The following is a 57098-nucleotide window of genomic DNA, read 5'->3' as shown; positions in this document are numbered from 1 at the left end:
GTAGCCAACGCCACCTGCAGCGGGACGGCCCGGCCGGCCTCGATCCGGTAGCCGCGTCCCGGCGGTCTCCACCCGTCGTCGAGCCGCACACCGAAGAAGTCCGCATCCGCGCCCGCCCGCGGCGCCAGGACCATGCCGCGCCCGCGTGCCCTGGCCTGCAGGACCAGCGGAACCTGCTGCGGCAGCAACGGCCCGGGGCGCGCGGCCACCACGGCCGATGCACCGGCGGCGATCATGGCCGCGATGGCAGCGTGGGCACGCACGCCCAGGTCCTCCGCGTCGTCGACCAGCAGGACGGTTCCGCGCCCGACGGCCGCGCGGCCGGCCCAGAAGTCGTCGGCGTCTCTGCCGTGCGGGGGTGCGCAACAGGGCCTCAGGCCCTCCAGCGCCCGCTGCAGCACGACCATCAGGTTGGTCTTCCCGCTGCCCTCGGGCCCCAGCACCAGGTACACCTCGCCGGCGGCCAGCGGCAGCGTGGAGGGCCCCAGCTCGTCGCCCTCGACGCCGATCACCGGAAGCCCGCGGGCCGCGCGGGGCAGCGTGGCCGCGGGAACGGTCAGCGGCAGCGCTTCGACCCGGACGGGACGGGCGCGGGCCGCGGCCGGCGGCGGGCAGCCGGCCGAATCGGTGGCCAGCTGGCAGACCCCGCCGTCGCTACCGATCCGTCCCTGCACTAATGCCCTGCCGGGCACGGCGTCCATGGGCGGAAGCCGGGGCCAGCCCAGCAACGTTTCGGGACCGGCCCCGGTCGGCAGGTAGAGCCGGTTGCCCATGAGCGGCAGGAAGCGGCTGCCCGACAGTTCACGGTCGCCGGACACGACCAGGACGACCCCCGTGGCCTGGCCGTCGCGGGCCAGATCCTGCAGGCAGTCTTCTGCCCAGCCGAGCCGGCCGGCCCGGAAGCCACCGAGCCAGCGGCCCCACCCGCTGACCAGCAGGGCCAGCGGAACGACGGCTGCCGGATCGGGCGGACCCCCGGCCGAGGCCAGGCTGCCGAGCCGGGCGGAAACCTCGTTGGCCAGGCGCCGCAGCACCCTTGCCGCCCGTTCGGTGTCCTGGGGGCCGACGTAGGCGCCGGTCCGGCCCGCGTCCGCGGCGAAGCCCAGCGAACCGTCACCGTCCAGCACGTAGCAGTGGCGTTCCACCGGTCCGCCCAGGAGTTGCGCCGCGAGGACCCGCAAAAACTCCCGGTGTCCTCCGCCCCCTACCCCGAGAACCGCCAGGTGTCCGTCGTGCTCCGGTTGCCAGCGCAGCGGCACCTGTCGTTGCCGGAACGGCATGTCCAGCAGGCCGATCGGGATGCTGCCCCCGTCCTTGGGCGCGGCGGCGGGGACCGGGCTCCCGCCGCCGTCGTCGCCGCCGGGAGAGCGGGCGGGAGCGGACGGCCCGGGCCCCGCGAGGTCGGCGGCGGCCAGGCTCAGCGGCAGGGCCGGCGGCAACCGCCGGGCCTCCGGCAGGCCGAGGTCACGGGACCCTGCCGCAGCCTCGGCCACCAACCGCTCCACCACTGCGGTGCCCTCCGGCGCTGCCGCTGCCGGTGGTTCTGCCGCCAGCCATTCGTCCACGGTCCGGAAGAGCGGGAAGTGTCCGGCGGCCGGCAGGGTGCTGCAGGCGGACTGGAAGGGCACCGCATCCTGCGGGCCGACGCGCAGGTAGGCCCTGCCCCTCGCGGTCACCGGAATGTCGGCGGCCACGGGCGAATCCAGCAGGTCGCGGGACTCGGCCGTGTTCTGCGTCCGCAGCACGATCATGGTGGTGATATTCGCGCGGATGTCCGAGGAGACGGCACCCTGCGGCCGTTGCGTGGCCAGCACCAGGTGGATGCCCAAGGCACGGCCCACGGTGGCCACGCGCATCAGCTCGGGAAGCGCCTGCGGCGCGTCCTCGCCCAGCATCCGGAATTCGTCGACGACGACGACGAGCCGCGGCAGCGTGCCGGGCGGGCAGGCCGCGATGTCCCCGATACCGCGGGCGGCCAGCAGGGCTTCGCGGCGGCGTACCTCCGCCTGCAGCCAGGCCAGCGATCGGCCGACTGCCTCCAGCGTCAGGTCCGTGAGCAGGCCGGCGCAGTGCGGCAGCCGGGCGAGCGGGCCGAGCCCGGAACCGCCCTTGAAGTCGATCAGCAGGAAATTCACCGTGTTCGGGGACCTGGTCAGGGCCAGCGAGAGGACAAGGCTCCGCAGCAGTTCGGACTTGCCGGAGCCGGTGGTGCCGGCGACCAGCAGGTGCGGCCCGTGGACGGCCAGGTCGAGCGCCAGCGGTCCGGCGGCGCCGGCGCCCGGCAGGGCGGTGAGGCCGGGATGGCGGTCCCCGCGGGACCAGCGTTCGGCCAGCGGCTCCCGCGGCAGCATCGACTGCAGGCGGCAGCGCGGCGGCACCGAACCGGTGGCCGGCAGCGTCTCGGAGGGCATGGCCGCGGCGGCCAGCCGGGCAAGGCGGTCCAACGTGGGGGCCTGCACCAGATCCGCCGAGAACACGACGTCTCCGCCGTCTGCGCTCAGGCGGGAGGCCTGTCCGGCAACGATGATCCGGGTCCCGGCGTCGGCCGGACCGCCGAACCAGAGCTGCGCGGCCGGCCGTCCGGCATCGGCCAGGACCCGGGCCGCCTCGCCGCTGCGTCCGGCGACCAGGAGCACGAGGGTGCCGCCGCCGGTGGCGAGCCGCTCCGCCAGTTGTCCGGGCCGGTCCGCCAGCTCCACGCCGGGCAGGAACCGCGCCGACGCGCGAACGGGCTCCGGCAGCGCGTAGCAGACAACGCGCAGGGCGGTTCCCGCCGCCCGTGCGGCCAGCTGCAGCAGGGCCGAACGCAGCAGACCGTCCAGCCCGAAAGGTGTTCCCTGGATCCGCAGCGGGGGCCCGGCGAGCAGGTCCACGCACAGCGGAACATCCCTGGGCGGGGGCGTCGGGACCACCGGCGCCGACGCCGAACCGATGTGTGCCGGCAGGCCGGCCGTCCCCAGCCGCAGCCACACGTGCGCCGGGCGGTCCGGAGGGCCGGGGTCCCCGGCAGGACGCCGGGCCCCCGTCCCGGCCCGCAGCAGGGACACGGCCAGATCAGCGGCATCCGGGGCGGCGAGGTGCCGCCGCCGGGCATCGGCTACCGCCGCCGCGTGCACCGCGGCCCGGTAGCGGCGGCGCTGCCGGCGCCCGGCGGCGTAGGGCACGGCGGCGGCCAGCAGGGACATGGCGCTGAAGACCAGGAAGAACCACAGGCCCGTCAGCAGGGCCAGCGCGAGCCCGGCGAGCAACGGAAGCCCGGCCAGCAGCAACGCCGTTTTGGCCCGTTGCTCCGGAGGCTTTTCAGCCACGGGCACCGGATCGGCCAGGTCCGTGTCCGGCCGGAACGGTTCGTCCGGTTCGCTGCCCACGACCAGTTGCAGCCGGGTGGCACCGATCCGCACGCTGCGGCCCGCCTGCAGCACGACCTGCCGGGTGCGCCTGCCCCGCCAGACGATGCCGTTGGACGACCCGGCGTCGCGCAGCATCACCTGGCGGTCGGTGACGTCCACGGTGGCATGCAGCCGCGACAGCGCCGGGTCCGCGATGGTCAGCGCGCAGGCATGCCGGCCGACGCTGAAGCTGCCGCGCCCGAGGGCGAACAACCGGCCGGCGTCGGGCCCGGCGGTGACGGCCAGCAGCAGCGGCGGCAGAGCGGGGGCTTCCCGGCGCGGCACCACTACCGCCTCCGGGGCGCAGACGACGACGGCGCCATCGACCAGCGGGGACACGCCGGCGGCGAGGGAGGACAGCCTCCGTCCGGCCACCGTGAAGGCCGCCCCGGGCAGGCGCCCGCCCAGCCAGGCAGCCAACGGCGCGGCGCTGCTTCCCGATTCCAGCCCCGCGACGGCATCGGCATGCGCCGCGACCCAGGCCGCTTCGGTGGCCGGAAGGCCGGGGGCCGCCACCAGCGTCAGATGAAGGACCATGACAAGGAACCTAGGCAGAAGGGAGTCCCACTTTCCCATGCTTCGCCCGGTATGTGGATAACCTGCGGTACCGGAGGCTGACGCGAACAAGCGATACCCTTGACTCTGGGCCGAAGGGCCAACACACCGACACAACGAGAAAAGGCCTTTGCTCTTGAAGATCGCTGTCATTGCTCTGGGAAAGATCGGGTTGCCGCTGGCCGCCCAGTTCGCCTCAAAGGGGCACGAGGTCGTCGGCGTGGACGTCAACCCCGCCGTGGTCGATCTGGTCAACGCGGGCAGCGAGCCGTTCCCGGGGGAGGCGGGGCTCCAAGACAGGCTGGCCGAGCTGGTGCCGGCGGGCAGGCTGCGGGCGACCACTGACTATGCGGACGCGGTGCCGGGAGCGGACGCCGTGGTGCTGGTGGTGCCCCTGTTCGTGGACGCGGAGGCCAAGCCCGACTTCGGCTGGATGGATGCCGCCACGCAGGAGCTGGCCCGGCACCTGACGCCGGGCACGCTGGTCTCCTACGAGACCACGCTGCCGGTGGGCACCACCCGGACCCGGTGGAAGCCGATGCTCGAGGCCGGCTCCGGCCTGGTCGAGGGCGAGGACTTCCATGTGGTCTTTTCCCCGGAGCGGGTGCTGACCGGCCGGGTGTTCGAGGACCTGCGGAAGTATCCCAAGCTCATCGGCGGGCTCTCCGGGGCCGGTGCCGCGGCGGCGCAGGCGTTTTACGAGGCGGTGCTGGACTTCGACGACCGCCCGGACCTGCCGCGCGGCAACGGCGTCTGGGACCTGGGCTCGGCGGAGGCCTCCGAGCTCGCCAAGCTCGCCGAGACCACCTACCGGGACGTGAACATCGGGTTGGCGAACCAGTTCGCCCGCTATGCCGCGACCGCCGGGATCGACATCTACCAGGTGATCGAGGCGTCCAACTCGCAGCCCTACAGCCATATCCACCAGCCCGGCATCGCCGTGGGCGGGCACTGCATCCCGGTCTACCCGCGGCTGTACCTCTGGAACGATCCGTCGGCCACGGTGGTGGCTGCGGCCCGGGCCGCGAACGCGGGCATGCCGGACTACACGATCGGTTTGCTGGAGGGCGCGTACGGCGACCTGGCCGGCGCGCGCGTGGCCGTCCTGGGCGCTGCCTACCGCGGCGGCGTGAAGGAGACGGCGTTCTCCGGGGCGTTCGGCGCGGTGGAGGCGATCAACGCGCGGGGCGGCACCGCCGTCGTGCATGATCCGATGTTCAGCGACGCCGAGCTCGCCGCCTTGGGCTTCACGCCCTACCGGCTGGGCGAGCCGGCCGACGCCGCGGTGGTGCAGGCCGACCACGCCGAATATGCGCAGCTGGGACCGGATGACCTTCCCGGCGTGAAGGTGTTCGTCGACGGCCGGCGGGTCAGCTCGGCCGAACGGTGGCCGGGCGTGGCGTACCGGGTGATCGGCAAGGCGTGAGGGCCGGAGCGTAGAGGCAATGGATGGTGGAGCAGCGGTCGTGAGCGGAAAGAGGGAACCCATGGCGTTCATTGCCGATTCGGCGGACGTCGCCGACGCCGCCCGGCTGGGCGAGGGCACGAAGATCTGGCACCTGGCGCAGGTCCGCGAGGGCGCCGTGCTGGGAGAGAACTGCATTGTGGGCCGGGGCGCCTACATCGGCACCGGGGTGCAGGCCGGGGACAACTGCAAGATCCAGAACTATGCGCTGGTGTACGAGCCGGCGCGGCTGGGCCGCGGCGTGTTCATCGGCCCGGCGGTCGTGCTGACCAACGACACCTACCCGCGGGCGGTCGCCCCGGACGGGTCGCTGAAGAGCGCCGACGACTGGACGCCGGTGGGCGTGGACATCCGCGACGGCGCGTCGATCGGCGCGCGGGCGGTCTGCGTGGCCCCGGTGACCATCGGCGCCTGGGCCACCGTGGCGGCAGGCTCCGTGGTCACCCGCGACGTGCCCGACTTCGCCCTCGTGGCCGGTGTTCCGGCCAGGCGGATCGGCTGGGTGGGCCGGGCCGGACAGCGGCTGGTCCAGGACCCGGCGGACCCGTCGGGCTGGGTGTGCCCGGCGACCGGCGCCCGGTACCGGGAGGACGAGGGCATGTTGCACGAAGTTTCGGACGAAACCGGAGGAGAGCAGCTGTGAGCAAGGACTTCATACCGGCGGCCAAGCCGATCATCGGAGACGAGGAACGGGCCGCGGTGGACGCCGTGCTGGCCTCCGGGATGCTCGCCCAGGGGTCGGAGGTCGCCGCCTTCGAGCGGGAGTTCTCGCAGGTGCTGCTGGACGGCCGGCACGCGGTGGCGGTCAATTCCGGGACCTCGGGCCTGCACCTGGGCCTGCTGGCCGCCGGCATCGGCCCGGGTGACGAGGTCATCGTCCCGTCCTTCACGTTCGCGGCCACCGCGAACTCGGTGGCCCTGACCGGCGCCACTCCGGTGTTCGCCGACATCGAGCCGGAGCACTACTGCCTGGACCCGGACGCGGTCGCCGCCGCCATTACGCCGCGGACCAAGGCCGTCATGCCGGTGCACCTGTACGGCCACCCGGCCGACATGGACGGGCTGGGCAGGCTCGCCGCGGAAAAGTCGCTGCTGCTCTTCGAGGACGCCGCGCAGGCCCACGGGGCGTCGCTGGGCGGCCGGCCGGTGGGCACGTTCGGCGAGTTCGCGATGTTCAGCCTGTACCCGACCAAGAACATGACCTCCGGCGAGGGCGGCATGGTGTCCACCGGCAGCGACGACGTGGCGCGCCGGCTGCAGCTGCTGCGCAACCAGGGCATGGAACGCCAATACGAAAACGAACTGGTCGGCTTCAACGCCCGGATGACCAACCTGCACGCCGCGATCGGCCGCGTGCAGCTGGGCAAGGTCCTCGGCTGGACCGAACGGCGCCGGGCCAACGCCGCGTTCCTGGACGCGAACCTGGACGGTGTGGGCACGCCGAAGGTGGCAGCCGGGGCGGTCCACGTGTACCACCAGTACACCGTGCGGATCGGCGCGGGGGAGCGCGACCGGTTCGCCGCGGCGCTGAAGGACGAATGCAACATCGGGTCCGGGGTCTACTACCCGATCCCGAACCACCGGCTGCCCTCCTTCAACGTTGCCGCGGACCTGCCGGCGACCGAAGCCGCGGCCGCTGAGGTGCTCTCGCTGCCGGTGCATCCCTCCCTCGACGCCGAGGACCTGGACCGGATCGCCACGGCGGTCAACGCCCTCGCGAAGGCAGGGGCGTGAGCATGGCGGGGAACGGCAAGAACGTGCTGCGCGCCGGGCTGATCGGCCTGGGCATGATGGGCCGCCACCACGCCCGGGTGCTCCGCGAAACCGAGGGCGTGGAACTGGTGGCCGTGGCCGACGCGTACGGCGACCCGCACGGCGCGGCGCCCGGCCTGCCCGTCTTCGGCGGCGTCGAGGAGCTGATCGGGGCCGGGATCGACATCGCCATGTGCGCGGTGCCCACCGGCCTGCACGTGGAAGTCGGAATGGCCCTGGCCGAGGCCGGCATCCACACCATGGTGGAAAAGCCGATCGCGGACACGGTCGCGGGCGGCGAGAAGCTGGCGGACGCGTTCGAATCCCGCGGGCTGGTCGGCGCCGTCGGCCATATCGAACGCTACAACCCGGCGCTGCAGTCGCTGCGCGCACGGCTGGAAGCCGGCGAACTCGGCCGGATCTTCCAGATCGCCACCCGCCGGCAGGGACCCTTCCCGGCGCGCATCGCGGACGTCGGCGTGATCAAAGACCTGGGCACGCACGACATCGACCTGACCGCATGGCTGGCTCAGGCGGGCTACGCATCCGTCAGCGCCAACACCACCATCCGCACCGGCCGCGAGCACGAGGACATGGTGGCCGCCACCGGCCTGCTGGACAACGGCGTGATCACGAGTCATCTGGTGAACTGGCTATCGCCGACGAAGGAACGCGTCACCGTGGTCACCGGCGAACGCGGCGCCTTCGTGGCCGACACACTGACCGCGGACCTAACCTTCCACGAAAACGGCACCATCAACACCGAGTGGGAGTCCGTGGCCAACTTCCGCGGCGTCTCCGAAGGCAACATCACCCGCCTGGCCATTCCCAAGCGGGAACCGCTGAAGGTCGAACACGAGGCCTTCCGCGACGCCGTGCTTGCCACCCGCGGACTGCCGCCCGGTTCCCCGGCTGCCCGGCACGACGGCGATGCCCGCCCCGGCCGCCCGGCGGCCAGCATCGTCACCATGCGGGAAGGGCTGAACACGCTGCGCGTGGCCGAAGCCATGATCGCCAGCGCGAAGGAATCCCGCACCATCGGGCTGCACGCCTGATGGGCCTGCGGATCGTGCTGGCCACCCGGATCTACGCACCGGAGGCCGGGGCCGCCGCCTACCGGCTGGCCGCCACCGTGCGGGCCCTGACCGAGGCCGGCCACCAGGTCACCGTGCTCACCACCCGGCCCCCGAAGGGACTCCCTGCCGCGACGGGGACCAGCGGCGACGGCGCCCGGATCCTCCGCTGGCCCGTGCTGCGGGACGGCAGCGGCGCCGTGCGGGGCTATCTGCAGTACGCCAGCTTTGACATCCCGCTGTTCTTCCGCCTGCTGGCGCAGAAACCCTTCGACGTGCTGCTCGTTGAGCCGCCGCCGACCACCGGCGTGGTGGTCCGGGCCGCGGCCGGGCTCCGGCGGCGTCCCTACGTGTACTTTTCCGCCGACGTCAGCTCCGATGCGGCGGCCGGAATCGGAGTGCACCCGCAGGTGGTCAAGGTGCTGCGGGCAGTGGAACGCTGGGTGGTGACCGGCGCAGCCGGCGTCCTGAGCATTTCGACCGGCGTGACCCAGGCGCTGGCGCGGCTGACCTCCGGACGCGCCAGGGTGGCCGAGGTAGGCACCGGCATCGACACGGGCACCTTCAGCCTGCACGGGCCCCGGGATGAGCACCCCGGCCCCACCTTCGTCTACGCCGGAACCATGTCCGAAATCCAAGGCGCCGGCGTGTTCGTGGACGGGTTCCTCAAGATCATGGACCGGTACCCTCACGCGCGGCTGCTGATGTACGGCGGCGGCGTGGAGCTGGAGGAGCTGCGCCGGCGGGCGGCACCGGCGGGGGAGCGCATCCGCTTTATGGGAACGGCCGACGGCGGCACGATCGCCGGCGCGCTGCGCTCCGCTACCGCGGGGCTGGCTTCCGTGCGGCCGGCCCGCGGCTATGACTTCGCCTTCGCCACCAAGGCCTTCGTCTCGCTGAGCTGCGGCACGCCCGTGGTCTACGCCGGCGTCGGCCCGCTGCGGCAGCTGGTGGCCGACCACGGGCTGGGCCAGAGCGTGGACTGGGACGCCGGCCAGGTGGCCGAAGCCCTGGCCGCGGCGCTGGAACGGACCCCGGACGACGCCGAGCGCCGCCGGCTGTCCGACTGGGTCGAGCGGAACTACTCGCTGCGCAGCGTGGGGGCCCGCGCCGCCGAGGCCGTCGCGGGTGCCGCGAAAGGCTTCCGGCCGCGCTGACGCCGGCTCCGGCAGGGCGTCGGCAGGGCCGAGAGGATGCCTCCGGTGGTGGCGCGGTCGGGGTCCGCAGTGCCGAAAGGATTCCTTCGGCGACGGCGTCGATCAGGGCGTCAGCAGGGCCGCGAGGATGCCCCTGGTGACGGCTTCGTCCTCGGCCGAGCTGAGCGCCGCGGCGGCTCCGTGCGCGTTGGCCTTGTACTTGTCCACCTGTTCGGTGGTCAGCGACGCCAGCGCCCGGGCCAGCGACTCGGTGCTGAAGTCCTCGGTCACCACGCCCAGGTCGTAGGCCTTCATCAGGGCCGCGGTCTCCGGGGACGGGCTGAATACCAGCGCCAGGCGCGCCTGGACGAAATCGAAGAACTTGTTCGGCAACATGAACCGGTGGTTCATCGTCTGCGGCGGAAGGGAAAAGACCCCGACGTCGTAGGCATTGAGCGTGGCGGGCAGCTCTTCCGGCGGCACCGCGTCGTGGAAGGTGATGCGGTCGTCGCCGTCGGCCAGGTCCTTGAGCTGCTGCCAGTATCGCCCGCCGTCGCGCGCCTTGACCAAGTACAGATCCAGCGTGAAGCGGTCATCGAGCAGCTTGACGGCGTTAATGGTGCCTTCCAGGTTGCGGCCGGGTACCGCGGCGCCGCTGTGGACCAGCCGGATCTTCCCCGGCACGGGGGCCGACGGGTCCAGATATCGGAACGGCCCCGCGTTGCGGACCACCTCCACCGTGCAGCCGAACTGATCCGCGTACATCCGGGCGATCGATCCGTTAACGGCGGTGACCGCGGCGCTGATCGGCAGGTACTTGGCGCAGAGCCTGTGCATATACGGTGCGACCAGCAGCCGCCAGGGAAGTACATGGGAGCGTTCCTCCGGCGCCCACTCGTGCATGTCTCCCCACACCGGTGCCCCCTGCGCCACGGCGTGGGCCAGGGGCAGGGCGCGCGCCTCATTCGCCACGACCAGGTCGAAGCGGCGTCCCGCCACCAGCTCGCGGGCCTGCTTGATGGCGGGGGCAGCCAGCTCCACCGCAGAATACAGGCGCAGCGCCAACAGCAGCACACCCAGCGGCGTCTGCGGCAGCGAGGGCAGCGACGCGTCGATTTCGAGGTGGTGGGTGGCTCCGGGGGGCCGCTTGCCATAGCTGAGCGTGGTGACCTCACCGGCTTCGGCCAACAGCTTGACTTGCCGCAGCACCCGGGAATCGGCCTGGATATCCGAGAACGAGATACACAGGATCTGCTGGGCCACCACTGCTCCTTGTCGCTGACGCCGGGCGAATGCCGGACACTGAAAGATTACCGTCCGGGAATCGGTCCGCCGCGGCGCAACGGTGCACCGGGCGCGCCGGACCGCGGCGCGACGGGAGGATGCGGGCCTGGGCTGCAGGCCTCCGGCCCAGGGCAGCCGGGCGCATGGCAGCCCTGCGGACCCCGGGCCGCGGCAGGGGCCCGGGCGGGGCCCGGAGCCCCGGGTGGCGTTCAGGACGCCGGGCTAGGATGGCGATAAGCCGCACCGAGCCGGCTGCAGCCCACCAAGATCCGGGAGCCCCGTGAAGATCGCGATCACCAAGAGCACGTTGCGGATTCCGCCAACGTACTTCGCCACGGCGCACGCCGAGCGGTTGAAGGACAGGCACGACTTCCGTGTCTTCACGCTGGTGGCCGAGATCGAGGATTCGTCCGTCACGATCCCGGTGACGGACTTCGTTCCGGTGCCGCGGCTGGGCTTCCGGCGCCGCGAGCTCATGATGCCCGCTTTCATGCCGGCCATGACCGTGGCAGTGGGCCGGTTTGAACCGGACATCATCCATCAGCACTTCGCCACCTGGTCGACGCCCGCCGTCAAGGCCTCAATGGTGTCCGGGACGCCGCTCATCACCACCATGCACGGCTCCGACATGGTCTCGCTGGGGAATCCCGCGGACACGGTGATGGCCCGGTGGCACCACCGGAACGTCCTGGCCGCGGCGGCGCACAGCACCCGCATCCTGGTGGTCAGCAACTACATGGCCGGCCGTGCCGCGGAGCTGGACCTGGACATCGCGAAAATCCGGGTGCATTACCAGGGCGTCGATACCGACTATTTCGAGCCGGTCCGCTACGAGGCCGATGAAGTGCCGGTGGTGCTCTTCGTCGGCCGGTTGAACACGCAAAAGGGCATCCGGGATCTGTTGGACGCCTCCCTGGCCGTCTGGCGCAAGGCCCGGCACCGGCTGGTGGTGATCGGGGACGGGCCCTTGCGGGACACCGTCGCCGAGCAGGCCGCCAGCCATCCGCACATCGACTACCTGGGCCGCCAGGACAGGAGCGCGATCCGCTCCTGGCTGCAGCGGGCACATGTCCTGGTGGCCCCCAGCCAGGAAGCCGGCGGCGCCCGGGAGGCCGCCGGACTGGTGCTGCTGGAAGCCCAGGCTTGCGGAACTCCCGTGCTGGCGTACCGCAGCGGGGGCATTCCCGAAATGATGGACGACGGCGTCACCGGCCTGCTGGCACCGGAAGCCGAGTACAACCAGCTGCAGGACGGGTTGCAGCAATTGCTGCAGCTGGGCAGCGCGGAGTACCTGGCCATGCGCCGCGACGCGCGCAAGTTCGTGGTGGATCAGCGGAGCCTGGCGGGCAGCGTGCGGGAGCTGGACGGCCACTATCGCGACGTGGCAGCCCAGCCGCCGGCCGCCGGACGGCAGGGCCCGCCGCCGCCGGAACAGCCGTGACCATTCCCTGTGTGGAATACTAGGCGGGTGAGTCGCTGCTGGGTCGTCGTGCCGATGTACAACGAGGCCACCGTCGTCGGCTCGGTCATTCAGGAGCTGCTCGAAACCTTTCCCCACGTGGTCTGCGTGGACGATGGCAGCACCGACGATTCCGCCGCCCTGGCCCGCAAGGCCGGCGCCGTCGTCGTTGCCCACCCGGTGAATCTGGGCCAAGGCGCCGCCCTGCAGACCGGAATCGAATATGCCGTGCAGGATCCGCAGCTGGACGCGGTCATCACCTTCGATGCGGACGGCCAGCATCGGGTCCAAGACGCCGCGGCGATGCTGGCGCGGATCAGGGCCGGCGAAGCGGACGTGGTGCTCGGTTCCCGCTTCCTCAACGGGCGGGGCGAGGTCTCGGCGCTCAAGCGCCTGGTGCTGCGTACTGCGGCCATCCAGTCCCGAATTTCCACCGGCTACCGCCTGACCGATGCCCACAACGGGCTTCGTGCCATCTCCGCCGACGTGGCCCGGCGAATCCACCTGACCCAAAACCGGATGGCGCACGCCTCCGAACTGGTCCACCAGTTCGCCGCCCTCGATGCCCGGGTGGTGGAACAACCGGTACACATCGTCTACACGGAATATTCCAAGTCCAAGGGGCAGTCCCTGCTCAACGGCATCAACATCCTCGCTGACCTCTTCTTCCGGTGAACCCATGCTCATAGTCGTCCAAATCGTCCTGGTCCTGGCCGTCGCCCTCGGCGCGCTGGCGCTGATGCGCGGGGGCCAGAACGCTCGGCACCAGGCCGTGCGCCGCATCCTGCTGATGCTCTTCGCGGTCCTTGCCGCGCTGTCCGTCTTCTTCCCGGGCATTCTGACCGCCGTGGCGAATGCGCTGGGCATCGGCCGCGGCACCGACCTGGTGCTGTACGGGCTGATCGTGTGCTTCCTGATCTACATGGCGAGCTCATTCCAGCGCACCCGGCAACTCGAGGAGCGGATCACCAAGCTGGCCCGGCGCATCGCCCTGGACGAGGTGCCCAAGCCGGATGACGTGGCCGGACCGAGCGACGCGGCACCCCCGGGAAGCGGGACATGAGCGTGCCGGAGAACCTTGGCCTCCACGACAGCGGTCCGGAAGCCGAGATCGTGATCGCCGTCCATACCGCCGACCGGCCCGTCCGCCGCGCCGTGGACTCGGTCCTGGCCGCAGCGCCCGGCCGCGTCGGCGCCACGGTGGTGTGCCACAACATGGACCCGAATCCCGTGCGCGGGCAGATGGCCGGCCTGCCGGAGACCGTCCGGGTGCTGGAACTGGCCGACGGGATACCGTCCCCGGCCGGGCCGTTCAACCACGGGCTGGGCCAGGCCCGGGCAGAATTTGTCGGCGTCATGGGATCCGACGACACGCTGGAGCCCGGCTCGGTGTCCGCCTGGCTGGACGCCGCGCACGCCACCGGCGCGGTCGCCGTCGTCGCACCCCTCCGCTACCGCGGCGGCGCACGCATCCTCACGCCCCGCGCCCGCGTGTTCCGGGGCCCGCTGGTGGATCCGCTGCGCGACCGCCTGGCCTACCGGACGGCCCCGCTGGGACTGATTCGGCGCGAGGCGGTCGGCCGGTTGGGCCTGCGGCTGACCGAAGGGCTGCGCACCGGGGAGGACCTGGAATTCGGCCTGCGCCTGTGGTTCTCCGGCGAAAGGATCGCCTACCCGGCCCACGCCCCGGCGTACCTGGTGGGACAGGACGCGGACGAACGCGTCACCGCCGCCGTGCTGCCGCTGCGCGCCCAGTTCCAGGACGTCGAGTCGCTGGTGTCCGGGGACTGGTTCCAGTCGCTGCCCGGTGCCCGGCGCGAGGCCATCGCGGTGAAGCTGCTGCGCGGCCACGTCGTCAGCGCGGCGCTGCGCCGCGGTGCGGGTTACGCCTGGGGAGCCGAGGACCGGGAGGCGATGTCCGCCGTCGTCCGCTCCCTGACCAACGCCGCGCCCGGGGCGCCGCGCCTGCTGGGCGCCCCGGACGAACGGCTGCTGCTGGCCCTGCGCGAAGCGGCCTCCGGCGCGGACCTTGCCTCGGAGATACGACGGCGGGAGGCCGCCGGCGCGCTGCGGCGCACCTTCACCCGGCGCTGGCCGGACAACGCCCGGCGCGAAGCCCCGCTGCGGACCAACCTGAACTCGCTCGCGTTCACCGCCGCCTGCCGGATCCGCGATGCCCGGCTGCAGGCAAGCCCGGCCGCCGCGGCGGGACGCCCTGCCGGGGCCAGCGGTTCCTCCGCCGCCCCGGAACCCGCCAGCCCCGACGTTAGGCAGCCCCGTGACTGATGCCCGATCCCTGCTGGTCCTCTCGCTCTCGCCGCTGCGCAGCGACCCGCGGGTGCTCAAGCAGATCACCCTGTTCAAGGACAAGTACCGGGTCTTCACCTGCGGCTACGGCCCCGCGCCGGACGGCGTCGCCGGGCACTTCGAGCTGGACACCGCGCTGGCCAGCTGGCCGCGCGATCCCCGGCGGCTCGCCCTGCGCCGCTACGTGGACGTCTATTGGAACATCGCCGCCGTCGCGCAGGCCCGGAAGCTGCTGGGAGGCCAGCGCTTCGACGCGGTCCTGGCCAATGACACCAACACCGTCCCGCTGGCGCTGAGCCTGCGACCCGACCACGGCGTCCACGCCGACCTGCACGAGTTCGCGCCGAAAGAGCACTTCAACAAACCGGCCTGGCGGGCGCTGGTCGCTCCCTACGTGCGCTGGCTCTGCCGCACCTACCTGCCGGCCGTGCGCTCGGTGACCACGGTGGCGGAGGGCATCGCCGAGCAGTACACCAAGGACTTCGGCGTCGCCGCCTCCGTGGTGACCAACGCCGCCCCCTACGCGGACCGGCAGCCGCGGCCCACCGGCGCCAAGATCCGGATGATTTACAGCTCCGCCGGACAGCGCTACCGCAAGATTGAAGACATCATGGAGGCCATGCGCGGAGCGCCGGAGCATCTGGAGCTGGACCTGATCGTGATGCCCAACGAGCCGGCCTACGTGGCCGAGCTCAAGGCCCTCGGCGAGGAATTGCCGCGGGTGCGATTCCGCGAGCCGGTCCCGTATAACCAACTGGTGGACACCGTGGCCGAATACGACGTCGCCATCTCCATCATCCCGCCCACCAACTTCAACCTGGCCCATGCCCTGCCGAACAAGTTCTTTGAGGCCGTCCAGGCCCGCACCGGACTGATCATCGGGCCCTCACCCGCCATGGAGACGCTGCTGCGCCGGCACGGCCTGGGCGCGGTCACCGCCGACTTCACGCCCGCGGCCCTGGTGGAGGTGCTCAAGACCCTGACGCCGCAGCTGGTGGACGGGTGGAAGGCCAATGCGCACGCAGCCGCCCGCGAGCTGTCCTCCGAGCACCAGATCAAAGGCTGGGAGCAGGCCGTGGACCGACTGTTCGCCCGGCAGGAGGCCTGAGCGGTGGCGGCACAACCACGCGTCCTGCACATCTATGACGCCGCCGACGTCGGGGCCACCCTGGTCAGGTACGGCCGGCGGGCGGGGCGCCCGTGGCGGCACTTCAACGTCATCCCGCCCGAAGGCGCGCCGTCGTCGGCCGCCGGCCGGGCCGGAAAGCTCGCCGCCGGAGCCGCCTGGCAGGCGCGGCGGGCCGCCGCCATCCTGCGGTCGGACCTGCTGCACGTCCACTCGGGGTCGCGGATCGGCGTGGTGCGGTCGCGGCCGGTCAAGCCCTTCGTGCTGCATTTCCACGGCACGGACATCCGCACTCAGTACTACGATCCCGTCCGCCGGCCCGCGCTGCAGTGGGGCGCCGACCACGCCGTGAAGGTGCTGTACTCCACCCCCGACCTGCGCGAACACGCGGAAACGGCCCGCCCCGACGCCGTGTACCTGCCGAACCCGGTGGATTTGGAGGAACTGCCCGAGTGGCGGCCCGCCGAGCGGCCGCGGATCGTCTTCGCCTCCCGTTGGGATGACTCCAAGGGCGGCCGGCGTCAGCTGGAGCTGGTGCGTGCCCTGCAGGCTGCCGTCGGCAGCGAGGTGGAGCTGCAGGGGCTGGAGTGGGGCGGCGGCGCAGCCCGTGCCGCGGAGCTAGGCGTCGTGATGGTGCCGAAGATGCCCAAGTCCGCGTACCTGCGCTGGCTCGCCTCGGCACACGTGGTGATCGGCCAGAGTGCCGGCATCCTGGCGATGAGCGAACTGCAGGCCATCGGCATCGGGGTTCCCGTGGTGGTGCAGCCGGGGGAGGGGTACTACCGCTCGGCTCCCGTGCTGCAGGGGGAGTCGGCCGAGGCGCTCGCGGCTGCGGCCGCGGCGGCGCTGGAGAACCCGTCCCGCACCTCCGCGGCCCTGGGCGGCCGCGCCTGGCTCGGGGAACACCACGACCCGGCACGCCTGGTGCACCGGCTGGCAGGACTCTACGCCGAGGCGGCGGCCGGATAAGGCGGCCGGTTCCCGCCCGCTTGCCGGGAGCGGCCTGCTACGGACGCGGGCTCAGCGGTGTTCTTCCACCGGCTTCCCGGTCTTCCCGAGGCCGGCGAGGGCAGCCTGTTCGGCGAAGTCCGGCACGGTGGCCACCACCTCGTCGAAGGTTCCGGCAGCGGCCACCGTTCCGCCGCGCATGAAGAACACGATGTCGGCGTCGCGGATCGTCGCCAGGCGGTGCGCCACGGTGATGACGGTGACGTCACCGTGCAGCTGCCGTATCGCCGTCGTCACGGCCGCCTCGGTGGCGGTGTCGAGTGCCGAGGTGGCCTCGTCCATGACGAGCACCCGGGGGTTGTCATAGAGGGCGCGGGCGATGCCGAGCCGCTGCCGCTGCCCGCCGGAGAGCGCCATGCCGCGCTCACCGACCAGAGCGTCCAGGCCGGCGTCGCGCCCCAGCACCGTGTCCAGCAGCTGCGCGCGCCGCAGCGCAGTGGTCACGCGCTCACGGTCCACGCGGGCCTGGTCCCACGCCAGGGCGACGTTCTGCGCGATGGAGGCATCAAAGAGCGAGACCTCCTGGGGGACGTAGCCGATGCGCCGCCGCCAGGAATCCAGCACGAACTCCATCGGTTCGCCGCCCACCAGGATGCGCCCGCGGCTCGGTTCGAGCAGGCCCAAGAGCAGGTCCACCATTGTCGACTTGCCGGCGCCGGACGCACCGACGAAGGCCACGTGGCTGCCGGCCGGAATCCGGATGTTCACGTCGTGCAGGGCCGGCGCCGCGGTGTCCGGGTAGCTGAAAGCGACGTCCTGCAGCTCGATGTCGGCGGCGTTGTCCGGCAGCTCGTGCTGCGGGCGCTCGTCGCGCAGCCGGGACATTTCCGCCTCGCCCTCGTGGATGTCCTCGACGATCTGCCGGGCGAAGGACGCGCTGGTATTCACGGAGGACTGCACGGCCTGCATGCGGGTCAGCGAGGGGATCAGGCGGAACCCCGCGACGGCGAACAGGCCGACGGCGCTGACCGCCCCGGCCGGTCCGCCGGTCAGGTAGCCCACGCCGCCCAGCAGCGCGAAGCCCAGGACCAGGGCGGTCTCCAGCACGTAGCGCGGGATCTGCGAAATCTGGATGGCGCCGGCGCGCGCTATCGAGGACTTGGTGCGGGTGCCGTGCACCTGTTCCTGCACCTCGGGCCCGCGGCCGGCCAGGGTGATTTCCTTGAGCGCGCCCAGCGCCTCGTACAGGGTCTTGGCGGTGCGGTTGGACCATTCCCGGTTTTCCCGGCCGATGGCCACGGCACGCGGGGAGATCACCTTGGCCAGCAGCAGCGCCACCAGGCCCAGATAGATCATCGTCACCACCGCGATCAGCGGCTGGGCCACGAACAGCACGACGACGACCGCCACCAGGGTGCCCAGCTCGCCGAACAGGCTCATCGCCGGCATCAGGACACCCGAGACGGTGATCCCCACGCCCACGTCCACGGAGCGGACGATCTCGGCCGAGTTGCGGCCGAGCCGCTTCTCCCACGGGGAGGCCAGGTAGGCGGCGAAGAGGCGGTCGCCGATGGCCACCTCGTGCCGGGCAAAGCGCTTGGTGGCGAAGCGCAGCAGCAGGACGGCCAGCACTCCCTTCAGCACGATCAGCAGGCAGATGAACGCCAGCAGCGGCAGGGCCAGCCCGTTTTCGGCGACGTTGCCTACGATGGGCAGCTCCGCGTCGGAGCTGCCCACGAGGGCCGGCAGGAGCGCGGCGATCAGCCCCAGGGCGACGACGTCCAGCAGGGCCAGTGCGGCCGACGCCGCGCCGTAGCCGGTCAGGAAACGCCGGCTGCCCTCGGGCAGGGTACGCAGCAGTGGCACAAGAACGTCGAGGATGCTTTTCATACTGCCCCTCAGCCTATTCCATCGCGCCCTTATCACCCGTGACGACTACTGGCCAGCGACGGATCGAAGATGGGTCGGTTTTTCCACAATCGGGATGCGGGGGCTGGCCGGTGCGAAGACCGGCCGCTAGGGTCGGTGGACACCCTGCCTCAAGTCTCAGCTTCGCGCGGCGGGGGGGTTGCGCCCGAACTCTGAGGGGGGAGAAGGGATGGAGGGACTCCGGATCGTCGAGGGGGAGGTCCGAGAGCTGATCCGCCAACGCGGCCTGGACCCTGTCCGCCAAGGTCCAGAGGTCCGGCGGCTGGTGGAAGCAGCGGTGACCGACTATGACGAACGGTCCTTGCTGGGATCTCTTCCGCCGCTCGGACCCTTGGATGCCGCGCGCAAGCACGTTTTTGACGCCGTGGCCGGATTCGGTCCGTTGCAACCGCTGCTGGACGACCGCTCGATCGAAGAAATCTGGATCAACTCTCCGTCCGAGGTCTATGTAGCCCGAGGCGGCGAATCCGAACTGACGTCCGTCTCGCTCACCCAGCAGCAGGTGGCGGACCTGGTGGAGCGGATGTTGAAGTCGTCCGGCCGCCGCCTGGACTTGTCATCGCCCTTCGTAGATGCGGCTCTTCCGGACGGATCGAGGCTGCATGTTGTCATTCCGGACATCACCCGCCGGCATTGGGCGGTCAACATCAGGAAGTTCATCGCCCGTGCTTCGCGGTTGGAACATCTGGTCGAACTGGGCTCGCTGACGCCGGAAGCATCCCGGTTCCTGGGAGCGGCGGTCAGCAGCGGACTGAACATCCTCGTGTCAGGAGCAACGCAGGCGGGCAAGACCACCATGCTCAACTGCCTGGCTGCCGCTATCGGCAGCCGGGAGCGAGTGGTCACAGTGGAGGAGATCTTTGAACTGCAACTGCCCCTGCGCGACGTCGTGGGGCTGCAGTGCCGGCAACCGAATCTTGAAGGGGAGGGCGCCATACCGCTGCGGCGGCTGGTCAAGGAGGCACTGCGCATGAGGCCCGACCGGCTGATCGTCGGTGAGGTCCGGGAAGCCGAAAGCCTTGACATGCTCGTGGCACTTAACAGCGGGTTACCTGGGATGTGTACCGTCCATGCCAACAGCGCCCACGACGCCATCACCAAGATTTGCACCCTGCCGCTGCTGGCTGGGCAGAACATCTCGTCCGCCTTCGTGGTTCCTACTGTGGCATCGTGCATCGACCTCGTGGTCCACTGTGTCCGCCGGCCAGACGGCAGGAGACAGGTCGCGGAAATCGTTTCGCTGGGCCGACGGGTGGAGAACGGGATTATCGAAACGTCCACCCTGTTCAGCAGCCAGGGCGGCCAACTTGAGGTAAGTCCTTCTGCCAGCCCCGCGGAGGAGAAGTTCGCGCGCGCGGGATATGAAGTCATGCAGCTGTTGGAACCGGTGCCATGACGACGGCGGCCGGGCTCCTTGGCGGCGTGGGACTCTTTTTAATTTGGTGGTCCTGCTGGGAAAAACCGCCCCCGCAGGTGCGGCTGAAGCGGCCGGGGCGGCTCCAGCGGATGATCAGCCAGGCAGGCATCGAGAGGGTGTCGCCGAGCGCGCTGATAGCGAGCTGCGGGGCCATGGCAGCTGCAACTTTCCTGATGGTGTTTGCACTCGCAGCATCCGGTCCCATTGCAGCCTGCTTCGGTTTGTTCGGGGGATGGCTCCCGTTCGCCCTGGTGAGTTGGAGGGCGCGCCGCCGCGCCGCCGTCTTGCGCGAAATCTGGCCGGACGCGGTCGACCACCTCCGGTCGGCCATCCGGGCAGGACTCTCGCTGCCCGAGGCGCTGGTGCAGTTGGGAACGCGAGGCCCGGTGGAGCTGCGGCCGGCCTTCAGCGAATTTGCCTCCGACTACCGAGCGGGCGGGAATTTCGACGACGCGCTGGAGCGGCTCAAAACAAGGCTGTCCGATCCGGTGGCCGACCGCATCGTGGAGGCCCTGCGCTTGACTCGTGAGGTCGGCGGTACCGACTTGGGCAGGTTGCTCGGGACGCTGGCGGATTTCCTCCGCGACAGCGCTCGGACCCGCAGCGAACTGGAGGCCCGCCAATCCTGGACTGTCAACGCCGCTCGGCTCGCCGTTGCTGCCCCTTGGATCATCTTGATGCTGCTGGCTACCCGGCCGGAAGCTGTGGCTGCCTACAACACGACCGTGGGGGCAGCCGTCCTGATGGGCGGGCTCGTGGTGTCGATCGTGTGCTATCGACTGATGCTGCGCATTGGGTTGCTCCCGGAAGAGGAGCGGGTGCTCCGGTGAATCACACAGTTGCAACGGCAGCGCTATTGGGCATCACGTTGGGCGTGGGCCTCTGGCTGACGGTAGTCCGGTTGCCGTTCTTCCGCCGCAGGCGCTTCGCGGAACGGATCGCCCCTCAATTGAGGTCGATCGAGATGAAGTCGCGGCTGCTCGACGGCGGATCGGGAAACATCACCCCGTTTGGCCCCCTGGAACGGATTTTTCGCCCGGTGCTCCGTGACTCGGTCACCTGGCTTGGAAAGTTCAATTTCGGTTCCACCTTGTTGTCCAAGCGGTTGCTGCAGGCCGGACGCAGACAGGGAACCGTCGATTTTCGCGCCGAACAATTGCTGTGGGCGGCGGCGGGACTTGTCATCGGTATTGCGTGGACGATCACTTCGGCGGCAGGAGATTCGCTGGATCCGGTGCTTGCTGTGATTGTCACCTTGGGCCTGGCAGTGGGCGGGTTCATGCTGCGGGATTATCTTTTGAGCGTCCAAATTCGACGCCGTGAGGAAAAGATGCTGGCGGAATTTCCCAGCCTGGCGGAGTTGATGGCACTTGCGGTCAGCGCTGGAGAGAACGCAACGGGAGCACTTGAGAGGATCTGCCGCAGCGCGCAGGGCGAACTCGCCGGTGAATTTGCAGTGGTGCTCGCACAAACGCGATCCGGTACGCCGATGCTGGCGGCGTTGCACGACTTTTCACACCGCACCCGCGTGCCAGCGCTGGTGCGGTTCGTCGACGGGATCACGGTTGCCGTCGAGCGTGGAACTCCGCTGGCGGACGTCCTGCGGGCGCAGGCCCAGGACGTCCGCGACATGGCGAAGCGGAATCTAATGGAGTCGGCCGGAAAGAAGGAGATCGGCATGATGGTTCCGCTGGTTTTCGGGGTGTTGCCGCTGACCGTGCTGTTCGCGGTGTATCCGGGCCTGGCGCTGATCAATCTTGGCTGGTGAAGTCCGCCGATGGAAATTCTCACTGGGGGTAAAAGGGGAAGGATCTACGAAATGATGAAACTCTCGCTCATGTTCACTGTCACGATTTCGCTGTTGTGGAGCGGAGGTCTGGATCGATTACGACGTGCGGTGCAGGCCGAAGATGGCGAACGCGGAGATGTGCCGGGGTGGAGAAGAACATTTACCTACCGCTTTTGCTAGTCGACCTCCAAGTCCTTCCGTATCGCTGCGGTGAGTTCGTCAACGCGAGCCAGCACGTGGCCGATCAGCGTCAAGAGCTTGTCTTCCTCTCCCTTGAGGGCATTCGCAGACTTTTCCGACAAGTTCAGCATCGCTTCTTGGACTTTTTGGGCGGCAGCGATCACGCTGTGAGAGCCGAAGAGTCGCACTCGGAGCAGATCATGATGCAAGCTCGATGCATGCGTTGTTGCCTGTTCGCCTAAAAGGCTATCTGCGTCGAAGGGGCGAGCCGCTTCCAGAAAGTCTGCATAAGCTTGGACCTTCTGATTGCGCTTCCACTGCTTGTGCTCGGTGCTACGCCCAAGGAACGCGCCAAGCCAGCTCCCACCCAGCGCGAATATACCGGTCAGCACGGGGACAGTAAGCGGGAATGATGCCATCATCTCAAACATGGTTACCCCTTAACACCAAGGTCTTTACGCATCTGTTCCTCGAATATTTCGGTGAGTTCAACATAGGTCTTGATATGGCGAGCCACGTCAGGGCGCGTTTGCGTATCCTCGAACAGTGCCGTGGAGAACCACATTAGGCGCGAATGAATCTCCTTGGCCGTGTCAGCGATACTTGTCGGAGCCAGCGCCCGGATCACGGTTGGCCTCGAACACGCAACCAATTGGCTTACTACTTCATCCCGTTCAAGCCCACGCGGGAGTTTCTGGCAGGCTTTGAAAAGTTCTAGCTGCGCGTTCCAAAACGCCGTGTATGCCTTGAGTTTTTCTTGCCGTCGCCAACGCTTGTCCTCAGTTCGCTGCTGCCAGCCGTAGCCGATCAGAGCTGCGACGCCGGTCAGGCCAGCACCAATTAGGATGCCCCAAGCTTCTTCCATGGGTTAAACGTATAGGAGCGACATTCCGCCTCCTGTATGAAGGCGGAGTCTCTTAGTCGTCACGGTCCCATTCGCCTGTGCTTTCATTGAACGTTACCCAGTAGGCAGGCTCGGTGACCGAGGCAGGAACTTGCCTGCGCTCGCCGTGTCGAGGCTGATCAGTAATGCTCTTCATGCTTTTCCTTACGTCGTTCGTATTTCGCACCTTCCACACTACGGAATTGAGTACCCCAAAATCTGAACCCCTAGATAATGCCTAACGGCGTCAACTCCGTTCCGCATGACAACAGGGAATATTGGTCGGCGTGTCTCGACTCATCGGCGTGTCATCTGTAGGGGATGACCAGAAGGTGTTGGTACGGGTTAGGGAACAGCGACGCCCGCCGTTGGAGAGGGCGGAATGTGTCCGGCGGGTTAGTTGCCCCGCATCGCGTGAACAGGGCTTACAGGCCTCCCTGTAGCCTGTGAGGGCCATTTCCCTGCGGGGGGAGCAACTCCTCTTGGCCGGGCGAAGCCCATAAGGACCACACGGTAGAGCTTCCGGGAGGTTCTTCAATGCTCGTTGGGCGATCGATCGCAGAACGATAAGCTTTGTAGTGGTACCTGTTTGTCGATTTGAGGCGGCGAATGTTCGGCCATGAAGCAAAGGCAAGGGCGGACCAACGGACAAAGACCGACTGCGCGAGTAACACGACAGAAGGCCCATGGTTGATTTCATGAGTCCGGAGCAGCGAAGTGCCCACATGGCCAAGATCCGCTCCAAGGACACCAAACCGGAGATGTGTTTGCGCCGCCTGCTTCATGCTCTCGGCTATAGGTACCGGCTCCATGACAGCAAACTTCCCGGGAAGCCGGATCTCGTCTTTGCCAGCCGTAGGAAGGTTATTTTCGTCCATGGCTGTTTTTGGCACGGGCATGATTGCCCGGTCGGATCACGGTTGCCCAAAAGCAATGTCGAATTTTGGGCTAAAAAGCGATGCACTAATCAAGAGCGAGACAAACGGCAGCTAAGAACACTAGAAGATCTTGGCTGGAAGGCCCTAACAGTTTGGGAATGTGAGATTGGCAGTCGAGCCAACCTAATAGACCACGTTGTTAATTTCTTGGACGAAGTCGGGTCAGATTAGAATGCCCTCACTGTAAGGACCTGCTGTCAAATCGTGATATATCGGGCGTGGAAACAGGTCGTCCACATGCTTCTTGTGTACCTTAAATTCTGGACCTCGGTCGCCCTTTGCTCGGGAAATCATGTGATCCATCGTGATGCTCCCGGTGGCCAGCATGGGGGAGAACTGCTGCACGATCGGCCGAGACGTCTGTATGACGGATTGGAAATGGACATATTCAGTATCCCCACGGAAATGCGATTCCCCAGCGACCCAGAAGGTGTCGGCATGCTTATGCGCGAGAGTTTTCCGCAGACCCTCCAATCGCCACGTTGCTGGTCTGGGGATATCGGGCCGATCGGATATCTCATGAAGAAGGTCCGCTGCGTCATCGACTTCGAATCGTAGGCCCTGAGAATTCCAGACTCTTGCACTCACAGTACAGTTCAGCCTCATTTGCCCACGCCTGAAGTACCCGAATTCCCTCAAGAGCGCTTGGGTGGATGGGAGCTGGCTAATGTCCCAATCTGCCACTTGTGAGAAGAGGTTCGACCGGCTGATGCTCTTGCCCCGGGAGGACTTTATCTCGACGCCTCTATAGTCGGGGTTTTTACTTGAGTTCTGCGCGATGCCGAGCTCCGTCTCCATTAGGTGCCCGACACCGGTGGATCCGGACTTGATCATGGGAATGAATCCACGTGCAGAGATTTCGCACATCATCTCTAGCAACTCGTTAAAGACGGCCTCGCGGTCGTCGATCAACGGATTCAACAGCCTGCTGTATGAATCCAACGACGCAGTTGCTTTGGCGAAGTTGACATGGGTCGCGTTGAGCACCCATAAAGCATCGTCCACCCAAAGCGTTACAAGGATGTCATTTGGTGAGCAATACTGACCGAGTTTAGAAAACCAAATCCGGGGATCGCCCTTCTTGCTGATGGGACGGTACAGGGAAGCCTTCGCCGGCATCACGTCGCCGTCATCCGTCAGAACGTAGCCCGGAAGGAATACCTTGCTGAGCTGTCCTTGCGGCTGTATCTCATAGTCGTGGATTCCGTTGCGGCTGAGGAACGAACGATACTCGTTCGTCGCATCCATGATGCCCTTCCCAAGGCCGGTCCCCGTTGGCTCCAGTAGACCGAAGTCCAAACCGAAGCGGGTCAGAAAAGCGATGTTCTCAACTTCAAAGTCATCCAGTTCCCTCACGGCGCGCTGTTTCCCCCAGAATTTCGGCTATACGGTTTCCAACAGCCAAGGATAACCACGGGGATACAGCGTTCCCAACTTGCGAATACTGGGGGACCTCGATTCGCCGTCGATGAGCCCCGGTCGTTTCCTTCCCGAGGAACTCAAAAGCAGTAGGGAATCCCTGAAAACGTGCCATCTCGCGGACGCTGAAGATCCGGGGTTCGACGGGATGAACGTAGTCATCGGGCAGAGTGACTACGGTTCTGGCCGGTTGCGTCCACTTCAACACTTTCTGGGAGTGTTTTTTGGTCGCGAGGTTGATGACGAGATTGCATAGCTCGTCCAGACTGGTAGCCAGTTGAGTCCCATCCGGGGACACGGCGGGAAGTGGGGCGTCCTCCAGATGGGTCTTGACATAAAGCATTGCGTCGGACTCTGGCAGGGACGAAGCCCGGCTAATGACGCGCTGATCTAGATTGCTGGTGGCAAGGTACTGGTAGAGGCGGAACCGTTCCATCGTCCTCGCCGTGTGGTTGCGAGGAACGTGATTGTGCTCTTCCCTAGCTGGCTTCAGTCGGAGTTTCCAATCCGGGCGGCGCAGTTCGCGCAGATATTCCTTGTTGCGCTTCCCGCTGCCCATCGGGGCATGGGGTGACAGGTCTGCGATGGCATCAGCCACCGTCCGCACGTCGTCGCTGGAGACGGTGGGCACCGGGGCTAGAGCCGGAAGTGGGTACAAGAGTTTGTCGGTGAAGTCCGACTTCCAAAGCTTGCCGCTGCTTTCGATCCCACAATCCAGAGCGATATCGTTCCGCACAGCAATGATCATCAGGCGCGGCCGGTGCTGTGGGGCACCGTAGTGCATAGCATTGACATGGACACCCTGCACCGTATAGCCCGGCTCCGTTTCGGCAAGAGCCTGCTGGAGTTGCACGAAGGATGATTCTTCTTGAGAGCTGAACTTCTGGTTCATGCCGACGACGTTTTCGATCACCACAGCTTTGGGCTGAGTGCGCGCCACGAACTCTAGGTACTCCCACGGGAGTTTGTTGCGCACGTCATCCGGGTTCCTTCGTCCGGCTAGCGAAAATCCTTGGCATGGAGGGCCGCCTACGACAAGGTCAACGCCCGTCAATGCCAAATCACGCATGACCTGATCTTCGTCCAGCAAAGCACTTAGCTCCTTGACCAGAACGCCGCGCTCAACCTGATCTGCGACGGATGAAGCGACGTACCGATCCCATGCCCTTATGTCTGACGCGTCGTCAATGAGGTTATGGAAGAACGTCCTTGCCGCCATGTCGGACTTCTCAACGGCGACGACCAGTTCCCCTCCCGCGCGTTCGATACCGAGGGAAAGGCCACCACAACCGGAAAATAGGTCTACGTACTTCATCACCCGTCCATTGTGCCGTACGGGAAGGACAATTTCCAGGAGCCTGTACGCGACGCGGCGATCCTAGTTCCCATGCTGCCCACCTCTCCTCAGAGCTGCCTTGGCCGACAGGCCAAGCGTGGCCCGGCGGCCCCACGGCTTCTCCCTGTGGCGCATCTCATGAAGCCCCGCGCGCCTCGGGCTTTAGCGAGTGATATTGGGCTCCTACGCAGTCCTCCGCGCGGCGCTTACGCCCGAGGAGCACAGCCCGTCCGCCTAAGGGGCTCCCTATAATCGCCGGAAGCGGCAGCGTAATGGCCTCTGTTCACTTGCCCAGACCGCCTTCTAGCGCTGACAGCCGACGGTACAGAGTGGCCCGTGACATGCCTAAGTCTCTTGCAACTTGCGCCGCTGGCTCCCCGCCGTCGATTAGTCGGCGTGCATTGCGGATCTGACGGTCACTGAACTGTTCCCGCCTTCCGCCAAGATCCTTGCCTGCGGCCCGGCGCTTGCTCACGCTGTCGTTGATGCGTTCGCGTTTGATGTCCAGCTCCATCTGGGCCAGCGCGGACATGACGGTGAAGACCATCTGCCCAGTAGGTGTCTTGGTGTCCACGTCCCCACCACCGAGGTTGAGCACACGCAACCCCGCACCGCGATCCTTAAGGCCATCCGCCAGTATCAGCATGTTCTGAGTGGACCGGCCGAGACGGTCCAGTGTCGTGATGACCAATGTGTCGCCGTCATGCAGAGCAGCGATAGCTTTATCCAATTCCGGGCGCGAGGCCTTGCCCCCGCTGATGCCGTGGTCGATGTACAAATCATCCCGTCGCACGCCAACGGCCAGCAGGTCTTGTTCCTGACGATCGGTGTCTTGCGCCTTAGTCGACACCCTCGCGTAACCAATCAGCTTTCCCATGTCCCGTACCCCTGCCCTCGAAGTGTCTCGCAACCGTGTTTGCTTACATGGAATGTAACAGATACTTGCGAGACATACTAACGAAACACTTTGACCGCACGTACAGATGGTCAATTTGTCTCATAACTGAGGTGTCTTAAATCCCTTGGGTTAAGAGACAAGTCTCGTGGAACCGCTGTTTCTCACGTCCCACTAGAACCGCAGCCCGCATTCGGCCCCTGTGCACTGCCAATGGGCCGTTCTGCCATCAGGGCCGAACTCGACAACGCACCCAGCGTAGAAAGCTGAGCGTTCCTCTTCTTGGTCGTCAGGAAGAACAAGGCCATAAATGATTGGGAGTGCTGGTGAACCGCAGGCGGGACATCGGGCGTTCTTCCCTCTAGCTGTTCTGATACTCATAGCCCGCCCTTCCTCGATTTAGAAGCAGTTCGTGTTGGATATGTACCAGAAATTGAGCGTGAAAGTTTTGTAAGGGCTTGCGGGCCGCACGCTCGAAGGGGAGACGCTGCTGTTTGCACTGCCACGCGGCAGCAACTCATGGGACTTGCCAACTCATGGGACTTAAATTGCTCATGAGTCTATATAGGCGCAGCGCTGACACGGAGGAAAATTTTGTAACCACTCAGAGAAGTCACGTGAGGGGAAGCCTGTGTCAGCCCCTCATGGAATTTCTCATGGAGAAATGTTTGTAACCTGTGCGGTGGCCAAGGAGGAAACTTTAGTGCGGGCGCTGGAGGTCTCCCGGTAGGTGGTTCTCCGCCCATGCAAGTTTTTGGACTAAAATATACACTTGTCCACCTGAAAAACACCGGCTTTGCTCGTACGCTCGGTCCTTCTGGTGAGGATGAGAGAGACGACTGAGAAAGGTTTTCGCTTCAGTCGTCATTTGGTGTTATTCAGCTATTTTTGCCTATTCCCATCTGGTCCAGCGCTATCATCAGGCTGGCCTCTTCCGAGAAGCCTCCGGCGACCCTCCGCCAGTGCTCTTGAAGGATGTATGGGTTCCCGCGGTGCTTGATGACTTCGTATGCTTCGTTGATTGACATGATGCGCTCCAAGAGCTTGTAGTGATGGAAGCGTCGTACATCGTTGCGTCGTTTGGTGGTGCCTAACTCGCCTATGTCTAAGTCGAGTTCTGCAACCTCTTAGGCAGATGAAAAACTTTTTCAACTGTTTCTTTTTTCAGACCTATAGAGATACATATATGAGTTAGACAGTTAGGCAGTAGTAGTAAAATCCTTGTAAATAAAGGGAAGGAGGGTGCCTTGGTCCATGACTAAGTGGTGCCTAAGCACCCTCCAAATGACTCACTAGAAGTGCACCGGCTCGCAGTCCCAAGCCATCGATCCCTGTTTGGAGTCGAACCGGAACCGATAGAAGGTGTCCTTGACGCCGTTGTGCCTAACTTGGCCGAGACCTTCGGCGGTGACACCTAGGCGCTTCCAGTCGGTCGATGCCCTGCGGAGGGCAGCGGCAAGTTTGGCTCCTGTGTTGATCGGAGCCTTTTTCTCACCGGCTACCGTCTTCATGGCCTCATCAAACAAGGTGCCTCGGTATGCTTCCAAGATCGACTTCACCGGAAGCATGGCCTCATAAACGCCGTCGCCAACATGGTTCTCACGGAGGACGACCATGAAGCGGATGGTTTCGAACAGGGGATCGTCCAGCGCTTCGGCACTCATGGAATCCAGCGAGTCCACGTAAGCCTGTATGGCTGTGCCGCCCATTTCCCACATCTGATCGATGGCACCCAGCACGCGGACATAATCGACCATGCGGCCCATGTGCGGCTCCAGCGGCGGAAGCTCCGGAATGCGCTTCAATACCTCGCATGCAATCGTCAGGAGTGCTCCGAGTATGTCCGGATGGGAAGCCTTGAGCGCGGCCTCAATCTGAGCGTGCGAACGAATCTCACGGCTCGGATTCGGCTTCAGTTCGATCCTGACGCCGCGTGTCTTGAGGTCGCCTCGGAGGTCTCCGGAAGTGATGCCGTTGACCAGAAGCGAGGATTCCAGCGTCAGCTTCACGACATCGGAGTCAGTGCGGAGCTTGCGCTTGGCGTACTCGATACCGTCGATGGCTTGGCACATGAAGTCGGAGGTAGACGCGTTGATGTCCGAAATATTGTTGTAGACCGTGAGGCGCTGACCAGCCATTGTCACGGCTACGTCGTCCGGGCGGTTCGGGACTTCAATGCCCTTGTTGTACTTGCCCTCTACTGCGAACGCGACGGCGGCTGTCGCGGTTGTTTTGCCGGATTGAGCCTCGCTGAACAGGAGCATGATGGGCGCCACGTATCCGGGGATAAGGTGCGTGACCATGTAGGCCACCAGCAGCGGCCACTCTTCCTCGGAGACGTTGAAGTACGGCCGTAGGTGCTGAGCCAGCACATAGCGGGATGATTCCAGCGGCACATCTGACGGGATGGGCAGCGCGGAAGTTTCGGCAGTGCGGCGGAAGATGCGGCCCTCTGAGACGGCGGGGCCGCTCATCTCCAGCTTCCAGCCGGTCGGGCCGAAGGCAATAGCATTGCCGCTCCCGCGTGCAAGATCCAGCCAGCAGGTTCCGGCATCGTCAGCGAGCGAGCGGAGATGGAGTGAGAAGACATTCAAGGAGAATGCACATTCGGAACGTACGGCTTCCAGCGCCCAACTGACTTCCGGAGTCTTCGGGACGGTTCCGGTGACGTTCTTGTATTCGCGTCCGACCCAGTGACGCAGTCGCTCTGAATCCAGCAGCCATGCATCACGGCTCCAGCCCTGACGCCTGTCCACAAGGAAGAGTTCCCCGCCCTCGGTGCGGCAGAAGTGGAACGAGTCCTTAACGAGGTTGAACATCACGTCGGACGGTTCGCCAGACAGTGCGGCATCCTCGCCGCCTGACAGGTACTTGTCTAGGAAGTCGGAAACGTTGCCGGCGTGGCCGTCTGCCACTGTGTCGGCCACACGCTGACCGTTCGGAATCTTCAGTACGCTGACACCGCCGCCAGCAGCGACGACGTAGCCGGTCAGTTCGGAGATGTAGTTCTGTATTTTCTTACTCTGCGTGAGCGTTGCGGGGAAGGCCACAATAACCCGCATCGCGTTAAGCTCCATGTCCCATAGGCCTATGCCTCTGGAATTGGTCCACCCTGTCAGCGGTTCCCCGTTGTCGAGACTGACGACGTATCCGCCGTGGGAGAATCCCTCCTCAACGGCTTTGGCGTCAGCTTCGGATGCTACTAGCCAAATTTTCTTGAATACGTGGGTGGCACCGATGTTGAATTCGGTGTTCTGTACTTTCGTTGCCATGTCTGGCCTTTCATGTTTCTAAATGTCTGCAATTGCTTCCTCCTGTAGTTGATTTGTCCTTGGGGACTTACGTAATGCCCCTGCTAAGCGTGGTACAATTAGTGGTACATAGTTGTGCCTTTCATGTTTCGGGAATCCCGCCAGCCCTCCCGCTGGCGGGATTCCTATTTCTCCAGTTGTGCTACTTCATTCCTAAGTTCCTGCTTCAGCGCTTCGGCCTCAGCAATCTTGGCGTGGAAGCGCTCTATGCGTGTTTCCGTTGCAGACAGGCGGTAACGCGCCACTATTAGCGGCGTCCTCTGATGGGTTCCTCTTGGCATCTTCTGCCCTTTCGTGGTGTGTTGAATCGATATATCTATTATATCAGCCCCGAATAGCATGTATGTAAGTATTCTGTCAAGCTCCGTGACTGAATCGTTATGAGACAGTCCTTAAACGAAAACAACCACGTCGTCCTCTGTTAGGAGGAGCGAAACGTGGTTGGTTCCCTTATTTTACGCGACGTTTACTGTTTCACCAAATCCAGCGAAACTCCATGTTCCTTCAGGACAGCCTCCATCCTCAGAAGCTCCTCCGGTGACGCTTCCGGCACGTCTTGACTCAACTCCAGCAGGCTGAAATAAAGCGGTGTGGGCTTAAGGCCGATGTACGCGCCAGAGAAGCGCTTGCCCTGTGGGGATCGCTTGACAATGACCTCCTCGAAAAGAGCTTGAATTACGCGACGCTTGCGGTCCATGGCCAGCCGTTCCCAGCGGCCCCAGAGTGCCTCCGGCCCGTCCTTTACCATGTCTTCCACCACAAACGCGAAAACTTCTGTCTTTTCGTATTCCAATAGAGCGGCCTCGATTTCGGCCATGGTCTCCCTGTGCTTGGCCTCGCGTCCGGTGATGACCTTTACCGAGAGCATGGCCTCTCCCGCCTCAGTCAGGAACGCGTCGTGCTCTTTGGTTAGCCCCAGCTTCCGCTTCCGTAGCGCGGCCATGCCCTGCCCCCGCGTCCCCGGATTGAGCAAGGCGTCAGCGCCCGAGTACACCAGCAGATGTAGGAACTTCTCCACGACATACTTCTCAAGCGGCTCGGCTGTACGCCCGATGTGCTTCGGTGTAGGGCACTTGTAGGCACGGGGTGAACCTTTGCCGCCGCGATAGGAGATATTCATTCCGCGTCCGCACTCCGGTTCGCCGCATTTGGCTATACCGGTAAGTAGGTGTGTATCCGCACGTGTGTTGCTGACACCCCGTTTGCCGGTGCGCTTTTCGTTGATGAGGGTTTGGATGTGGTTCCACGTATCCTCATCCAGCAGCGGCGTCCACTCCTTTAGCTTGTAGAGGGTTCCCTCGTACTCCTGCAGGCCGATAAGGCGGGGCCTCAGGAAGTAATTCCGAACGGTGCCGGAAGTCCACGCCCTACCGCCTTGCCTGCCGGTTTTGGGAGGCAATAGTCCACGTTCGTTCCAATCCTTGGCCACCTGCCAGAACGTAGTTTCTTCAGCAGCAAGAGCTTTGGCGGCTTCCTGCACGGCTTCGGCCTCTTTGCCCACCCATTCACCCTTCCGAGTCTGCCCGAATGGACGGATGCTTCCACGATACTTACCGGCCTTGGCGTCCCGAAGCGTGGCCAGCTTCTGCCGTTCCGATTTCTTCTGGCCTTCGGCCTCATCGATGGCAGTACGGAAGATAGTTAGCATGCCGGAATCTGCTGTGCTGAAGTCCAGCCGCCCTCCGTCAGTCATGTAGCCAGTGATGCCAGCGGCCTTTATACGGAGGGTATCGAGTACGCCACGTGAAAGCCGGTCCTGTTTGAAGGCCACCACTATGGGCGGTGCATCGGCAAGCAGCTTCTCAAAGCCGGGACGCTCAGCACCGGATACAGCGCTGATGGAGTTATCCCGATAGATAGTGCCAAGATTCCAACCTTTGCCCTCTATATAGGCCTTGCATGCTTCCACCTGTGCGGCAACTGACTTGCCTTCCTCGGCGGTGCCCTTGCGTTTGTCTTGGCTAAGCCTTGCGTAAATCGCTGCTGTGGTCACGTGAATAAGGGTACCTAAATATTGCATGGTGGGTGATGATCACCTTGATGTCGGCCGTGCTCGTGGCCGGCATTCTGGCGCTGGCCAAACCGGCCCTGGAAGGACTGTTTAATGACGCCATCGGCCGCGTGACCCAGCCCTGACATGGAGTCGAGCGACAGTGCCCGCGGAGTGCGGCCGTCCACCGCTTCCCGCGTCGGCAGCGGTTCCAGTCCGGGCCGGGACCGTTCCGATCGAGGCTCCGCGAGTGTGGACTTCGTGTTGGTGGGCGGTGTCCTCACCCTGATATTCGTGTCGATCATGCAGTTGAGCCTGGTCCTGCACGTGCGCAACACGCTCATCGACGCCGCGGGGTCGGGTGCACGCTACGGAACCTTGGCCGATCGAGGCGCCGCCGACGCGCACGAAAGGACGGTTGACCTGATCTCAGCTTCGCTGACCGACACTTACGGCCAAGACGTCCACGTTGAAGAGATCGTCCGGTCCGGCGTCCCCGCATTACGGGTCACCGTCCGGGCTCCACTGCCTGCGCTCGGACTGATCGGCCCCCAGGGTGCGCTGGAAGTCCAGGGCCATGCGGCTCTTCCGCGCTGACAGGGCAACACCCGGGGCGCCGGGCTCAGGGGCTGCCCGGGCCCATCCCGAAACTTGCCGAAGGGGTACGGTGACTGGCCTTCGTATGAGGCTGAAGGACTGCCTGCAGGGGAAGGATCCGGAACGGGGGAGCGCCGTCGTCGAATTCGTGTTCCTTGGCACGCTTCTCCTGATTCCGGTGGTCTATTTCGTCATCGCGGTCTCACAGGTGCAGGCCGCGTCGTTCGCCGTCGTGAATGCCGCGGACCAAGCGGCGAAAGTGTATGCGGGGTCGGATGAGGCCGCACCTGCTGGCCAGGCCGCGCAGCAGGCGGCGCTCTTGGCTGCCGAGGACTTCGGATTTGGCATGGAGCGTGTGGATATCAGGATTAGCTGCGGCAATGGAGCGTGCTTGGAAGCGGGCTCTTGGGTCACCACGGAAGTTTCGATTTCGATCCCGTTGCCGTTGCTGGACGGCACGGGCCTCACCATGGCGACGGTGACCTCCTCGGCGACCCAGATAGTGGAACGTTACCGATGATGCCCGAAAGACCTTCAGACGCCCGGACGGCCCGTCGCATCAACTACGCGGGAAGCCGAAGGGAGAGCAACGACGATGAGGGCCAGGTGCTGGTTCTGCTCATCGGCTTTGTGTTGCTGAGCCTGTTGATCCTGACCGTGGTGATGGGGGCGTCCGCCGTGTATGTCGAGCGGAAGAAGCTGCTGTCGGTTGCGGATGGGGCTGCGTTGGCTGCCGCGGACACTTTCGCCCTGGCCGACGTCGAGACGGCCTCGGGGGTGCCGGTGCCGACGCTGGACGACGGTTCCGTGAGGGGATCCGTCTCACGGTATCTGTCCGACACGGGTGCGTACGGGAGGTTTGACCAGTTGACCGTAGGCGGCGACACGGGCTCCCCGGAACAGCGCACGGCGCACGTGGTGCTGAGTGCGGTCGTCAGGCCGCCCGTTGTCAACTTCCTCGTTCCGGCAGGCATACCGATTACCGTTTCAAGCGACGCGCGCTCGGAACTCAGACGCTGAGGTTCCAGCCCGAAGTCTGCCGGGCGCCGATGAGCAACTGGCCCACCTGGCCGCTTGTCCCCTAGAAGGGCATCACGGTGGTCAGGTAACCGTAGTACCGGCCCGGGACCGGTCGCAGGGGGTCACCGATGAACCCATACTGGGGATTCTCTTGGTTGTACTCCGCGACCGCTGCGCGGAATTGCTCTATCACGGCCGTCCCATCGCCATGGCAGACTCCGCTCTCCAGGCACCGAGCCACCGAACCGGCGACGATCGGACTGGAGAAGCTGGTGCCGTGTGAGTTCGCGTACCGGTCGCCCGGCACCGTAGAGGTCATGCACACGCCGGGGGCCGCAACGGTGTGCTCCTGGTCGGCAGGCTGGGTGGCGAAGTTGGAGAAGAGGGCAAACTCGTCGTCGGGGGTGGGAAAAGGGTATCCGCTGCAGCTCGCTGTTGCCGTACCGCCGGGGCGGCCGTCGAAGTCAGCCATGGCGGTGGCGGTGAGCACCTCGTCATACGCGGCCGGAACAGTGTTCGAGAAGTCCGCGGTCTCGTTGCCGGCGGCGACCGTCCAGACCACCCCCTGCTCGGCGCCCTGGCAAATCATCTGGTGCAGGGGATCGACCCCGTTGCCGCAGGTTCCCTGCTCTTGGCCGGGGCTGCCGATGCTGATGTTCGCCACCCTGATGTCGTTGCCTGGGTCCTCGTCCGTGTGAGTGGAGACCACCCAGTCGGCGCCGCAGAGTAGGGCACTTTCTGTGATGGTGCCGTCGTCTGCGATAACCCGGACGGACCACAGCGGGGCGCCGCTCGCGGTGCCGATGATCCCGGCGTTGTTGTTCTTCGCGCCAAGGATCCCGGCGACCATGGTTCCGTGCCCGAACAGGTCGACGGGAGCCACCTCGACCGGAGTGCCGGACGAGCAGTCCACCCCGCCGCGCACGTTCAAGTCCGGATGGGTGCTGTCGATACCGGTGTCGATCACGGCGGCGTTGACCGTAATCTTAAGGCCGTCCTCGGCCGCCTCCTCTGGTGTGCCGCCGACCCGCAGCCACCCGGGCGGGAGGAATTCGGCGCCGCTGGTTCCGTTATTCTCGCCGGTCACGTTTTCCGGCAACGCGAATTGCCGCTCGGGCGCAACATATTTAACGGCCGGGTCGGCGGCGAGCTGCTGCGCCTCCGAGGCCGTCATGGTGCCGGAGTATCCCTTCAGCGCGTGTTCGTAGGTGTTGGACCGCGTAAACCCGTACTTCTCCCCGTGGGCCGTGGCGGTGGAACCGACATTCCCGATGCTGTCCTTGAGGACGACCGTGTAGCCGTGTTCTTCCCCCGCGGCGGCGCTCGCGGCGGCGGCCCCCGCTGCGCCAGATCCAGCGGCAGCAGGTCCGCCGGCGGCGGCTGGTCCGGAAGCGGCGACGGCGGTTGCTGCGGCCAGCACGAGCGCGCCGAAGACCCCCAGGATTCTTCGCGATGTGGTTGACCGCGGGCCGTCCTGCTGGCTTTCGGGCTTCTGCCTCTTCCGCAGGCCCTGAACAGATCCGTGACTTTGACTGGGCATTGCAGCCTCCCCCAATAAGTGGATTTAGATCAGGCCCCAACCCCATACGCGGCACCTGCATCCCGCACTCTCCAAAGGTTATTGCACGCGCCCGCGCTTGAGCTAGGGGCTGTCAGGGGCCGTCTTGGCGGAACGGAGGATTCCCCGCCATGGCGTAGGCTGGGAGGACCATGGCTGAGATCGACTTTCCCGCTGAAATCCGCGCTTTGCGCGCCACGTACGAATCCATTGAAGCCGTCTCCGACGCGGAGGCGATCCGCAAAGATATTGCCGAGCTGAGCGAGCAGGCGGGCGTGCCGGATCTGTGGGACGACCCGGCCGCGGCGCAAAAAATCACCTCCAGGCTCTCGCACCGCCAGAGCGAACTGGAACGGCTGGAGAAACTGGCGGCACGGATCGACGATCTGGAAGTCCTGGTCGAACTGGGCCAGGAGGACGCCGGCGACGCGGACTCCATGGCCGAGGCGGCCAGCGAACTGACCTCGCTCAAGAAGGCGCTCTCCGAACTCGAAGTCGTCACGCTGCTCTCCGGTGAGTACGACGAGCGCGAGGCCGTGGTGACCATCCGCTCCGGCGCCGGCGGCGTCGATGCCGCCGACTTCGCCGAGATGCTGATGCGCATGTACCTGCGCTGGGCCGAACGCCATGGCTACCCGACCCAGGTGCTGGACACCTCCTACGCCGAAGAGGCCGGACTGAAGTCGGCCACGTTCGAGGTCAAGGCACCCTATGCCTTCGGCACCCTCTCGGTGGAGGCCGGCACCCACCGCCTGGTGCGGATCAGCCCCTTCGACAACCAGGGCCGGCGCCAGACCTCCTTCGCCGCCGTCGAGGTCATCCCGCTGATCGAGCAGACGGACTCGATCGACATCCCGGACAACGAGATCAAGGTGGACGTGTTCCGCTCGTCCGGTCCGGGCGGGCAGTCGGTGAACACCACCGACTCCGCCGTGCGGCTGACCCACATCCCCACCGGGATCGTCGTCTCGATGCAGAACGAAAAGTCCCAGATCCAGAACCGTGCTGCCGCGCTGCGCGTGCTGCAGTCCCGGCTGTTGCTGCTGCAGAAGGAGCAGCAGGACGCCGAGAAGAAGGCGCTCGCCGGCGACGTCAAGGCGTCCTGGGGCGACCAGATGCGCTCCTACGTGTTGAACCCGTACCAGATGGTCAAGGACCTGCGCACCGAACACGAAGTCGGAAACACGGGGGCGGTGCTCGACGGCGAAATCGACGACTTCATCGACGCCGGCATCCGCTGGCGCGCCAACAACCGCAACGCGGAAAACTAGCCAGCAACTGCCTGTCGCGCGAAGCCCGGCCGCTCCACCAGGAGCGGCCGGGCTTTTGTCGTCTAGGCGTGCGCCTGTACCTGACCATCAGGGGCCTGCAACCGAATCGTGACCTTCGCGGCCCGGCCCGACTGTTGACACCTCTGTGAGCCACACCATAGATTTGCCGTAATCTGAATCACCTTTCAGGTTGGGGGACCTGACCATCAGGTTCAGACAGTTCCAGAGTTACTCCTCAAGAGATTTTTCAACGAAAGGCATCGGAGTGAAGGCAACGAAGAAGTTCCTGATGGCCGCGGCGCTGGTCACCGGACTGACCGTGAGCGCGTGCGCGCCGACCGCCGGCGGCGACACCGCCGGAGCGGCCGGCGAGGAAGGCAACGCCCCCGAGAGCATCAACGTGGGCATCGTCTATTCCGAATCCGGCCCGCTGGCCGCCTACGGCGCGGCCTACTACCAGGGTCTCCAGGCCGGCATCGACTACGCCACCGAGGGCACCGGCGAGGTCAACGGCACCAAGCTCAACCTGACCTACCACGACGACGGCGGTGACCCCGACAAGGCGGTCAACGTCGCCAAGGACCTGATCGGCAAGGATTACAAGATCCTGGCCGGCACAGTGGTCTCCGGCATCGCGCTGAAGCTCGCGGAGCAGGCCGCGCAGAACAAGGTGCTCTACATCTCCGGCCCCGCCGCCACGGACGCGCTGCAGGGCATCAACGACTACACCTTCCGCTCCGGCCGCCAGAGCCTGCAGGACGTCGCAACCGCGGGCACTTTCGTGGACGACCTCAAGGGCAAGAAGGTCGTGGTGTTCGGTCAGGACAACGCGTTCGGCCAGGGCAACCTCGCCGCCGTCGAAGCCGTCCTCGGCGAGCAGGGCGCCGAAGTCGATGACGTGCTGGTACCCGAAGACGCCACCGAGTTCACGCCGTTCGCCCGCCAGCTGATCGACGCCAAGCCGGATCTGGTCTTTGTTGCCTGGGCCGGCGCCACGTCGGGATCCATGTGGCAGGCACTGAGCCAGCAGGGCGCGTTCGACGCCGCCCCGATCGTGACCGGCCTGGGCGACGCCGCCACCTTCGGCGCCTACGGCAAGGCCTCGGACAAGATCAGCTTCCTGAACCACTACTTCCCGGGAGCAGCCGGCAACGACGTGGAGAAGGCCATGATCGAAAGCGTTGAAGCCGAAGGCAAGAAGGCCGACCTCTTCACCCCGGACGGCTTCGTCGCCGGCCAGATGATCGTGCAGGCGGTCAAGGAGGGCGGCAACGACGTCGACGCCATGGTCGAGGCGCTGGAGGGCTACAGCTTCGAAGGTCCCAAGGGCGAGACCACCATCCGTGCCTCCGACCACGCGCTGCTGCAGGAGATGTACCAGGCCAAGCTGGTGGAGAAGGACGGCGAGTGGGTGCCTGAGCTGATCAAGGCCATTCCGGCCGACACGGTGGCTCCGCCGGAAGCCAAGTAACCGCAGCACAAGCACAGGCAGGCCCGCACTGCTGCAGTACCGGGGCGCCGCCGACCTACCCGGCGGCGGCGCCCCGGCCCGCGGACCGGGTCCTCGACCGGACAGAAAGTGACATGATGACCTCCCCAGCTCAGCCCGCGCTCACGGTGCAGGGCCTCGGCCTGCAGATCGGCGGCGCCCGCATCCTCGAGGATGTCGGATTCTCCGTCGCGACCGGAGAGATGGTCGGCGTGATCGGACCGAACGGTGCCGGCAAGACCACCTTGTTCAACCTCATCTCCGGCGTCCTGAAGCCGACGGCCGGTTCCATCACGCTCGACGGCAAGGACGTCACGTCGGCCTCGATCCACAGCCGCGCCCGCGCCGGCCTGGGCCGGACATTCCAGACCTCCAGCCTGTTCCCGCGGCTCAGCGTGCTGGAAAACGTCCGGCTCGCGGCCCAGGCAGCCCTCGGCGGAAGCGTCACGGTGTTCCGGTTTCCCTCGCGGACGGATTCCGCGACCGCCGCCGCGAAGCAGAACGTGGCCGAGGTCGGGCTGGAGGACAAGCTGCACACCGCGGCCGGAGACCTCGCCCACGGCGACAAGCGCAAGGTGGAGATCGCCATGCTCCTGGCCGGCAACCCCTCGGTCATCCTGCTTGACGAACCGATGGCCGGAGTTGCCTCCGGCGACGTGCCGGGGCTGAGCGCCATCATCCGGCGGATGCACCGCGACCGCGGCTGCACGGTGATGATGGTCGAGCACCACATGGACGTGGTCCTCGGACTGGTCGACCGCGTGGCGGTCATGCACCACGGCAAGCTGCTGGCCATCGACACCCCGGACGCGGTGATGGCCAATCCCACCGTCCAGAGCGCCTACCTGGGAGAACCCGTATGAGCCAGCACCCGGAACGCCGCGCGGCCGAGCCGCAGGACGCTGCCCCGCCCATTGCGACGACGACCACCGCAACCGCCACGGCCACGTCGCAGGCCGCGGCACGGCCGGACCGCCACGCCCGCCCGGTGCTGGAGGTCGCGGGGCTCAGCGCGCACATCGCAGGCCAGCAGGTGGTGGAGAACGTCAGCTTCTCCGTGCCTCCCACCGGCATCACCGCCCTGCTGGGCCGCAACGGCGTGGGCAAGACCAGCACCATCAAGGCGATCATCGGCCTGATCTCCCGCAGCGGCAGCGTGACGCTGGACGGCACGCGGATCGATAAGGAAGCGACCTACAAGATCATCCGCCGCGGCGTGGGCTACGTCCCGGAGGACCGCGAGGTCTTCTCCAAGCTGACCGTGGCGGAGAACCTGCGGCTGGCCGAACGGGACTCCTCCCCGCGCCGGCAGCTGGTGGAGGAACTCTTTCCCGACCTGCTCAAGCGCGCCTCGCAGATGGCCGGGACGCTCTCCGGCGGGCAGCAGCAGATGGTCTCGCTGGCGCGTGCGCTGCTGAATGAGAACAAGCTGCTGCTGATCGACGAGCCGACCAAGGGCCTGGCGCCCAAGATCGTGCAGGAAGTCTCCGAGACGCTGGAGCGGGCCGCCGCAACGGTGCCGATCCTGTTGGTGGAGCAGAACCTGCAGGTGGTCCGCCAACTGGCCGCCGGCGCGGTGGTGCTGTCCGGCGGGCGGGTGGTCCACACCACCGACAGCGCGCTGGATTTCCTGGACAACGAAGACCTGACCCAGCGGCTGCTGGGCGTCCACGCCGAAGGCGGGCACGACGACGAGGCCGCCCCCGCCGCCGGCGCACACGGCCGGGACACGGCCCCCGCCGCCGTATCCCTTTCCGAGACCGGCACCGACCCGAACGGGGTGCACAAGTGAGTACCATCGTCCTGCTGACCGTCACCGGTCTGGGCCTGGGCGCGCTCTACTTCCTGGTGGCCTCCGGGCTGAGCCTGATCTACGGGCTGATGGGCGTGCTGAACTTCGCGCACGGCTCCTTCCTGACCCTGGGCGCATTCGCCGGCTGGGAAGTGGCCCGCCGCGCCGGCGCCGACAACTGGTGGACCTTCCTCGGCTCCCTCCTGGTGGGCGCCGTCGTGGGGGCCCTGTTCGCCGCCTTCACCGAGTTCGTGCTCATCCGCAAGCTGTACGAGCGGCACATCGAACAGGTCCTGGTCACCGTCGGCCTCTCGCTGGCATCGGTCGCGCTGTTCGACGGGATCTGGGGCACCGACCCGGTCTATATCTCCGGACCCGAATGGTTCAGCCAGACCACCAGAATCCTCGGCGCCGACATCGCGAACGATCGCTTCGTGGCCATCATCGCGGCGGTGTTCGTGCTGCTGGGCCTGGTGTTCTTCCTCAAGCGCACCCGCTACGGCATGATCATCCGCGCCGGCGTGGAAAGCCGCTCCATGGTCACCGCGCTGGGCATCGACGTCCGCAAGGCGTTCACGCTGGTCTTCGCCATCGGCGGCGCCGCGGCCGGCCTGGGCGGGGTGCTGGCCAGCCACTACTTCGGCTACGTCTCGCCGCTGCTGGGCGGATCGCTGCTGATCTTCGCCTTCATCGTCACCGTGATCGGCGGCCTGGGTTCGCTCACCGGCGCGGCCATCGCGTCGGTGGTGGTGGCGCTGCTGCAGCAGTTCGCGAACTTCTACCTCAACGGCACCGGGGATTTCGTCGTCGTCGTGGCCCTGGCCCTTGTCCTGCTCTTCCGGCCCTCCGGCCTGCTCGGGAGGAAATCATGACCACCAGCAAGACCGACCCGCAATCGGACGCGCAGCCGAATCCTGCCGCCGCAACCGCCGGGCACACCGAGACCCCGGGCGCCGCCGACGCAAAGACGCTGCGGCGCGGACGGACCGGCAGGAACGACGGCGGGGCTGCTGCCGGCGGGGCCCGCGGGCTGCTCAAGTGGGCCGCCGGGGGAGTGGCCGTGGTGCTGCTGGCCCTGCTGCCGCTGCTGAACCTGTCCCTGCCGGGCGTGCTGCCCGGGCCCACCTACACCCCGGGTTCGCTGCAGCTGATCGCCATGTGCATGCTGATGGCCGCCGCGGCGCTCAGCTACCACCTGCTGCTCGGTGTCACCGGCCTGCTGTCCTTCGGCCATGCGCTGTACTTCGGCGCCGGGGTCTACGGCCTCGGCGTCATCCTGGACACGTTCGACATCCCGTTGCTGCCGGCCATGGGCCTGACGCTGCTGCTGGTCATCGTGCTGGCCCACGTGGTCGGAGCGGTCGGCCTGCGCGTCACGGGCATCCCGTTCGCCATGGTCACCCTGGCCTTCGCGGAGGCCGGCCACGTGCTGGTGGGCCGCAACCCGGGCCAGGCCACCGGCGGCGAAGAGGGCCTGACCCTGGCCACGGAGAACCTGCCCGAGGCCCTGCTGGGCGTGGCCAACACCCGCAACCTGTACTGGCTGGCGCTGATCGTGCTGCTGGTGGTCTTCGCCGTCGTCAGCTGGGTGCAGTTCAGCCGCGCCGGCCACGTGGCCGCGGCCGTGCGTGAGAACGAGCTGCGCGTGCGGGTCATCGGGCTGCAGCCCTACCTGGTCAAGCTGCTGGTGTTCGTGGTCGGCGGGGTGCTGGCCTCGGCGGTCGGTATGGTCTACCTGCTGCTGCAGTCCGGTGCCGTCCCGCGCAGCCTCTCGGCCGACTTCACCATCACCCTGCTGGTCATGGTGGTGCTCGGCGGCGTGGGCTCGCGCTGGGGAGCGGTCATCGGCGGCGTCTTCTACACCCTGCTGGACCAGCGGCTGACGGCGCTGGCGCAGTCGGAGGCCATCGCCAACCTGCCGGACATCCTGCGGATCCCGCTCTCGGAGCCGCTGTTCATCCTCGGTACACTGTTCATCCTGGTGGTCCTGTTCCTGCCCGGCGGCATCACCGGCGCGGTGCAGCGGGCCACCCTCAGCCGCGGCCAGCGCCGCCGGGCAGCCGCCCGGCAGCGCGACATCCTGGAGAAAGCCGAGTGAACCTGCAGCCCCATCCGCCCGCCGGCGGTCTCCATACCCTTGGCCGCTGGACCGCCGACCGCGCGGTGTCCACCCCCGACCGGGTGGCGATCGACGACCGCGGGGTCAGCCTGCGCTATCGCGACCTCGATGCCCGGGCCGTCGCCCTGGCCGCGGGCCTTCGCGCCGCCGGCTACGGGGTGGGGGACCGGATCGCCACGCTGACCGGCAACTCCGCCGACCACGTGGTGCTGTTCTTCGCCTGCGCCAAGGCCGGCCTCGTGCTGGTCCCGCTGTCCTGGCGGCTGTCTCCCGGGGAGATCGCCGAGCAGCTACAGCTGGCGGACCCGGCGCTGCTGCTGGTGGAGGATGAGTTCGACGCGCTGGCCGCCGCTGCCGCCACGATGCTCCCGCTGCCGCCGCGCACGGCGGCGCTGGGGCCCTCCGGAGTGGAGCGGCACGTGCCCGGCCCCACCCGTCGGCTGGACAGCGGCGGGGCGCCCGTGCAGCGGGACGTGCGCGACGACGATGCCCTCCTGATGATCTTCACGTCCGGTACCGAGGGGCCGAGCAAGGCCGCCATCCTCACGCACGCCAACTGCTTCTGGACCAACCTCTCGCTGTCGCGGACCATGGAGCTCTCCAGCTCCGACGTGGTGCTGGCCGCGCTGCCGCAGTTCCATGTGGGCGGCTGGAACATCCAGCCGCTGCTGGCCTGGTGGACCGGCGCCACGGTGGTGCTGGAACGCACGTTCGACGCCGGCCGGATGCTGCAGCTGATCGCCGAACGCAGGGTCACCACCATGATGGGCGTCCCCACCCAGTACGCCCTGCTGGCCGAGCACCCCGGCTTCGCGTCCGCCGACCTGTCCAGCCTGCAGCACGCGATTGTCGGCGGGGCGTCGATGCCCGCGCCGCTGCTGCGGATCTGGCACAAGCGGGGCGTGGCCCTGAGCCAGGGCTACGGTTTGACCGAGGCCTCGCCCAACGTGCTCTGCCTGCCCAACGAAGACGCGGCCTCCATGATCGGTTACGCGGGCAAGCCCTACCCGCACGTCAGCGTGGCGGTGGCGGACCCGGCCACCGGCGGGATCCTGGACGGCGTGGCCACCGGTGAGCTGCTGGTCTCGGGACCGGGCGTGTTCGCCGGCTACTTCCGGAACCCGGAGGCCACCGCGGCGGCGCTCGCCGGCGGCTGGCTGCGCACCGGCGACCTGGTCGAACGCACCGCGGACGGCTTCTTCCGGATCGTGGACCGGATCAAGGACCTCTACATCTCCGGCGGCGAGAACGTGGCCCCGGCCCAGGTGGAGCAGGTCCTGCTCTCGCATCCCGCGGTGGCCGAGGCCGCCGTCGTCGGGGTTCCCGACGAACGCTGGGGCGAGACCGGGCTGGCCTACGTGGTGGTCCGGCCGGGCCGGATCACCGACGCCGAGGAACTGGCCGAGCACTGCCGGGCGCAGCTGGCCGCCTTCAAGGTCCCCGGCCGGTTCGCCTTCGTGCCGGCGCTGCCGCGCACCGCACTGAACAAGGTGGTCCGGGGGAGGCTGCGGGAGGCCGCCGTCCGCCCCGGCCGCCACCCGCTGACCGCAGGATCGGAGCAGGAATCATGAGCGCTGCACCACGCACCGCCCGGGGCACCCGGACGCGGGCCAAGTTGCTGGAGGCGGCCGAAGCGGTGTTTGCGTCGGTGGGCTACCACGAGGCCTCGATCGTCAAGATCACCGAGCAGGCCGACGTCGGGCTGGGCACCTTCTACCTTTATTTCGAGGGCAAGCAGGCCGTCTTCGACGAGGTCGTCGAGGACCTCAACCGGCGGGTGCGCCACGCGATGACCGAGGCGGCCAAGTCGGCGGAGAACCGGCTGGAGGCCGAGCGGGCCGGGTTCAAGGCGTTCTTCCGCTTCACCGCCGAACACCCCGCGCTCTACCGGATCATCCGGCAGGCGGAGTTTGTGTCGCCCGGCGCCCTGCGGATGCACTACACGCGCATTGTCAACGGCTACATTGAGGGACTGAAGGCGGCGCAGGCCACCGGCGAGGTCCGTCCGATGGACCCAAACGTCGCGGCGTGGGCGCTGATGGGCATCGGCGAACTGATCGGCATGCGCTGGGTGCTCTGGGAGGACGACGACGGTGCGCAGCCCGTCCCGCGGGAAGTGCCCGACCACGTATTCGAAGAGATGATGCAGTTCATTGAGCGGGCGCTGGCGCCCGGACAGCAGACGACGGAAGGACCCACCCATGGCTGAGAAGACTCTGACGGGCCGCAGCGCCATGGTGACCGGCGGGGCCAGCGGCATCGGCGAGGCCTGCGCACGGGCCCTGGCCGACCGAGGCGCGAAGGTCACCGTGGCCGACCTGGACGGCGCGGCCGCCGAACGGGTGGCGCAGGAGATCGGCGGGGTCCCGTGGCAGGTGGACCTCAGCGACACCCGGGCGCTGGAAACGGCGGCGGTGGACACCGACATCCTGGTCAACAACGCCGGGATACAGCGGATCAACCCCATCGAGGAGTTCGACCCGGAGGCCTTCCGGCTGATGCTTCGCCTGATGCTCGAATCCCCGTTCCTGCTGATCCGCGCGGCGCTGCCGGGCATGTACCAGCGCGGCTTCGGCCGGATCATCAACGTCTCCTCCGTGCACGGGCTGCGGGCGTCCGCCTACAAATCCGCGTACGTCTCCGCCAAGCACGGGCTGGAGGGCCTCTCAAAGGTCACCGCGCTGGAGGGCGGCGCGCACGGGGTGACCAGCAACTGCATCAATCCCGGGTACGTGAAGACGCCGCTGGTCGAGAAGCAGATTGCCGACCAGGCCCGGATGCACCAGCTGCCGCCGGAAGAAGTGGTCGCGAAGGTGATGCTCACCGAGAGCGCCGTCAAGCGCCTGGTCGAGCCGCACGAAGTGGCTTCGCTGGTGTGCTGGCTCGCGGGGCCCGACGCCGGCATGGTCACCGGCGCCTCCTACACGATGGACGGCGGATGGTCCAGCCGATGAACGCCGAACCCGCAGCCCTGCCCTATGCCGCCCGGGACGTGCCGGTCCGCGGCGGCACCCTGCGCACCGGCGTGTGGGGACCCCGGGACGCCGAGGCGCCGGCGATCCTGGCCGTGCACGGCGTGACCGCCTCGCACCGCACCTGGGGCCTGCTGGCGCAGGAGCTCGACGGCGTGCGGGTGATCGCCCCGGATCTGCGCGGCCGCGGGCGCAGCAACGCGCTGCCCGGCCCGTTCGGCATGGCCGCGCACGCCGACGACCTCGCGGAGGTGCTCGCGGCGCACGGCGTCGGCCGGGCCGTCGTCGTCGGCCATTCCATGGGGGCGTTCGCCTCCGTGGTGCTGGCCCGGCGCCACCCGCGGCTGGTGGAGTCCCTGGTGCTCGTCGACGGCGGCCTGCCGCTGCAGGTGCCGGCCGGGCTCAGCGACGAGGAGGTCATCCAGTCGGTGCTCGGCCCGGCCGCCGAACGGCTGGCCGCGACGTTCCCCAGCCGGGAGGCCTACCGGGACTTCTGGCGGGTGCACCCGGCCTTCGCCGAGCATTGGAACGCGCTGGTGGAGGACTACGTGGACTACGACCTCGCCGGTGAGCCGCCGCTGTTGCGGCCGGCGACGAATTACGAGGCGATGGCCCGCGACACCGCCGACCTGAACAGCGGCGCCGTCCTGATGGACGCGCTGAAATCACTCGCTGTTCCAGCGGTGCTGCTGCGGGCCCCGCGCGGCCTGCTGAACGAAGACGCGGGCCTGTACACGCCCGGATACGTGGACGGCTGGGCGCACCGGCTGCCGGCGCTGCGGGTGCGCGAGGTCGCCGGAACCAACCACTACACCATCGTCATGGACCGCCCGGGCGCGGCAGCGGTGGCCGATGCGGTGCGCGACGCCATGGCCGGCCGGGCAGCTGGACGGGCCGCGGGCCAGGGGCCGGTCCGGTGAAACGACACACCGAACAAGCTGCAGGATAAACTCAAGACTGCGTGCCTATAGTCGAGAGGCTGAGGTTTCTTCCCCCAAGCACAAGCCCTCGTCCTCGGCCTGAGGCACAAAGTAGTCATGATTCGATTCGATAACGTCACGAAGATCTACGACCAGAACTCTCGTCCGGCCCTGGACAAGATCAGTCTGGAGATCGACCGCGGCGACTTCGCGTTCCTGGTCGGCTCGTCCGGGTCCGGGAAATCCACGTTCATCCGCCTGGTTTTGAAAGAAGACCGCGCCACCCGCGGCTCGGTCTACGTCGCCGGCCAGAACGTGGCCAACATTCCCAGCTGGCGCGTGCCCAAACTGCGCCGCGGCATCGGCGTGGTGTTCCAGGATTTCCGGCTGCTGCCCAACAAGACCGTCTTCGCCAACGTGGCGTTCGCCATGCAGGTGATCGGACGCAGCCGCGCGGTAATCCGCGAGACAGTGCCCGAAGTGCTCAAGACCGTGGGCCTGGAGGGCAAAGACCACCGCATGCCGCACGAGCTCTCCGGCGGCGAGCAGCAGCGCGTCGCCATCGCCCGCGCCGTCGTGAACAAGCCCGGGATCCTGCTGGCCGACGAACCCACCGGCAACCTGGATCCGACCACCTCGCTGGGGATCATGAAGGTGCTGGACCGGATCAACCAGAACGGCACCACCGTGGTGATGGCCACGCACGACAACGTGATCGTGAACGAAATGCGCAAGCGTGTAATCGAGCTGCGCGACGGCGTGCTGGTGCGCGACCAGTCCGAAGGCATCTACCTGGGCGAACCGGAGGAGGCCAAATGAGGCTGGCTTTTATCCTCGGTGAAATCGGTTCCGGCCTGCGCCGCAACCTGTCCATGGTGGTCTCCGTGGTGCTGGTGACCTTCATTTCGCTCAGCTTCGTGGGCGCGGCCGGCATGCTGCAGATGCAGATCAACCAGATGAAGGGCTACTGGTACGACAAGGTCCAGGTGGCCATCTTCCTGTGCGTCGACACCTCGACGACGGCCAGCTGCGCGGCCGGCCCCGTGACGGACGAGCAGCGTGCGGAAATCGAGGCCACGCTGACCAGTCCGGCCGTGGAACAGTACGTGGACACCTACCTGTACGAGTCGCAGGACGATGCCCTGGGCCACTTCCGCGACCAGTTCGCGAACTCGCCGATCGTGGACTCGGTGACGGCCGACCAGCTGCCGGAGTCCTTCCGCGTCTCGCTGGTGGATCCGCAGAAGTACGAGGTCATCAACGAGATCTTCTCCTCGCTGCCCGGCGTCGAAGTAGTCGTGGACCAGCGCGAGATCCTGGAAAAGGTCTTCAGCGTCATGAACATCGCCTCGCTCGTGGCGGTGGGCATCGCCGTCGTCATGATTGTCTGCGCCATCCTGCTGATCGCCACTACCATCAGGCTGTCCGCCTTCAGCCGGCGCCGGGAAACCGGCATCATGCGCCTGGTCGGTGCCTCCAAGGCCGTGATCCAGCTGCCGTTCGTGCTGGAAGGGGTGATCGCCGCCGTGCTCGGGGCGCTGCTGGCCTCGGTCACCCTGTGGGCCGTGGCGCACTTCTTCATCGGCGGCTGGCTGGCCAGCCAATACCCCGACACGGCCTTCATTTCCTCCAGCACCATGCTGGTGATAGGTCCCGCGCTGGTGCTGCTGGGCGCCGTCCTGGCCGGAATATCGTCCCTTTTGACCCTGCGCCGCTACCTTAAGGTCTAGACTCATGAAACGTGCACAGAACTTGACATTGGGGAGCCAGGCTGTGAGCCGTACTAAGCCGCGGAAGAAATGCCTTCCGCAAGGGATTTTGAGTGCCGCCATGGCCGCCCTGCTCGCGTTCTCGCTGGGCTCCGCCGGCCCCGCCCAGGCAGACGACCTCGACGACCGCAAGGCCGCCCTCGACCAGGAAATCCAGCAGATCGAATCGTCGCTGGAGTTCCTCAACGCCGACATCGTCGAGGCGGTCAAGGAGCTGAAGCAGCACCAGAGCCGGCTGCCGGCGGCGCAGCAAAAGCTCTCCGAGGCCGAGGGCAGGGTGGACGCCGCCGCCAACAAGGTGGCCGCACTGGCGCAGCGCGTGGACCTGGCGCTGCAGACCAAGGACAAGATCAACCAGCAACTGGCCAGCGATGCCGAGGAGCTGGAGGAAACCAAGAAGGTCATCGGCCAGATTGCCACCCAGGCCTACAAGCAGGGCGGGGTGCCGTCCAACCTCTCGCTGTTTTTCGGTTCCGACGGCGACGCCAACCTGGCCAGCACCATCGACCTGGCGGACCAAGCGCTGCGCAGCCAGAACGCGGCACTGGACAAGCTGGCCCAGCAGAACGCCACGAATGTGAACTCCCGGGCGCGGCTGGAGGCCGTGGAGGAGGAGATCCGGGACCTGAAGGCGCAGGCCGAGGAGGCGCTGGCGGCCGAACAGGTCGCCCGCGACGAGGCGGCCGCCGAAAAGCAGAAGGTCGACCAGCTGATCGCCGAGACCTCGGCGCTGTCGGACAGCCTGCAGGCCAAGAAGCCGCAGATCGAGCAGGAGCTGGCCAAGACCGAGCAGGCCCAGAACCAGGTGCTCTCGCAGATCAAGGAGCGGCAGGAACGGCTCCGCCGCGAGGCGGCGGAGAAGGCCCGGCGCGAGGCCGAGGAGCGGCGCAAGGCCCAGGAGGCCTGGGAGCGGGAACAGGCCCGGATCAAGGCGGCACAGCAGGCGGCGCGCAACAGCGGCCAGCCGGTGCCGCAGCTGGTCCCGAGGGTGCCGCCGCCCCCTCCGGCCAGCCAGGCGCCGTCGTCCTTCGGCCTGATCAACCCGGTGAACGGGCCCATCACGTCCGGCTACGGCTGGCGGCCCACTCCGGCGGGCACGATGGACTTCTACGGCACCGGCGGCTACATGCACAGCGGGATCGACTACGGTTCCGCCTGCGGCACGCCGATCTACGCGCCGGCGGCGGGCACCGTGGCGCGCGCGGACAGCACGGTCTGGGGCGGCGGCAACAGCGTGACGATGAGCCACGGCGTGGTCGGCGGCAACGCGCTGGACACCAACTTCTACCACATGACCCGCTACGTGGTGTACGCCGGCCAGAGCGTCGGCCGCGGTCAGCTGATCGGCTATGTGGGCAGCACCGGCAACTCCACCGGCTGCCACCTGCACTTCGAAACCATCGTCAACGGCAGCTTCGTCAATCCGATGAACCTGCTCTAGGTTTCGGCGGCGGCACCCGGCGTGCTGCGGCTTATCCGGCCGTGACGCCGCGGCGGCTTATGCGGCGGTAACACCGCGGCGGCGCTCCTGCCGTGGCGCCGCTATAATGGAACGTTCCGACGACGAAGGAGTACCCCGTGCCCAGAGAAAGTGGCCGAAAGGTAGTGGCCACCAATCGAAAGGCCCGGCACGACTACCACATCATGGACACCTACGAGGCCGGCATGGTCTTGATGGGGACCGAGGTGAAGTCACTGCGCGAGGGCCGTGCTTCGCTGATGGACGGCTTCGCCATCTTCTACAACGATGAGCTGTACCTGGAATCCGTCTACATCCCGGAATACCTCAACGGCAGCTGGACCAACCATGCCGCCCGGCGCCGGCGGAAGCTCTTGCTGCACCGGGCCGAGCTGGAAAAGATTTCCCGCCAGACCAGGGAGTCGGGCTACACGATTGTTCCGCTGCAGCTGTACTTCAACGACGGCCTGGCCAAGGTGGAGATCGGCGTGGGCCGCGGCAAAAAGGACTACGACAAGCGCCAGACGCTGCGCGAGAAGCAGGACAACCGCGAGGCCCTGCGCGCGATGCGGGAAAAGAACCGCGGGGCCTGAGCAGCTGCTTTACCGCTGCCGCCCCGCAGCAGTCAAGGGGCGGGGAGAGCCCTGCGTGGCATCAGGCCGCCGTCAGGGACCGGCGCACCAAATCCAGCCAGCCCGGGAGCCCGCCGCCGGCCAGCGCCTTCCGCTGGCGCTGCGCCCCGTTGCCCTCCAGCCGCAGCCGGCCGGCCTGCTCGCGGACCCAGCCGCCGTCCCCGTGCTGCTCCAGCGCCTCATCGATATGGCGCAGCAACAGTTCGAGGACATCGTGCGCGGGCCAGAGGGTGGCCGAATCCAGATGCACCAGTTTCTCCGACAATCCGAAGCGGGCCGCCTGCCAGAGCGCCACGTCCAGGTGTTCCGGATGGAAGTTGGTGACCGGGCGACCGGCGAGGACGGCGGCCTGCTCGGTGGCGACCAGCGCGCGGACCAGCCCTGCCAGCAGCACGCTGTCGGCCGCGGTGAGCTGGCTGTCGGCGGCCCGGACCTCGATGGTGGGGTAGTGGTCGGCCAGCCTGGCCAGCCAGGAGAGGTGCCCGGGGTCCGGGACCACCCCGGAGGCGTACAACTGCCGCACGCGGACGCCGTAGTCGTGCAGGTCGGCGAAGAACGGCGGGCAGCCCTGGACCTGCCAGCGGCGGTACATGATGGTGCGCCAGCTGGCGAAGCCGCTGTCCGCGTGCCGCCAGTACGGTGAGTTGGCTGCTACCGCCGTGAGCAGCGGGAGCCAGGGGCGCAGCCGGTTAAGGACCTGCAGCCGCACCTCCGGATCCGCCACTTCAACGTGGATGTGCATGCCCGTCACGTACTGGTCGGCGATCAGGGCCGGCGCACGCTCGGCGATGCTGCGGTACCTGGGGTTGTCGGTCACGGATGCCGGGCGCAGGTCGGCGTCGAAAATCACGCCGATGCCGGCCGCGGCCGCGCCCGTTGCGGCGGCGCTGAGGGCCAGCTCGTGACGGAAGTCCAGCAGGGCGTCCGCAGCTTCGGAGAGCTGGCGGCACACCGGGGTTGAGGTTTCCACCTGGCAGTCGAGCAACTCGTAGCTCACCCATTCCGGGGTGGTTCCCAGGCGCAGGGCGGCCCGCACCGCCGGGCCGGTCGTCACCGGCAAGCCAGTGCGCGGGTCCATCAACAGGAATTCTTCTTCGATGCCGAACGTTGCCGGGGTGGACGCCGGCGGCGGCGTGCCTGGAAGCCGGCCCACAACCATGGTTTGAGCGTAAGTCCCGCGACCGCACGCTGGCTATGCCGGGGCGGCGGGAATAGCCCGGCGCAAACATGGGTTACACTGGATGGTCCGGGACAGGTAACTGCCCGGCAGCAATGGTTATTTTGATAACTACATACGGGGATGACAGGTTTCGACGATGTTAGTCGCGCCAGGGGAAGCGGGCCGAGGATGCAGAGTTATCTCGGAAACGCTCTCTGCAAACCAATAAGTGCCGAATCTAAGCGCACTGACTTCGCACTCGCTGCCTAAGTAGCGGTGCAAGTCCGTCAGCCCGGGGATGCTCTCGCCCCGGATGCTGGCGTCATTAAGAGAGCCACTGCTGAATACCTTCGCCGTTGGGGTATTCGGGACATTTAGACGGCTGGGCCCGGGTCAACCACCTGTTTGCGGGATGGTTGGGGCCAAGAAAACCCGAAGCAAACTGCGCCCGGAGAAGTCCTGGCAACACAACATCGGACGGGGGTTCAATTCCCCCCATCTCCACTATGTGATGAGTCGGGACATCCTTTACGGATGAGTCGGGTCATCGCTTACACCCCGGTCTTCGGACCGGGGTGTTTTCTTTTGTCTGGGTTGGTAGTTCCCGTCCGGATCTTCGGCATGGCTCATGCTGGCACCCGGAGCAGGTATACGGTGTCCCGACTCATTGGGAAACGATCACTGGAACTATGACGGCGCGGCACGCAGCTTTGGTCACGCCTGGTCGCCCGGACGGCTTTAGGATCGTGATGAATTCGAGGCCTTCGAGCGGCAGGAACAAGACGAGGATTATGAATGAGCAGAGCGAGCCGGTCGACTTTCGCGCATCGGCCGAACTGATCCTTTCAGGCGACGCCGACGGTCTCTTCAACGCCGCAAATGACCTGCAGCAGATACCCGCGTCTGAAGCGGTCGAAGTCCTGTATCGACTAGCGATTGAGCACGGCGTTAAGGAAGCACACCTCAACTACGGGACCTTTCTCGAAGGGCAGCATCGGACCGTGCAAGCCTTGGAGCAATACGAGACGGCACATAGGGCAGGAGACCCGCAGGCGGCGTTAGCCCTGGGGCAGGCCTACCTGAACCTTGGAAAACCGGCCGAGGCGATCAGATGGCTAAGCGACGCCGGTGAGAACCCTAGGGTCCCACTCCGGCTGGCCAGAGCATACCGAGCCGTAGGGGACGAGGGCTCCGCAGTTGAAATTCTGCGCAAAGGCAGCGAACTCAGCGCCGAGGCGGCCATAGAACTGGTCACCACGACGGATCAGTTGGACCTCGACACATCGATTCAGCTCCTCGAAAGACACCTCGACACCGGTGAGGTTGAGGTCCTGATCCCTCTAGCGGATCTCTATTCCAAGGCAAGCAGAAGCGACAAAGAAATCGAACTTCTGCGGCGCAGCGTCTCTGAAGGCGAACCGAACGCACTGCATAACCTGGGCTTGGCGCTCTGGGAATCGGGGCAAGCTAAGGAGGGTAGGGCGCTTCTCAAGCAGGCCGCGGGCCAAGGCGACCAACTATCAGCCCAAACCCTACGCAACATTCGCCGAGCCCACCGCCAAGTCAGGCCGAAAAGAGCTCCGCGGAGGAGATAAGGGGCGCAACCTTCGAGGAAGACACCAAACTGACAAGTTGATGTTCAAAAAGGCCTTGCTTGCGAGGGGTTCGCCCGCAGCCCGCCTGTTGTCATCGAGGGCAGCCACGCGTACGGTCGAAACAGGCGGCCAACTGGTTTTGCCCATTGTGAAGCCCTCTTTCGAGCCACCGGGAGCCTGGTTTCATTCTCTGAAAGGTGGCTCTCATGGAGTCGCACATCAAAACCCACACCCATGCCCTTTCCATCGCGAGCCTTGATTCGGCCGTGTACTTGGGGCAAGGCACGCACCCGCATCTTGAAGGCCTTGAGGTACCCGGCCTGCCCACCGGCAAGTCGCCCGCGCAGAGGAGCATGCTGGCCGCCGTCCTGTGCAGATCCGGCGAAGTGGAAGCAGCCGAATGGGCTTTGGACCAGGCAAAGGCGGCCAGCGACGAGCAGATCATCGCTGCCCTCTCCTCAGGCTTGTCCGAAGAGGAGGTGGGGGAAGCGGCGGGTGTTTGCGAGTACGCGATCGCCGAGATCGTCGCCGCTCAGGCCCCGCCAAAAGCAAGCTGAGGCGAAGCCAGCCTGAGTGCAGCCTACGTGAGCTCAGCATGCAATGAGCCTGTCCGGCGGAGGAATTCCCGCCCCGCCTGCCGCACGCCGGTGGCTGGGACATCCTTCCACGTCTGGGCTGGCAGGCGCTATCGAAGGCGTGCGGTGGAGAGCGAGTATCTGTTCGCCGTGTTGTACCCGGTCTTGGACCCGGTGACCCGCGCCCTGATCGTGTCGAAGCGGTCCGTGGCGGTCAACCGGTAGGTCTTGCCGGTGGCGCCGCGGATGGCCGTGCCGGAGCGGTACCACTGGAACTTCAGGGTGGTGCCCGCCGTCCAGGTTCCCGGATACGCGGTCAGCGTGTAGCCCGGCCGCAGCGTGCCCTTGATGACCGGTGCGGACGTGCGCAGGGTGCCCTTGGCAATCGCAGACGTCTTGGCCGAGTACCGGTTCAGGCTGTTGTAGCCGCTCTTGGATCCGGTCACCCGAACGGAGATCTGCTTGCCGGCGTCGGAGCCGGTGAGCACGTAGGTGCGGCCCGTCGCCCGTGAGATCGCCGTGGTGCCGCGGTACCACTGGTACTTCAGCGTGGTGCCCGAGGTCCAGGTCCCGGCGCTGGCGGTCAGCGTGTGGCCGACCTTCTTCGTGCCGGTGACCGTGGGAACCGCCCCGGTGAGGGTGCCGTAGGCGATGGGCCCGCTGGAACCGGATGTCATGGCAGCGGTTGTGTAGCCCGGGGCGGCGCCGGTGACGCGGACGCTCAGGTGTTTCCCGGCGTCGGCCGCGGTCAGGAGGTGACGGCTTCCGGTGGCCCCGCTGATGGCCGTCCCGGACCGGTACCACTGGTACGTAAAGGTTGTGCCCGCGGTCCAGCTGCCCGGGACCGCGGTCAGTGCGTGGCCGACCTTGCGGGTTCCGCTGATCGCCGGCGTGGACCCGGCCAAAACGCCTTCGGCGATAGGGGGCGTCGTGGCGGAGGCAGTGCTGACGGCCGCGTCGTCGTCCATGGTCGCGTGGACCTTCAGGGTGAAAGTATGCCCGGCGTCGGCGCCTGTCAGGGTGTATGTGCGACCGGTGGCTCCGGGGACAGGGCTTCCGCTGCGGTACCACTGGTAGGCGACGCTGACCGGTTCCGGTCTCCAGTCTCCCTCAGTGCCGTACAGGACGTTACCGACGCGCAGGACTCCTGAGATTTTCGGGGGGCCGAAGGGGAGGTGGCCGAAGTCGAGGGACGAGGTGGCGTCGACAAGCCCGGCACCGCACCCTTCGGCACACGTACCGGGAAGCGGGCGGGACTTTCTTTTGAGCTGGTCTTCGACCTGCGCCGGCGTCCAATTCGGACGTGCAGCAAGGATGAGGGCGGCCAGGCCGGCGACGTGCGGTGCGGCCATCGACGTGCCCTGGAGGTAGGAGTAGCCCTCGGCGCCCGGGGTGGTCGCGCCCAGGTTGTATGTGGAGACGATGCCGTTGCCCGCGCCGGTGCTCCCGTCGCCGCCGGGGGCGGTGACGTCGACCATGGCTCCGAAGTTCGAATACGGGGCGCGGTTTCCTTCGCGCCCGCTGGCCGCCACCGTGATGACGTTCCCGCAGTTCGCCGGAGTGGACAGGGAAGTGTCCCGGTTCTCGTTGCCGGCCGCCACCACGACGGCGGAGCCGGCGTTTACGGCGATGTTCACCGCTGTCTGGAAGGTGGCGGAGCACACCCCGGAGCCGCCGAGCGACAGGTTGATGACACGGGCCCGGTTGGCATTGGGCGTGACGTTTGGGACTTCGCCTCCTGCCGACCAGATCACGGCGTCGGCGATGTCGGACAGGTACCCGCCGCACGCTCCGAGTGCGCGGACGGGAAGGATCTTTGCGCCGGGGGCGACGCCGGCCACGCCCTGACCGTTGCCGGTGACGGCGGCGATGGTGCCGGCAACGTGCGTGCCGTGCCAGGAGGAGTCGTTGTACCCGCAATCACTGGCGTCGTACCAGTCGCCTTCATCCCGGGGGTCCGGGTCTCGGCCGTCGCCATCGCGGGCATCGGCCGGGTCGGCGATCATGTCGTAGCCGGGCAGCACGTTGGCGTTAAGGTCGCTGTGATCGGTAATGCCCGTGTCGACGACGGCGACGGTGATGCCGTCGCCGCGGCTGACCTCCCAGGCTGCCGGCACGCGCATCCCGGCCGTCTCCTCGAAAAGGTCCCACTGCAGGCCGAAGTGCTCGTCGTTCGGCGTCGTCGACGGTTGCATCCGCTGATCGGGTTCTGCGAATTCGACGGCCGGATCCGCCTCAAGCAGGGCCACCAGGTCCTTGGCCTCGGAGTCGGCGAGGGGCTTGCCGGTGCTGATCACCCGGGCCCCGGTGGCGGTGCCGCGCAGTTCCTTCACGCTGACGCCCAGCTTCTTGGCGGTACGCCCGTAGGCTTTCCCCCTACCGGTGGGGCTGCCCCCTTGCGTGTCCTTGAACTTCACGATAAATCGGTCGGTCGGCACGTCCCGGGGGCTGAGGTACTTGCTCGGCGCGCGGGGTGGGTCGGACTCAGCGGTGGCCGAAGCCGGAAGGGCGGCGAGTGTTCCGCCGAGGACAGCGGCGGCGGTGAACGAGGCCAGTCCGGCGAGGAAGCGGCGGGGCAGGGGCGAAGGCATGGGGTGTCATCCTTACGGGCGGGGTCCCGGGAAGTTGGTGCAGGACGGACGGGATGCGACGTTGCGCCCACGCGGTTCAGTGTAACGATTATCCCCCGGTGGTACAGCCCCTGACAAAGCTCGAACCGGTCACCACCCGGCCGTGGCGGAGTGTGACGGACTCCCGCCGGCCTGTAAAGACCTCAAGCTGGTCTTTAGGCCAATCGGTGGCTATTCACCGCTTCCGCTTGCAAGCCCCTCGCTGCCGGATGTAACGGTTAAGTTGCAACATCCCCAACGATTGGAGCAACACATGTCATCGTTTGCTAAAACCAAGGCACGGCAGCTGGCCGCTGGAGTCTTCGTCGCAGGCGTGGTGACTGCCGGAGGCGCAGGAGCCGCTTCTGCTCACGAAACACAGGATTCGTTCGTGGCCATCACGGCCGAGGACGTAACCATCGTGCCGGCCCCGGTCGAGGAAGCTGAACCGGTCGTCGAGGACGGTCCCGCGGAGGAAACCCCTGCTGAGGAGCCGGCTGCCCCGGCACCGGTCGAGGACGAAGCCCCAACCCCGGACGAGGGTGAAGAGCCCGTCGAGCCCGTCCCCGGGGAAGAGCCGGTAGAGGAGGTTCCGGTCGAGGAACCGGCTCCGGTGGAGGAAGAGCCTGCACCGGCCCCCATTGAGGAGCCGGTCGTGGAAGAGCCGGCCCCGGCTCCGGTTGAGGAGCCGACCCACGCCTGGCAGGCCGTGAAGGCCGAAACGGACGCCGCGTGGAAATCGGCGAAGGCCGAGGCTGATGCCGCGTGGAAGTCCGCGAAGGCGGAGGGAAGCGCAGACTGGAAGGCCGTCAAGGCTGAAGGAAAGGCCGACTGGAAGACAGCCAAGGCCGAAGGAAAGGCCGTGTGGAAGACGGCCAAGGCCGCCGAGAAGGGCGTCGGCCAAGTCGAGTAATTCAGCCGGCTCCGCCATCGGGGGCGGCCTCCCTGCGGGGAGGCCGCCCCTCTGCGTGCAGGCGGGAG

General features: G+C 66.7%; 51 protein-coding genes and 1 other RNA gene (2 of these 52 cut by a window edge). 38 read left to right on the top strand and 14 right to left on the bottom strand.

Annotation, left to right across the window (positions count from 1 at the left end):
* Positions 1-4, top strand: partial view of a hypothetical protein gene (locus tag AC5RVG_RS01830; protein WP_494000210.1) — the final stretch only. The gene continues 413 nt to the left of window position 1, outside the view; only the last 4 of its 417 coding nucleotides appear in the window; its start codon lies off the left edge, out of view; its stop codon occupies positions 2-4.
* Here the strand turns inward: AC5RVG_RS01830 and AC5RVG_RS01825 are convergent.
* A protein-coding gene (locus AC5RVG_RS01825; RefSeq protein WP_494012502.1) for a type VII secretion EssC family protein crosses the window boundary here: on the bottom strand, positions 1-3926 show its 5' portion. 25 nt of this gene lie to the left of the window's left edge; only the first 3926 of its 3951 coding nucleotides appear in the window; the start codon lies at positions 3924-3926; its stop codon lies beyond the left edge, outside the window. The genes AC5RVG_RS01830 and AC5RVG_RS01825 overlap by 29 nt on opposite strands.
* Before the next feature lie 154 nt (positions 3927-4080).
* Between AC5RVG_RS01825 and AC5RVG_RS01820 the strand changes: the two genes are divergently transcribed.
* From AC5RVG_RS01820 to AC5RVG_RS01800, 5 genes are all read left to right on the top strand, one after another.
* Entirely contained in the window at positions 4081-5370 is a 1290-nt protein-coding gene (locus AC5RVG_RS01820) for a nucleotide sugar dehydrogenase (RefSeq protein ID WP_494012501.1), read from the top strand.
* A 61-nt stretch (positions 5371-5431) separates the two neighbouring features.
* Positions 5432-6052: an acyltransferase gene (locus AC5RVG_RS01815; protein ID WP_494000207.1), complete on the top strand. Its 621-nt coding sequence runs from the start codon at positions 5432-5434 to the stop codon at positions 6050-6052.
* Positions 6049-7143, top strand: coding sequence for a DegT/DnrJ/EryC1/StrS family aminotransferase (locus AC5RVG_RS01810; protein ID WP_494012500.1), 1095 nt, complete (start codon positions 6049-6051; stop codon positions 7141-7143). Before AC5RVG_RS01815 ends, AC5RVG_RS01810 begins: the two co-directional genes overlap by 4 nt.
* 2 nt (positions 7144-7145) lie before the next feature.
* Positions 7146-8216 carry a Gfo/Idh/MocA family protein gene (locus AC5RVG_RS01805; protein ID WP_494012994.1) on the top strand — a complete coding sequence of 357 codons (1071 nt, stop codon included), beginning with the start codon at positions 7146-7148 and terminating at the stop codon, positions 8214-8216.
* Positions 8216-9391 (top strand): glycosyltransferase, encoded by a 1176-nt coding sequence (locus AC5RVG_RS01800; RefSeq protein ID WP_494012499.1) that lies wholly within the window; start codon positions 8216-8218, stop codon positions 9389-9391. Before AC5RVG_RS01805 ends, AC5RVG_RS01800 begins: the two co-directional genes overlap by 1 nt.
* 102 nt (positions 9392-9493) lie before the next feature.
* On the opposite strand, the gene AC5RVG_RS01795 is transcribed toward AC5RVG_RS01800, so the two are convergent.
* A complete protein-coding gene (locus tag AC5RVG_RS01795; protein WP_494012498.1) occupies positions 9494-10633 on the bottom strand; it encodes a glycosyltransferase in 1140 nt (379 codons plus the stop codon).
* 301 nt (positions 10634-10934) lie between these two features.
* Between AC5RVG_RS01795 and AC5RVG_RS01790 the strand changes: the two genes are divergently transcribed.
* From AC5RVG_RS01790 to AC5RVG_RS01765, 6 genes are read left to right on the top strand one after another with little or no spacing between them, the layout of a single operon-like run.
* The gene (locus AC5RVG_RS01790) at positions 10935-12095 is read left to right on the top strand and encodes a glycosyltransferase (protein WP_494012497.1); all 1161 of its coding nucleotides are present in this window, start codon (positions 10935-10937) and stop codon (positions 12093-12095) included.
* Positions 12096-12122: 27 nt separating this feature from the next.
* Positions 12123-12788: a glycosyltransferase family 2 protein gene (locus AC5RVG_RS01785; protein ID WP_494012496.1), complete on the top strand. Its 666-nt coding sequence runs from the start codon at positions 12123-12125 to the stop codon at positions 12786-12788.
* A gap of 4 nt (positions 12789-12792) precedes the next feature.
* Positions 12793-13176 (top strand): DUF2304 domain-containing protein, encoded by a 384-nt coding sequence (locus tag AC5RVG_RS01780; protein ID WP_493979108.1) that lies wholly within the window; start codon positions 12793-12795, stop codon positions 13174-13176.
* On the top strand, positions 13173-14399 hold the full coding sequence (locus tag AC5RVG_RS01775) for a glycosyltransferase (RefSeq protein WP_494012495.1): 1227 nt from the start codon (positions 13173-13175) through the stop codon (positions 14397-14399). Before AC5RVG_RS01780 ends, AC5RVG_RS01775 begins: the two co-directional genes overlap by 4 nt.
* Positions 14392-15528 carry a glycosyltransferase gene (locus tag AC5RVG_RS01770; protein ID WP_494012494.1) on the top strand — a complete coding sequence of 379 codons (1137 nt, stop codon included), beginning with the start codon at positions 14392-14394 and terminating at the stop codon, positions 15526-15528. The genes AC5RVG_RS01775 and AC5RVG_RS01770 overlap by 8 nt, the downstream gene beginning before the upstream one ends.
* Before the next feature lie 3 nt (positions 15529-15531).
* Positions 15532-16515, top strand: coding sequence for a glycosyltransferase family protein (locus tag AC5RVG_RS01765; protein ID WP_494012493.1), 984 nt, complete (start codon positions 15532-15534; stop codon positions 16513-16515).
* Positions 16516-16566: 51 nt separating this feature from the next.
* Here AC5RVG_RS01765 and AC5RVG_RS01760 read toward each other — a convergent pair whose 3' ends face one another.
* Positions 16567-18384 carry an ABC transporter ATP-binding protein gene (locus AC5RVG_RS01760; RefSeq protein ID WP_494012492.1) on the bottom strand — a complete coding sequence of 606 codons (1818 nt, stop codon included), beginning with the start codon at positions 18382-18384 and terminating at the stop codon, positions 16567-16569.
* A gap of 208 nt (positions 18385-18592) precedes the next feature.
* On the opposite strand from AC5RVG_RS01760, the gene AC5RVG_RS01755 reads away from it, so the two are divergent.
* Genes AC5RVG_RS01755 through AC5RVG_RS01740 form a run of 4 tightly spaced genes read left to right on the top strand, consistent with a single transcriptional unit; the run spans position 18593 to position 21809 of the window.
* Complete coding sequence (locus AC5RVG_RS01755; protein WP_494012491.1) at positions 18593-19819, top strand: TadA family conjugal transfer-associated ATPase; 1227 nt, start codon at positions 18593-18595, stop codon at positions 19817-19819.
* Positions 19816-20670 carry a type II secretion system F family protein gene (locus AC5RVG_RS01750; RefSeq protein ID WP_494012490.1) on the top strand — a complete coding sequence of 285 codons (855 nt, stop codon included), beginning with the start codon at positions 19816-19818 and terminating at the stop codon, positions 20668-20670. Before AC5RVG_RS01755 ends, AC5RVG_RS01750 begins: the two co-directional genes overlap by 4 nt.
* Positions 20667-21608 carry a type II secretion system F family protein gene (locus tag AC5RVG_RS01745; protein WP_494012489.1) on the top strand — a complete coding sequence of 314 codons (942 nt, stop codon included), beginning with the start codon at positions 20667-20669 and terminating at the stop codon, positions 21606-21608. The genes AC5RVG_RS01750 and AC5RVG_RS01745 overlap by 4 nt, the downstream gene beginning before the upstream one ends.
* 51 nt (positions 21609-21659) lie before the next feature.
* Positions 21660-21809, top strand: a complete 150-nt coding sequence (locus AC5RVG_RS01740) for a hypothetical protein (RefSeq protein WP_494012488.1) — start codon at positions 21660-21662, stop codon at positions 21807-21809.
* Here the strand turns inward: AC5RVG_RS01740 and AC5RVG_RS01735 are convergent.
* Both AC5RVG_RS01735 and AC5RVG_RS01730 read right to left on the bottom strand, forming a co-directional pair.
* A complete protein-coding gene (locus AC5RVG_RS01735; RefSeq protein WP_494012487.1) occupies positions 21806-22240 on the bottom strand; it encodes a hypothetical protein in 435 nt (144 codons plus the stop codon). The genes AC5RVG_RS01740 and AC5RVG_RS01735 overlap by 4 nt on opposite strands.
* A 2-nt stretch (positions 22241-22242) precedes the next feature.
* A complete protein-coding gene (locus AC5RVG_RS01730) occupies positions 22243-22674 on the bottom strand; it encodes a hypothetical protein (RefSeq protein ID WP_494012486.1) in 432 nt (143 codons plus the stop codon).
* Positions 22675-23378: 704 nt separating this feature from the next.
* Here AC5RVG_RS01730 and AC5RVG_RS01725 point away from each other — a divergent pair.
* Positions 23379-23801 (top strand): very short patch repair endonuclease, encoded by a 423-nt coding sequence (locus tag AC5RVG_RS01725; protein WP_494012485.1) that lies wholly within the window; start codon positions 23379-23381, stop codon positions 23799-23801.
* Here the strand turns inward: AC5RVG_RS01725 and AC5RVG_RS01720 are convergent.
* From AC5RVG_RS01720 to AC5RVG_RS01695, 6 genes are all read right to left on the bottom strand, one after another.
* A complete protein-coding gene (locus AC5RVG_RS01720) occupies positions 23793-24986 on the bottom strand; it encodes an MvaI/BcnI family restriction endonuclease (protein ID WP_494012484.1) in 1194 nt (397 codons plus the stop codon). The genes AC5RVG_RS01725 and AC5RVG_RS01720 overlap by 9 nt on opposite strands.
* Positions 24970-26364 (bottom strand): DNA cytosine methyltransferase, encoded by a 1395-nt coding sequence (locus tag AC5RVG_RS01715; protein ID WP_494012993.1) that lies wholly within the window; start codon positions 26362-26364, stop codon positions 24970-24972. Before AC5RVG_RS01715 ends, AC5RVG_RS01720 begins: the two co-directional genes overlap by 17 nt.
* 304 nt (positions 26365-26668) lie before the next feature.
* Entirely contained in the window at positions 26669-27262 is a 594-nt protein-coding gene (locus tag AC5RVG_RS01710) for a recombinase family protein (protein ID WP_494012483.1), read from the bottom strand.
* Positions 27263-28158: 896 nt separating this feature from the next.
* Entirely contained in the window at positions 28159-28308 is a 150-nt protein-coding gene (locus AC5RVG_RS01705) for a hypothetical protein (RefSeq protein ID WP_494012482.1), read from the bottom strand.
* Between the two features lie 264 nt (positions 28309-28572).
* On the bottom strand, positions 28573-30552 hold the full coding sequence (locus tag AC5RVG_RS01700; RefSeq protein ID WP_494012481.1) for an AICE element replication initiation protein: 1980 nt from the start codon (positions 30550-30552) through the stop codon (positions 28573-28575).
* 505 nt (positions 30553-31057) lie between these two features.
* Positions 31058-32584, bottom strand: coding sequence for a recombinase family protein (locus AC5RVG_RS01695; protein ID WP_494012480.1), 1527 nt, complete (start codon positions 32582-32584; stop codon positions 31058-31060).
* 249 nt (positions 32585-32833) lie between these two features.
* Here AC5RVG_RS01695 and AC5RVG_RS01690 point away from each other — a divergent pair, with 249 nt between their 5' ends.
* From AC5RVG_RS01690 to AC5RVG_RS01680, 3 genes are all read left to right on the top strand, one after another.
* Positions 32834-33178 carry a TadE family protein gene (locus AC5RVG_RS01690; RefSeq protein WP_494012479.1) on the top strand — a complete coding sequence of 115 codons (345 nt, stop codon included), beginning with the start codon at positions 32834-32836 and terminating at the stop codon, positions 33176-33178.
* A gap of 85 nt (positions 33179-33263) precedes the next feature.
* Positions 33264-33698: a hypothetical protein gene (locus tag AC5RVG_RS01685; RefSeq protein ID WP_494012478.1), complete on the top strand. Its 435-nt coding sequence runs from the start codon at positions 33264-33266 to the stop codon at positions 33696-33698.
* Entirely contained in the window at positions 33695-34198 is a 504-nt protein-coding gene (locus tag AC5RVG_RS01680) for a pilus assembly protein TadG-related protein (RefSeq protein WP_494012477.1), read from the top strand. The genes AC5RVG_RS01685 and AC5RVG_RS01680 overlap by 4 nt, the downstream gene beginning before the upstream one ends.
* 61 nt (positions 34199-34259) lie before the next feature.
* Here the strand turns inward: AC5RVG_RS01680 and AC5RVG_RS01675 are convergent, their stop codons facing one another.
* Positions 34260-35738 (bottom strand): S8 family peptidase, encoded by a 1479-nt coding sequence (locus AC5RVG_RS01675; protein ID WP_494012476.1) that lies wholly within the window; start codon positions 35736-35738, stop codon positions 34260-34262.
* Positions 35739-35908: 170 nt separating this feature from the next.
* Between AC5RVG_RS01675 and prfB the strand changes: the two genes are divergently transcribed.
* The 14 genes from prfB (at position 35909) to smpB (ending at position 50140) form a co-directional block, all read left to right on the top strand.
* Positions 35909-37027: a peptide chain release factor 2 gene (prfB, locus tag AC5RVG_RS01670; RefSeq protein ID WP_494000189.1), complete on the top strand. Its 1119-nt coding sequence runs from the start codon at positions 35909-35911 to the stop codon at positions 37025-37027.
* Positions 37028-37292: 265 nt separating this feature from the next.
* Positions 37293-38498 (top strand): substrate-binding domain-containing protein, encoded by a 1206-nt coding sequence (locus tag AC5RVG_RS01665; protein ID WP_494012475.1) that lies wholly within the window; start codon positions 37293-37295, stop codon positions 38496-38498.
* A 116-nt stretch (positions 38499-38614) separates the two neighbouring features.
* The gene (locus AC5RVG_RS01660) at positions 38615-39379 is read left to right on the top strand and encodes an ABC transporter ATP-binding protein (RefSeq protein WP_494000187.1); all 765 of its coding nucleotides are present in this window, start codon (positions 38615-38617) and stop codon (positions 39377-39379) included.
* A 50-nt stretch (positions 39380-39429) separates the two neighbouring features.
* Complete coding sequence (locus tag AC5RVG_RS01655) at positions 39430-40308, top strand: ABC transporter ATP-binding protein (protein WP_494012992.1); 879 nt, start codon at positions 39430-39432, stop codon at positions 40306-40308.
* On the top strand, positions 40305-41180 hold the full coding sequence (locus tag AC5RVG_RS01650) for a branched-chain amino acid ABC transporter permease (RefSeq protein WP_494000186.1): 876 nt from the start codon (positions 40305-40307) through the stop codon (positions 41178-41180). Before AC5RVG_RS01655 ends, AC5RVG_RS01650 begins: the two co-directional genes overlap by 4 nt.
* On the top strand, positions 41177-42406 hold the full coding sequence (locus AC5RVG_RS01645; RefSeq protein ID WP_494012474.1) for a branched-chain amino acid ABC transporter permease: 1230 nt from the start codon (positions 41177-41179) through the stop codon (positions 42404-42406). The genes AC5RVG_RS01650 and AC5RVG_RS01645 overlap by 4 nt, the downstream gene beginning before the upstream one ends.
* Entirely contained in the window at positions 42403-43998 is a 1596-nt protein-coding gene (locus tag AC5RVG_RS01640) for a class I adenylate-forming enzyme family protein (RefSeq protein ID WP_494012473.1), read from the top strand. Before AC5RVG_RS01645 ends, AC5RVG_RS01640 begins: the two co-directional genes overlap by 4 nt.
* On the top strand, positions 43995-44636 hold the full coding sequence (locus AC5RVG_RS01635; RefSeq protein ID WP_493979076.1) for a TetR/AcrR family transcriptional regulator: 642 nt from the start codon (positions 43995-43997) through the stop codon (positions 44634-44636). The genes AC5RVG_RS01640 and AC5RVG_RS01635 overlap by 4 nt, the downstream gene beginning before the upstream one ends.
* Positions 44629-45381, top strand: coding sequence for a 3-hydroxybutyrate dehydrogenase (locus tag AC5RVG_RS01630; protein ID WP_494012472.1), 753 nt, complete (start codon positions 44629-44631; stop codon positions 45379-45381). The genes AC5RVG_RS01635 and AC5RVG_RS01630 overlap by 8 nt, the downstream gene beginning before the upstream one ends.
* On the top strand, positions 45378-46319 hold the full coding sequence (locus tag AC5RVG_RS01625; protein ID WP_494012471.1) for an alpha/beta hydrolase: 942 nt from the start codon (positions 45378-45380) through the stop codon (positions 46317-46319). The genes AC5RVG_RS01630 and AC5RVG_RS01625 overlap by 4 nt, the downstream gene beginning before the upstream one ends.
* 117 nt (positions 46320-46436) lie before the next feature.
* Positions 46437-47138, top strand: a complete 702-nt coding sequence (gene ftsE / locus AC5RVG_RS01620; RefSeq protein WP_493979073.1) for a cell division ATP-binding protein FtsE — start codon at positions 46437-46439, stop codon at positions 47136-47138.
* Positions 47135-48049 carry a permease-like cell division protein FtsX gene (gene ftsX, locus AC5RVG_RS01615; protein WP_493979072.1) on the top strand — a complete coding sequence of 305 codons (915 nt, stop codon included), beginning with the start codon at positions 47135-47137 and terminating at the stop codon, positions 48047-48049. Before ftsE ends, ftsX begins: the two co-directional genes overlap by 4 nt.
* 100 nt (positions 48050-48149) lie before the next feature.
* Positions 48150-49529 carry a peptidoglycan DD-metalloendopeptidase family protein gene (locus AC5RVG_RS01610; RefSeq protein ID WP_494000181.1) on the top strand — a complete coding sequence of 460 codons (1380 nt, stop codon included), beginning with the start codon at positions 48150-48152 and terminating at the stop codon, positions 49527-49529.
* A 137-nt stretch (positions 49530-49666) separates the two neighbouring features.
* Complete coding sequence (smpB, locus tag AC5RVG_RS01605) at positions 49667-50140, top strand: SsrA-binding protein SmpB (RefSeq protein ID WP_494012470.1); 474 nt, start codon at positions 49667-49669, stop codon at positions 50138-50140.
* A 61-nt stretch (positions 50141-50201) separates the two neighbouring features.
* Here smpB and AC5RVG_RS01600 read toward each other — a convergent pair whose 3' ends face one another.
* A complete protein-coding gene (locus AC5RVG_RS01600; RefSeq protein ID WP_494012469.1) occupies positions 50202-51338 on the bottom strand; it encodes a carboxylate-amine ligase in 1137 nt (378 codons plus the stop codon).
* A gap of 137 nt (positions 51339-51475) precedes the next feature.
* Between AC5RVG_RS01600 and ssrA the strand changes: the two genes are divergently transcribed.
* The 3 genes from ssrA (at position 51476) to AC5RVG_RS01585 (ending at position 53490) form a co-directional block, all read left to right on the top strand.
* Positions 51476-51845, top strand: a transfer-messenger RNA (tmRNA) gene (ssrA, locus tag AC5RVG_RS01595).
* A gap of 284 nt (positions 51846-52129) precedes the next feature.
* The gene (locus tag AC5RVG_RS01590; protein ID WP_494012468.1) at positions 52130-52933 is read left to right on the top strand and encodes a tetratricopeptide repeat protein; all 804 of its coding nucleotides are present in this window, start codon (positions 52130-52132) and stop codon (positions 52931-52933) included.
* A gap of 206 nt (positions 52934-53139) precedes the next feature.
* The gene (locus AC5RVG_RS01585; RefSeq protein ID WP_494012467.1) at positions 53140-53490 is read left to right on the top strand and encodes a hypothetical protein; all 351 of its coding nucleotides are present in this window, start codon (positions 53140-53142) and stop codon (positions 53488-53490) included.
* Positions 53491-53618: 128 nt separating this feature from the next.
* Here AC5RVG_RS01585 and AC5RVG_RS01580 read toward each other — a convergent pair whose 3' ends face one another.
* The gene (locus AC5RVG_RS01580) at positions 53619-56099 is read right to left on the bottom strand and encodes a S8 family serine peptidase (RefSeq protein ID WP_494012466.1); all 2481 of its coding nucleotides are present in this window, start codon (positions 56097-56099) and stop codon (positions 53619-53621) included.
* Positions 56100-56391: 292 nt separating this feature from the next.
* On the opposite strand from AC5RVG_RS01580, the gene AC5RVG_RS01575 reads away from it, so the two are divergent.
* A complete protein-coding gene (locus AC5RVG_RS01575) occupies positions 56392-57030 on the top strand; it encodes a hypothetical protein (RefSeq protein ID WP_494012465.1) in 639 nt (212 codons plus the stop codon).
* The last annotated feature ends 68 nt before the right edge of the window (positions 57031-57098 follow it).

This window comes from Arthrobacter senegalensis, assembly GCF_059091765.1.
The sequence above is the reverse complement of the archived record's forward strand: the minus strand, read 5'-3'. Positions and strand labels throughout refer to the sequence as shown.

Excerpts from the sequence above, each read along its gene's own strand:
- AC5RVG_RS01815 (WP_494000207.1), top strand. The coding sequence starts at position 5,432 with ATGGCGTTCATTGCCGATTCGGCGGACGTCGCCGACGCCGCCCGGCTG.
- AC5RVG_RS01805 (WP_494012994.1), top strand. The coding sequence starts at position 7,146 with ATGGCGGGGAACGGCAAGAACGTGCTGCGCGCCGGGCTGATCGGCCTG.
- AC5RVG_RS01800 (WP_494012499.1), top strand. The coding sequence starts at position 8,216 with ATGGGCCTGCGGATCGTGCTGGCCACCCGGATCTACGCACCGGAGGCC.
- AC5RVG_RS01780 (WP_493979108.1), top strand. The coding sequence starts at position 12,793 with ATGCTCATAGTCGTCCAAATCGTCCTGGTCCTGGCCGTCGCCCTCGGC.
- AC5RVG_RS01775 (WP_494012495.1), top strand. The coding sequence starts at position 13,173 with ATGAGCGTGCCGGAGAACCTTGGCCTCCACGACAGCGGTCCGGAAGCC.
- AC5RVG_RS01760 (WP_494012492.1), bottom strand. The coding sequence starts at position 18,384 with ATGAAAAGCATCCTCGACGTTCTTGTGCCACTGCTGCGTACCCTGCCC.
- AC5RVG_RS01755 (WP_494012491.1), top strand. The coding sequence starts at position 18,593 with ATGGAGGGACTCCGGATCGTCGAGGGGGAGGTCCGAGAGCTGATCCGC.
- AC5RVG_RS01750 (WP_494012490.1), top strand. The coding sequence starts at position 19,816 with ATGACGACGGCGGCCGGGCTCCTTGGCGGCGTGGGACTCTTTTTAATT.
- AC5RVG_RS01740 (WP_494012488.1), top strand. The coding sequence starts at position 21,660 with ATGATGAAACTCTCGCTCATGTTCACTGTCACGATTTCGCTGTTGTGG.
- AC5RVG_RS01735 (WP_494012487.1), bottom strand. The coding sequence starts at position 22,240 with ATGTTTGAGATGATGGCATCATTCCCGCTTACTGTCCCCGTGCTGACC.
- AC5RVG_RS01730 (WP_494012486.1), bottom strand. The coding sequence starts at position 22,674 with ATGGAAGAAGCTTGGGGCATCCTAATTGGTGCTGGCCTGACCGGCGTC.
- AC5RVG_RS01725 (WP_494012485.1), top strand. The coding sequence starts at position 23,379 with ATGGTTGATTTCATGAGTCCGGAGCAGCGAAGTGCCCACATGGCCAAG.
- AC5RVG_RS01715 (WP_494012993.1), bottom strand. The coding sequence starts at position 26,364 with ATGAAGTACGTAGACCTATTTTCCGGTTGTGGTGGCCTTTCCCTCGGT.
- AC5RVG_RS01710 (WP_494012483.1), bottom strand. The coding sequence starts at position 27,262 with ATGGGAAAGCTGATTGGTTACGCGAGGGTGTCGACTAAGGCGCAAGAC.
- AC5RVG_RS01705 (WP_494012482.1), bottom strand. The coding sequence starts at position 28,308 with ATGTCAATCAACGAAGCATACGAAGTCATCAAGCACCGCGGGAACCCA.
- AC5RVG_RS01700 (WP_494012481.1), bottom strand. The coding sequence starts at position 30,552 with ATGGCAACGAAAGTACAGAACACCGAATTCAACATCGGTGCCACCCAC.
- AC5RVG_RS01685 (WP_494012478.1), top strand. The coding sequence starts at position 33,264 with ATGAGGCTGAAGGACTGCCTGCAGGGGAAGGATCCGGAACGGGGGAGC.
- AC5RVG_RS01680 (WP_494012477.1), top strand. The coding sequence starts at position 33,695 with ATGATGCCCGAAAGACCTTCAGACGCCCGGACGGCCCGTCGCATCAAC.
- AC5RVG_RS01675 (WP_494012476.1), bottom strand. The coding sequence starts at position 35,738 with ATGCCCAGTCAAAGTCACGGATCTGTTCAGGGCCTGCGGAAGAGGCAG.
- prfB (WP_494000189.1), top strand. The coding sequence starts at position 35,909 with ATGGCTGAGATCGACTTTCCCGCTGAAATCCGCGCTTTGCGCGCCACG.
- AC5RVG_RS01660 (WP_494000187.1), top strand. The coding sequence starts at position 38,615 with ATGACCTCCCCAGCTCAGCCCGCGCTCACGGTGCAGGGCCTCGGCCTG.
- AC5RVG_RS01645 (WP_494012474.1), top strand. The coding sequence starts at position 41,177 with ATGACCACCAGCAAGACCGACCCGCAATCGGACGCGCAGCCGAATCCT.
- AC5RVG_RS01635 (WP_493979076.1), top strand. The coding sequence starts at position 43,995 with ATGAGCGCTGCACCACGCACCGCCCGGGGCACCCGGACGCGGGCCAAG.
- AC5RVG_RS01630 (WP_494012472.1), top strand. The coding sequence starts at position 44,629 with ATGGCTGAGAAGACTCTGACGGGCCGCAGCGCCATGGTGACCGGCGGG.
- AC5RVG_RS01625 (WP_494012471.1), top strand. The coding sequence starts at position 45,378 with ATGAACGCCGAACCCGCAGCCCTGCCCTATGCCGCCCGGGACGTGCCG.
- ftsE (WP_493979073.1), top strand. The coding sequence starts at position 46,437 with ATGATTCGATTCGATAACGTCACGAAGATCTACGACCAGAACTCTCGT.
- ftsX (WP_493979072.1), top strand. The coding sequence starts at position 47,135 with ATGAGGCTGGCTTTTATCCTCGGTGAAATCGGTTCCGGCCTGCGCCGC.
- AC5RVG_RS01610 (WP_494000181.1), top strand. The coding sequence starts at position 48,150 with ATGGCCGCCCTGCTCGCGTTCTCGCTGGGCTCCGCCGGCCCCGCCCAG.
- AC5RVG_RS01600 (WP_494012469.1), bottom strand. The coding sequence starts at position 51,338 with ATGGTTGTGGGCCGGCTTCCAGGCACGCCGCCGCCGGCGTCCACCCCG.
- AC5RVG_RS01590 (WP_494012468.1), top strand. The coding sequence starts at position 52,130 with ATGAATGAGCAGAGCGAGCCGGTCGACTTTCGCGCATCGGCCGAACTG.
- AC5RVG_RS01585 (WP_494012467.1), top strand. The coding sequence starts at position 53,140 with ATGGAGTCGCACATCAAAACCCACACCCATGCCCTTTCCATCGCGAGC.
- AC5RVG_RS01580 (WP_494012466.1), bottom strand. The coding sequence starts at position 56,099 with ATGCCTTCGCCCCTGCCCCGCCGCTTCCTCGCCGGACTGGCCTCGTTC.
- AC5RVG_RS01575 (WP_494012465.1), top strand. The coding sequence starts at position 56,392 with ATGTCATCGTTTGCTAAAACCAAGGCACGGCAGCTGGCCGCTGGAGTC.